The organism is Streptomyces sp. H27-D2 (assembly GCF_035828615.1).
Lineage (GTDB): Bacteria > Actinomycetota > Actinomycetes > Streptomycetales > Streptomycetaceae > Streptomyces.
Genome location: NZ_JAYMZR010000008.1, coordinates 57672 through 114631 on the forward strand (window position 1 = coordinate 57672; position 56960 = coordinate 114631).

The 56960-nt window shown below is 71.4% G+C and carries 48 protein-coding genes and 1 pseudogene (2 of these 49 cut by a window edge); 21 read left to right on the plus strand and 28 right to left on the minus strand.

Features of this window, described 5'->3' with window-relative positions; all coding sequences use genetic code 11:
* The 3 genes from QMK28_RS05450 to QMK28_RS05460 form a co-directional block, all read right to left on the minus strand.
* Positions 1-739 carry the 5' portion of a phosphatase PAP2 family protein gene (locus QMK28_RS05450; RefSeq protein ID WP_326435834.1) on the minus strand. The gene continues 506 nt to the left of window position 1, outside the view, so only the first 739 of its 1245 coding nucleotides appear in the window; its start codon is at positions 737-739; the stop codon falls past the left edge of the window.
* Between the two features lie 628 nt (positions 740-1367).
* Complete coding sequence (gene trxA, locus QMK28_RS05455; RefSeq protein WP_326435835.1) at positions 1368-1700, minus strand: thioredoxin; 333 nt, start codon at positions 1698-1700, stop codon at positions 1368-1370.
* Positions 1700-2212, minus strand: coding sequence for a MerR family transcriptional regulator (locus QMK28_RS05460; RefSeq protein WP_326435887.1), 513 nt, complete (start codon positions 2210-2212; stop codon positions 1700-1702). The genes trxA and QMK28_RS05460 overlap by 1 nt, the downstream gene beginning before the upstream one ends.
* A 262-nt stretch (positions 2213-2474) precedes the next feature.
* Between QMK28_RS05460 and QMK28_RS05465 the strand changes: the two genes are divergently transcribed.
* Positions 2475-3866 (plus strand): serine hydrolase domain-containing protein, encoded by a 1392-nt coding sequence (locus tag QMK28_RS05465; RefSeq protein ID WP_326435836.1) that lies wholly within the window; start codon positions 2475-2477, stop codon positions 3864-3866.
* A gap of 147 nt (positions 3867-4013) precedes the next feature.
* On the opposite strand, the gene QMK28_RS05470 is transcribed toward QMK28_RS05465, so the two are convergent.
* From QMK28_RS05470 to QMK28_RS05485, 4 genes are all read right to left on the minus strand, one after another.
* On the minus strand, positions 4014-5006 hold the full coding sequence (locus QMK28_RS05470) for an NADPH:quinone reductase (RefSeq protein WP_326435837.1): 993 nt from the start codon (positions 5004-5006) through the stop codon (positions 4014-4016).
* 109 nt (positions 5007-5115) lie between these two features.
* Positions 5116-5568: a GNAT family N-acetyltransferase gene (locus QMK28_RS05475; protein WP_326435838.1), complete on the minus strand. Its 453-nt coding sequence runs from the start codon at positions 5566-5568 to the stop codon at positions 5116-5118.
* A 10-nt stretch (positions 5569-5578) separates the two neighbouring features.
* Positions 5579-6058, minus strand: coding sequence for a MarR family winged helix-turn-helix transcriptional regulator (locus tag QMK28_RS05480; RefSeq protein WP_326435839.1), 480 nt, complete (start codon positions 6056-6058; stop codon positions 5579-5581).
* Positions 6059-6187: 129 nt separating this feature from the next.
* Positions 6188-6775, minus strand: coding sequence for a DUF2269 family protein (locus QMK28_RS05485; protein WP_326435840.1), 588 nt, complete (start codon positions 6773-6775; stop codon positions 6188-6190).
* A gap of 265 nt (positions 6776-7040) precedes the next feature.
* Between QMK28_RS05485 and QMK28_RS05490 the strand changes: the two genes are divergently transcribed.
* From QMK28_RS05490 to QMK28_RS05500, 3 genes are all read left to right on the plus strand, one after another.
* Positions 7041-7691: an HAD family hydrolase gene (locus QMK28_RS05490; protein WP_326435841.1), complete on the plus strand. Its 651-nt coding sequence runs from the start codon at positions 7041-7043 to the stop codon at positions 7689-7691.
* Between the two features lie 370 nt (positions 7692-8061).
* Complete coding sequence (locus tag QMK28_RS05495) at positions 8062-9816, plus strand: globin domain-containing protein (RefSeq protein ID WP_326435842.1); 1755 nt, start codon at positions 8062-8064, stop codon at positions 9814-9816.
* 280 nt (positions 9817-10096) lie between these two features.
* Positions 10097-10861: a pyridoxamine 5'-phosphate oxidase family protein gene (locus QMK28_RS05500; protein ID WP_443050548.1), complete on the plus strand. Its 765-nt coding sequence runs from the start codon at positions 10097-10099 to the stop codon at positions 10859-10861.
* 220 nt (positions 10862-11081) lie between these two features.
* Here QMK28_RS05500 and QMK28_RS05505 read toward each other — a convergent pair whose 3' ends face one another.
* From QMK28_RS05505 to QMK28_RS05520, 4 genes are all read right to left on the minus strand, one after another.
* Positions 11082-11561, minus strand: coding sequence for an NUDIX hydrolase (locus QMK28_RS05505; protein ID WP_326435844.1), 480 nt, complete (start codon positions 11559-11561; stop codon positions 11082-11084).
* Between the two features lie 84 nt (positions 11562-11645).
* A complete protein-coding gene (locus QMK28_RS05510; protein ID WP_326435845.1) occupies positions 11646-12548 on the minus strand; it encodes a LysR family transcriptional regulator in 903 nt (300 codons plus the stop codon).
* A gap of 51 nt (positions 12549-12599) precedes the next feature.
* Entirely contained in the window at positions 12600-14081 is a 1482-nt protein-coding gene (locus QMK28_RS05515) for a cystathionine gamma-lyase (protein WP_326435846.1), read from the minus strand.
* Between the two features lie 5 nt (positions 14082-14086).
* Positions 14087-14464, minus strand: coding sequence for a phage holin family protein (locus tag QMK28_RS05520; protein WP_326435847.1), 378 nt, complete (start codon positions 14462-14464; stop codon positions 14087-14089).
* 48 nt (positions 14465-14512) lie between these two features.
* Here QMK28_RS05520 and QMK28_RS05525 point away from each other — a divergent pair, with 48 nt between their 5' ends.
* The 4 genes from QMK28_RS05525 (at position 14513) to QMK28_RS05540 (ending at position 16860) form a co-directional block, all read left to right on the plus strand.
* A complete protein-coding gene (locus QMK28_RS05525) occupies positions 14513-14830 on the plus strand; it encodes a cupin domain-containing protein (protein WP_326435848.1) in 318 nt (105 codons plus the stop codon).
* A gap of 135 nt (positions 14831-14965) precedes the next feature.
* Positions 14966-15187, plus strand: coding sequence for a DUF5326 family protein (locus QMK28_RS05530; protein ID WP_326435849.1), 222 nt, complete (start codon positions 14966-14968; stop codon positions 15185-15187).
* Positions 15188-15560: 373 nt separating this feature from the next.
* Positions 15561-16331, plus strand: coding sequence for an IclR family transcriptional regulator (locus QMK28_RS05535; protein WP_326435850.1), 771 nt, complete (start codon positions 15561-15563; stop codon positions 16329-16331).
* 103 nt (positions 16332-16434) lie between these two features.
* On the plus strand, positions 16435-16860 hold the full coding sequence (locus QMK28_RS05540) for an SsgA family sporulation/cell division regulator (RefSeq protein ID WP_326435851.1): 426 nt from the start codon (positions 16435-16437) through the stop codon (positions 16858-16860).
* 45 nt (positions 16861-16905) lie between these two features.
* On the opposite strand, the gene QMK28_RS05545 is transcribed toward QMK28_RS05540, so the two are convergent.
* Complete coding sequence (locus tag QMK28_RS05545) at positions 16906-18402, minus strand: YibE/F family protein (protein WP_326435852.1); 1497 nt, start codon at positions 18400-18402, stop codon at positions 16906-16908.
* A gap of 222 nt (positions 18403-18624) precedes the next feature.
* On the opposite strand from QMK28_RS05545, the gene thiC reads away from it, so the two are divergent.
* Complete coding sequence (thiC, locus tag QMK28_RS05550; RefSeq protein ID WP_326435853.1) at positions 18625-20415, plus strand: phosphomethylpyrimidine synthase ThiC; 1791 nt, start codon at positions 18625-18627, stop codon at positions 20413-20415.
* A gap of 95 nt (positions 20416-20510) precedes the next feature.
* On the opposite strand, the gene QMK28_RS05555 is transcribed toward thiC, so the two are convergent.
* The 3 genes from QMK28_RS05555 to QMK28_RS05565 all read right to left on the minus strand — a co-directional run bounded on the left by QMK28_RS05555 (position 20511) and on the right by QMK28_RS05565 (position 24216).
* A complete protein-coding gene (locus QMK28_RS05555; protein ID WP_326435854.1) occupies positions 20511-21392 on the minus strand; it encodes a hypothetical protein in 882 nt (293 codons plus the stop codon).
* A 203-nt stretch (positions 21393-21595) separates the two neighbouring features.
* Entirely contained in the window at positions 21596-22639 is a 1044-nt protein-coding gene (locus QMK28_RS05560) for a metallophosphoesterase (RefSeq protein WP_326435855.1), read from the minus strand.
* Between the two features lie 476 nt (positions 22640-23115).
* Positions 23116-24216, minus strand: a complete 1101-nt coding sequence (locus QMK28_RS05565; protein WP_326435856.1) for a LacI family DNA-binding transcriptional regulator — start codon at positions 24214-24216, stop codon at positions 23116-23118.
* Between the two features lie 420 nt (positions 24217-24636).
* On the opposite strand from QMK28_RS05565, the gene hisC reads away from it, so the two are divergent.
* The 5 genes from hisC (at position 24637) to QMK28_RS05590 (ending at position 34596) form a co-directional block, all read left to right on the plus strand.
* Complete coding sequence (hisC, locus tag QMK28_RS05570; protein WP_326435857.1) at positions 24637-25731, plus strand: histidinol-phosphate transaminase; 1095 nt, start codon at positions 24637-24639, stop codon at positions 25729-25731.
* 207 nt (positions 25732-25938) lie between these two features.
* Positions 25939-27540, plus strand: a complete 1602-nt coding sequence (locus QMK28_RS05575) for a cytochrome ubiquinol oxidase subunit I (RefSeq protein WP_326435858.1) — start codon at positions 25939-25941, stop codon at positions 27538-27540.
* A gap of 19 nt (positions 27541-27559) precedes the next feature.
* Positions 27560-28561, plus strand: coding sequence for a cytochrome d ubiquinol oxidase subunit II (cydB, locus tag QMK28_RS05580; RefSeq protein WP_326435859.1), 1002 nt, complete (start codon positions 27560-27562; stop codon positions 28559-28561).
* Positions 28562-28829: 268 nt separating this feature from the next.
* Complete coding sequence (cydD, locus tag QMK28_RS05585; protein WP_326435860.1) at positions 28830-32639, plus strand: thiol reductant ABC exporter subunit CydD; 3810 nt, start codon at positions 28830-28832, stop codon at positions 32637-32639.
* Between the two features lie 169 nt (positions 32640-32808).
* Positions 32809-34596, plus strand: coding sequence for a sensor histidine kinase (locus QMK28_RS05590; RefSeq protein WP_326435861.1), 1788 nt, complete (start codon positions 32809-32811; stop codon positions 34594-34596).
* Positions 34597-34758: 162 nt separating this feature from the next.
* Here QMK28_RS05590 and QMK28_RS05595 read toward each other — a convergent pair whose 3' ends face one another.
* A complete protein-coding gene (locus tag QMK28_RS05595; RefSeq protein ID WP_326435862.1) occupies positions 34759-35712 on the minus strand; it encodes an HAD family hydrolase in 954 nt (317 codons plus the stop codon).
* 160 nt (positions 35713-35872) lie between these two features.
* On the opposite strand from QMK28_RS05595, the gene QMK28_RS05600 reads away from it, so the two are divergent.
* Positions 35873-36778 carry an LLM class flavin-dependent oxidoreductase gene (locus QMK28_RS05600; protein WP_326435863.1) on the plus strand — a complete coding sequence of 302 codons (906 nt, stop codon included), beginning with the start codon at positions 35873-35875 and terminating at the stop codon, positions 36776-36778.
* Between the two features lie 93 nt (positions 36779-36871).
* On the opposite strand, the gene QMK28_RS05605 is transcribed toward QMK28_RS05600, so the two are convergent.
* From QMK28_RS05605 to QMK28_RS05620, 4 genes are all read right to left on the minus strand, one after another.
* Positions 36872-37885, minus strand: a complete 1014-nt coding sequence (locus QMK28_RS05605; RefSeq protein ID WP_326435864.1) for a MerR family transcriptional regulator — start codon at positions 37883-37885, stop codon at positions 36872-36874.
* Between the two features lie 43 nt (positions 37886-37928).
* Entirely contained in the window at positions 37929-38849 is a 921-nt protein-coding gene (locus QMK28_RS05610; RefSeq protein WP_326435865.1) for a metal-dependent hydrolase, read from the minus strand.
* Positions 38850-38902: 53 nt separating this feature from the next.
* Positions 38903-40708: an SDR family oxidoreductase gene (locus QMK28_RS05615; RefSeq protein ID WP_326435888.1), complete on the minus strand. Its 1806-nt coding sequence runs from the start codon at positions 40706-40708 to the stop codon at positions 38903-38905.
* Positions 40709-40836: 128 nt separating this feature from the next.
* Positions 40837-41685 (minus strand): M24 family metallopeptidase, encoded by an 849-nt coding sequence (locus tag QMK28_RS05620; RefSeq protein WP_326435866.1) that lies wholly within the window; start codon positions 41683-41685, stop codon positions 40837-40839.
* Positions 41686-41899: 214 nt separating this feature from the next.
* Here QMK28_RS05620 and QMK28_RS05625 point away from each other — a divergent pair, with 214 nt between their 5' ends.
* The 4 genes from QMK28_RS05625 to QMK28_RS05640 are packed head-to-tail and all read left to right on the plus strand — an operon-like array spanning position 41900 to position 45570.
* A complete protein-coding gene (locus tag QMK28_RS05625; RefSeq protein WP_326435867.1) occupies positions 41900-43018 on the plus strand; it encodes an ABC transporter ATP-binding protein in 1119 nt (372 codons plus the stop codon).
* Entirely contained in the window at positions 43008-43922 is a 915-nt protein-coding gene (locus QMK28_RS05630; protein WP_326435868.1) for an ABC transporter permease, read from the plus strand. The genes QMK28_RS05625 and QMK28_RS05630 overlap by 11 nt, the downstream gene beginning before the upstream one ends.
* Complete coding sequence (locus QMK28_RS05635; protein WP_326435869.1) at positions 43919-44836, plus strand: ABC transporter ATP-binding protein; 918 nt, start codon at positions 43919-43921, stop codon at positions 44834-44836. Before QMK28_RS05630 ends, QMK28_RS05635 begins: the two co-directional genes overlap by 4 nt.
* Positions 44837-44850: 14 nt before the next feature.
* Positions 44851-45570 carry an ABC transporter permease subunit gene (locus QMK28_RS05640; protein ID WP_326435870.1) on the plus strand — a complete coding sequence of 240 codons (720 nt, stop codon included), beginning with the start codon at positions 44851-44853 and terminating at the stop codon, positions 45568-45570.
* 221 nt (positions 45571-45791) lie between these two features.
* On the opposite strand, the gene QMK28_RS05645 is transcribed toward QMK28_RS05640, so the two are convergent.
* The gene (locus QMK28_RS05645; RefSeq protein WP_326435871.1) at positions 45792-47120 is read right to left on the minus strand and encodes a CynX/NimT family MFS transporter; all 1329 of its coding nucleotides are present in this window, start codon (positions 47118-47120) and stop codon (positions 45792-45794) included.
* Positions 47121-47194: 74 nt separating this feature from the next.
* Positions 47195-47905 (minus strand): FadR/GntR family transcriptional regulator, encoded by a 711-nt coding sequence (locus QMK28_RS05650; protein ID WP_326435872.1) that lies wholly within the window; start codon positions 47903-47905, stop codon positions 47195-47197.
* 201 nt (positions 47906-48106) lie between these two features.
* Between QMK28_RS05650 and pdxR the strand changes: the two genes are divergently transcribed.
* Positions 48107-49732 (plus strand): MocR-like pyridoxine biosynthesis transcription factor PdxR, encoded by a 1626-nt coding sequence (gene pdxR, locus QMK28_RS05655; protein ID WP_326435873.1) that lies wholly within the window; start codon positions 48107-48109, stop codon positions 49730-49732.
* Here the strand turns inward: pdxR and QMK28_RS05660 are convergent.
* Complete coding sequence (locus QMK28_RS05660) at positions 49687-51162, minus strand: FAD-binding oxidoreductase (RefSeq protein ID WP_326435874.1); 1476 nt, start codon at positions 51160-51162, stop codon at positions 49687-49689. The genes pdxR and QMK28_RS05660 overlap by 46 nt on opposite strands.
* A 123-nt stretch (positions 51163-51285) precedes the next feature.
* Here QMK28_RS05660 and QMK28_RS05665 point away from each other — a divergent pair.
* Positions 51286-51703, plus strand: a pseudogene (locus QMK28_RS05665) (helix-turn-helix transcriptional regulator); the annotation flags it as partial.
* 64 nt (positions 51704-51767) lie between these two features.
* Here QMK28_RS05665 and QMK28_RS05670 read toward each other — a convergent pair.
* The 5 genes from QMK28_RS05670 to efeB form a co-directional block, all read right to left on the minus strand.
* Positions 51768-52463: a hypothetical protein gene (locus QMK28_RS05670; protein ID WP_326435875.1), complete on the minus strand. Its 696-nt coding sequence runs from the start codon at positions 52461-52463 to the stop codon at positions 51768-51770.
* 215 nt (positions 52464-52678) lie between these two features.
* Positions 52679-53524: an HAD family hydrolase gene (locus QMK28_RS05675; RefSeq protein WP_326435889.1), complete on the minus strand. Its 846-nt coding sequence runs from the start codon at positions 53522-53524 to the stop codon at positions 52679-52681.
* 47 nt (positions 53525-53571) lie between these two features.
* Positions 53572-54849 carry a serine--tRNA ligase gene (gene serS / locus QMK28_RS05680; protein ID WP_326435876.1) on the minus strand — a complete coding sequence of 426 codons (1278 nt, stop codon included), beginning with the start codon at positions 54847-54849 and terminating at the stop codon, positions 53572-53574.
* A gap of 583 nt (positions 54850-55432) precedes the next feature.
* Positions 55433-56359, minus strand: a complete 927-nt coding sequence (gene pheA, locus QMK28_RS05685; RefSeq protein WP_326435877.1) for a prephenate dehydratase — start codon at positions 56357-56359, stop codon at positions 55433-55435.
* A 246-nt stretch (positions 56360-56605) separates the two neighbouring features.
* On the minus strand, positions 56606-56960 hold the final stretch of the coding sequence (gene efeB / locus QMK28_RS05690) for an iron uptake transporter deferrochelatase/peroxidase subunit (RefSeq protein ID WP_326435878.1). Its footprint extends 1106 nt past the window's final position; 355 of the gene's 1461 nt are visible here — the last part of the coding sequence; its start codon lies off the right edge, out of view; the stop codon is at positions 56606-56608.

The following is a 56960-nucleotide window of genomic DNA, read 5'->3' on the forward strand; positions in this document are numbered from 1 at the left end:
TGTCCGGCCACAGGTTGGCCACCGCGAAGTGCCCGCCGTCGGCGCCGTAAGCGAAGATCGGTCCGACCACCGGGAAGATCATGTAGATGCCCGGCCCGAGGAGGCCGATCACCAGAAAGGTGCGCACCAGATGATGGCCCGGGAAGCGGCGCTCGACCGCCACGTCACGCAGCTGGTACAGCGCGACGATGACCGCGGCCACCGCAAGCTGAATGTAGACGTAGTCGAGAACATGGGCGCCGATCGGGCCGGTGGCCGTGACGATCCGGCCTGCCAGCCACGACGGGTTGCCCAGCGCGTGATCGGCGGTTGCCACGTACTGGTCGAGCACCGCCGGGCGGGTCTTCGACGTGATGAGTAGCCAGATATCGCCAGTTTTGCGGCCGGCCACCAGCAGCAGTCCCAGCCCGACGCCCTTCAGCAGCAGGACACGTTCCCGGCCTGCGCGGCGCGTGACAGCGATGACCGCATAGCCCAAAATCACCCACAACGCGCCGTTGCCGAAGGGGTGCCCGCTGGTCGTCTTGGCGTCGACCGCCCAGCGCACCAGCAAGAAGGCGACGTCGATGCCGATCGCGGCACCAGCCGCGATGAACCGTTGCCGCCAGGTGAGCACCACCATCATCAACGCCATAGCGGCGTACAACAGGGGGCCCGATTTGGGGGCGAATATCAGCTCTTGCACCTGATTGGTGATTGGCCCCGGTAGGCCGTAGCGACGCGCGGCGATCTCCAGCATGATGAGGAATCCGAGGGCCGCCACACCCGCCGTGGCCCACAATATCGCCCGTGGTTGACGCCACGCGGCGAACGTAATTCTGGAGTTTATTCGCGAAAACGCCCGCGATGCTATAGATGTCAATTGTTTAGCCGATTTGCTGGATGTTGGTTAAATTGGTTACTCATCGTGCTGGATAGCATGGTTTTCCGGTGAAGGGCGGGCGATGTGATCGTCGTGAGTTTGAACATGCTATCGGAGCGGTCAGGGTGGGTTTCGCTGGTCACGGGTGGTGCGAAGGTCGGTCGATCCTGCGCTCGATGGTCCAGCGTCTCGGGGATGCCCATGCAACTCTCGACGCCCGGCGGGCATCGAGGGCGTCACGGGTTGCCCAGTGGGCTCTCAAGCGTGTGCACAAGGCCGTGAACTGGCAGCCTGGGCGGGATGTTGACATACCGCCAACACGCCGAATACAGCGTGCGGCCTTCGCGGTCAGCCACCGCGTCCTGCCCCCGCTACCGAAACGCACTGGCCGTCCGTACGCCACAACGCGCAGGTACAGCCCCCGGTGCGGCCCGTACGGGGACGTCGGCCAAGCCCGGTCCGGGCAGACTCGGTTTCACCGCGGCCCGGCCCGGCGCAGCCCAGGTCACACCACCTCGGACAGTTCCTGCAGCAGCCGCCGCTTCGGGCGCGCTCCCACCATCGACTTCACCGGCTCGCCGGCGCGGAAGACCATGAGGGTCGGCATGGAGAGCACGCCGTACGCGGCTGCGATGCCGGGGTCCTTGTCGACGTCCAGCTGCACGATCTTGAGCCGGCCGGCCTCCTCCTCGGCCAGCTCCGCCAGCACCGGCGCGATCATGCGGCACGGCGCGCACCATGAGGCCGTGAAGTCCACCAGGACCGGGATCTCGGACGCCAGTACCTCTTCGCCGAAGGTGTCGTCCGTGACCGAGGCGACCGCTTGTGCGTATGCCATTACCTGCTCCCCTCTCGATGTGTTGCGTGTGCCGCGTGTGCCGCGTGTGCCGCGTGTGCCGCGTGTGCCGCGTGTGCCGCGTGTGTTGCGTGTCCGGTCGGTTCGGCCCGTGGTGTGAGTTCGCAGAGCGGTTCCGGGCCGCCCGGCGTGCTCGCCGCGGATTCGACCTCGGCTCGGGCCAGTTGGCTGCCGATCTGCCGCCGTACCTGCTGCAAGCGGTCGATGCAGTCGTCCAGTTCCGCGAGCTTGCGCCGGTACACCTCCAGCGAGGCCGGGCAGGAGTCGCCCGCCGGGTGGCCCGCCTGGAGGCATTCGATGAAGGGCCGGGTCTCCTCCAGTTCGAAGCCGAAGTCCTGGAGGATGCGGATCTGCCGCACCAGCAGCAGGTCGTCCTCGTCGTACGCCCGGTACCCGTTTACCGTGCGCCGGGCCCTGAGCAGGCCGCGGGACTCGTAATACCGCAGCGCTCGGGTGGTGATGCCCGCCCGTTCCGCCAGCTCGCCGATCCGCATGCCCGCTCCTTCCGGCCGCTCCGCGCCAACGGTCACGACGGTAGACCTTGACGTTGGCGTCAAAGCCAGCCCGGCTCGGTGCGGGGCAGGACGGCGCCAACGGCTATCGCCCGGTCAGCGTGCTCGCCGCTCGGGCCGCTCGGGCTGCTCGGCACCATCGAATGGCACTGGGCCGAACAAGCTCGGTCTTTCCCAACGGAGTCTTTTAGGGTCGAGAAGTCGATGAACGACCCGACAGCCTGACGATCCACCGAGGAGCCCCGTGTCCACACCGTACGAAGAGCTGCTGCCCGGCACCCAGCGGGCGTTGCTGCACCGGATCGCGGTCGGTCAGGCCGGTGGGCGTACGCCGTCCCTGGTCGGCGCCGTGATGCGGGAGGGCCGGATGGTCTGGTCCGGGGGGCGCAGTATGATCGTGAGGCACGGTCCCGACGCCGATACCCAGTACCGCATCGGATCGCTGACCAAGACCTTCGTGGCCGTGCTGGTCATGCGGCTGCGCGACGAGGGGCGGCTCGACCTGGCCGATCCCGTGCGCAAGCACCTCGACTCCGAGGCCGGCGCCGAGGGGATCGGCGACCCGACGATCGCCCAACTGCTCTCGCACACCGCCGGGCTGGCCGCCGAGGCGCGCGGGCCGTGGTGGGAGCGCACGCCCGGTGGCCTGCGTCCTGAGCTCGCCGATGTGCTGGGCGAGCGGCCCGTGCGGCACCCGGCCGGTCGGACGCACCACTACTCCAACCCGGGGTACGCGCTGTTGGGCGCGCTCGTCGAGCGGCTGCGCGGTGAGCCGTGGAGCGAGGTGCTGCGGCGGGAGGTGCTGGAGCCGCTGGGGATGGCGCGTACGACGCTGCTGCCGCAGTCCCCGCACGCCGGGGGCTTCGCCGTGCACCCGTGGGCGGACGTGATGCTGCCCGAGCCGGCCGAGGACACCGGGCGGATGGCGCCGGCCGGACAGCTCTGGTCCACGGCGGCGGACCTGTGCCGCTGGACGGCCTTTCTGGCGGGGGGCGACGAGCGGGTGCTGGCCGCCGGCTCGGTCGCCGAGATGCGCGTTCCGGCGACCGAGCCGCAGGGGCCCGACTGGGACGGCGGGTACGGCCTGGGGATGCAGCTGATGCGGAAGGACGGGCGGCTGTTCGCGGGCCACACCGGCTCGATGCCCGGTTTCCTCGCGGCCCTGTGGGTGAGCGAGGCGGACGCCGTCGGCGGAGTCGTGCTGAGCAACTGCACGTCCGGGCCCGCCGTCGCGACGATCGCGGCGGACCTGGCCGCCATCGTCGCCGACAACGAGCCCCGGATGCCCGAGCCGTGGAAGCCGCTCCCGCAGGCCGATCCGGAACTGCTGGAGCTCACAGGGCCCTGGTACTGGGGGCCGGCCCCCTTCGCGCTCCGGTTGCTGGCCGACCGCGCGCTGCAACTCGCTCCGCTCTCCGGCGCGGGCAGGGGCTCGCGCTTCCGGCCGGAGGAGGACGGGAGCTGGACCGGGCTCGACGGCTACTACGCGGGCGAGACGCTGCGGCTGGGGCGGCGCGCGGCGGACGGCGTGGTCGATCATCTGGACCTGGGGACGTTCGTGTTCACGCGGCAGCCGTACGAGCAGGCCGCTCCGGTGCCGGGTGGGGTCGACCCGGGTGGGTGGCAGGCCGGCTGAGGGGCAGGGGCGGGCTGAGGCCGTGGGGTGGACGACGCGGGCGGGATCGTGTTTCACGTGAAACATCGGTTCGATTTCACTTTGCCTTCGCCTGCTCCTTCCCGGCCCCTGTCCGGAGGCCCGCCCCAGCCTCAGTCCGGTCGCGTCTCAGTCCGGCGGCGGCAGGGCGACCAGCACCCGCCCCGGCCCGGCCGGTCGTTCGACCGCTTGGTGGGCGGCGGCGATGCGCTCCAGCGGGAACACCTCGGCGACCGGGAACCGCAGGTCACCCGCTGCCGCCGCGGCGCTGAGGTCGTCGGCCGCGGCGCGGTTCAGGGACTCGGGGAAATCGTCGCTGCCCAGCAGTCGCACCGTCACGTTCTTGAACAGCAGCTCCCAGAAGGGCAGTCGCGGCTGCGGATCGTCGGTGGCGTAGCTGACGAGCACACCGCCCTGGGCCAACAGGGCCGCGTCCAGAGCGACGTTAGCGCCGAAGGCGATCTCGATCACCCGGTCCACGCCCTCGCCGCCGGTCAGTTCGCACACCTGCTCCGCGAGGCCGCCGCCGGTGAGCAGCGCGTGGTCGGCGCCGTTGTCCTCGGCCTCGGCGAGGTCGGTCTTGTGCCGGACGGTGGCGATGACCCGCGCGCCGTCCCGGCGGGCGAGTGCCACGGCGGCCCGGCCGACCGCTCCGACGCCGCCCGTGACCAGCACCGTCCGCCCCCGGACCGGCCCGTCGGCGAACACCGCGCGGTGCGCGGTCAGCCCCGGGATGCCCAGGCACGCGCCCTGCTCGGTGGTCACTTGGGCCGGCAGCGGCACGGCTCGGGAGGCCGGGACGACCGTGTACTGGGCAGCCGTGCCGAACGGGCGGTAGGACTGCGCCCGGTAGCACCAGACCCGCCGGCCCACCCTGCTGCGGTCGACGCCCGCGCCGACCGCGTCCACCACTCCGGCGCCGTCCGAGTGCGGCACCACACGCGGATACGGCATCTGCGCCGCGCCCAACCACACTTGGCGCTTCTTGACGTCTCCGACGCTGATGCCGGAGAACTCCAGCCGGATGCGCAGTTCGCCCGGCCCCGGCACGGGATCGTCCAGCTCTCCCACCGTCAGGACCTCGGCGGCCGGTCCTTTCCGTTCATACCAGGCGGCCAACATGGTTGGATTTTACGGCGGTTCGCGAGGTATGGCACGGGGTGCGGTGGCACCGGCTGCGCCGTCGTGCCGCTCGGGTTGCTCGCAGGCCATTCCGGAGCCCGTTGCCCGTTCAGAGCTGGAGCTTGAAGCCCAGGTGGGAGGGCTCGAAGCCGAGCCGCTCGTAGAAGCGGTGGGCGTCGACGCGGGTGGCGTCGGAGGTGAGCTGTACCAACTGGCAGCCCTGGCGGCGGGATTCCTCGACGGCCCACTCGATGAGGAGGGTGCCCAGGCCGCTGCCGCGCTCGTCGCCGTGGACCCGTACGCCCTCGATGATCGAGCGGGTGGAGCCGCGCCGCGACAGGCCGGGGACGACGGTGAGCTGGAGGGTGCCGACCGTACGGCCGTCGCGGACCGCGACGACCACGTGCTGGTTCGGGTCCGCGACCAGCCGGTCGAGGGCCGTACGGTACGGAGCCAGGTCCGCCGGGGATTCGCGGCGGGCGCCCAGCGGGTCGTCGGCGAGCATCGCCACGATGGCCGGCAGGTCGGCGGCGGTCGCCGGGCGTATCTCGAAGCCGCTCATGATCGCGACTTCACGCCGGGACGCCTGTCGGGGCGGGGCTGCCGTGGAGCGCCTCCACGGCGCTCACCAGGGGGGCCAACTCCGGCTGCCGCGCGGCCTCGTCGAGAGCCTCGCGCAGGGCGGCGTCATGCGTCGGCCGGGCCTCGGCGAGCAGCGCCCGGCCGGCGTCCGTCACATCGGTGTAGATGCCGCGCCGGTCGGTGAGGCAGAGGTAGCGAGTCAGCAGCCCGCGGTCCTCCAGCCGGTTCACCAGCCGGGTCGTCGCGCTCTGGCTGAGCACGACGGAGTCCGCCAGCTGGTTCATCCGCAGGTGGCCGCCCTCGCCGTCGTGCTGGCCGCTGAGCACATTGAGGACGGAGTACTCGCGGACGCTGAGCTCGTGCTTCGGCTGGAGAGCGCGCTCGATGTGGCTCTCGATCCTGCCGTGCAGCAGGGAGAGCGCGCACCAGCCCTGGGCGAGGCCCTGTCCGGCGCTGTTCGGATTCGACATCCCACGGCCTCCTTCAACTGAGACTTCCGCGGTCCGCGGCTGTGCCGACGATTGTGCTCCAGGATAGGCCACCGGCGAAATAGCCCGCGTTTGCAATGAAGGGTGAATGCCGGCGGGGCGACCCGTTCGTCAGCTTCGGCCGGCTGCCGACCTCACTGAGCCCGCTGAGCCGACCGAGTCCGCTGAGCCGGCGGTCATCCGGGCGGAGACGCGGTCGGTGCGAGCGCGTCGGCCGCGCTTTGTCATGCCCCAGGGCTTGAGCACCGAGATCACGGTCATGAAGAGGTACGCGGACAGCGCGACGCTGGGCGCGGCGACCAGATTCGGGGCGACGGTGATCGCGTGGCCCGTGGCGGCCTCGGCCGAGGCTTCGGCGGCGGCGCTGTTGATGCCGGGCCGCAGCGCGAGCGCGGACGCGACGGCTGTCACCAGGGTCAGCCAGAACTTGGCGTAGATCCAGCGGTGCCGAGCGAGCCCCCAGGGCGTGCCCAGGGACAGCACCAGGCCGCTGACCAGGGTGGCCAGGCTGATCGGGATGATCAGCCAGTCGCCGAACACCTTCATCGAGCGGTAGGCGGCCTCGGCGGCGGCCGGGGATTCGGTCACCGCGGCCGTGATTCCGAGCGCCAGCAGGCCGAGCGTGAGCCCGAACCAGCCGACGGAAGCGGCGACATGGACGACGAGGTTGGCCCGGCGGGCCGGTCGGGAGAACTGCATGTCCTCCACGGTGTCGTGCGGGGCCGCCTGTGGCGTCGCACGGCGGGAGTATCCCTGGAGCCTCCGCAGGGAGCAGGGAGCAGGGAGCAGGGGGCAGGGAGCAGGGGGCAGCGAGCGGAGGCCGGGTGCCGCGGCATGCCGGGGTAGGGCTCCGGGAAGGGCGGCCCCGCCCGGAGCACGGTGGCCCTCCGCCCAGGGGCAGCCCCGCCGGAGCCCGTAGCGGCCCCTGCCCTTAGCGCCCCCGCGTGGGCATACGCTCGCGTCCATGGCGAAGCTGCATCTGTTCGACCTGGACGGGACCCTGCTGTACGGCTCGGCCGCGCCCGTGGAGATCTCCCGGCAGCTCGGGCTGGTCGAGGAGATCGGCGAGTTGGAGCGGGCGTTCGCCGGCCGGCTGCTGCCGCCTCCCGAGTACGCGCGGCTGGTCCGCGAGCTGTGGGCGGATCTCACGGTGGAGCAGGTCGCCGCGGCCTTCGACGGCGCGCCCTGGCTCGCGGGCATCCGCGAGGTGTGGGCGGACATCAGGGCCCGCGGCGAGCGCTGTGCGGTGATCTCGCTGTCGCCGAACTTCTTCGTGGAGCGGCTGTTGGGCTGGGGCGCGGACGCGACGTACGGCTCACGCTTCCCGACGGTGCCGTTCCGCGAACCGGTGGACCTGGCGGGCATCCTGGCCCCGGCCGCGAAGGTGAGGATCGCGGATGAACTCTGTGCGAAGTTCGGCCTGACCCGTGCCGACTGTGTGGCGTACGGGGATTCGATGTCCGACGTGGAGTTGTTCGGGGCGCTGCCGATGTCCGTGGCGATGAATGCGGACCACCATGTCAGCGACCTCGCCTCGCATACCTATACGGGTCGTGATCTGCGCGAAGCCTACGAACTGGTGCGCATTGATGGCTTCGGGCACGGCAATCGGTGACGCGGACATTACCCCAGGTAAGACTGCGTGGATCCGGGCTTGTGCTTTCAAGCGCTGCCGGTATGGTCGACTCCGGTTTCCTGGCGGGGTATTGCCGTGGGGCCGCAGAGGACGCGTCAGCCTAACGGGAACGGTGCCTTCGGCACCCGGACTTCCGGCTATTTGTCCGATGCGGTACCCGGTCGTGGCATGCTCCAGAGACAACAGCTGTACCTCATGTCACACGAAGTCGAACTTCGTCGCATTTGGTGGGATTCGTTGGGATAGTCGAGCGGGTTCATCGGCCCTGAAATGAAACGGAGAGAAGCGGGCACCTTCTGACCCTGAAGGTGCGAAGACCGACCGAAAGAAGTTCGAGGCGAGGCAGAACATGGACGCTCCGACCACCAGTTCAGCCGATAACGGCACCTCTGGCGGTAACAGCGGCGATTGGGGATGGTTCAGTACGGCGAAGAAGCCGACTGAGTCCCAGCCGCAGGGTCAGGACGAACAGGAGCGGATACCGAGCCGACCGGTCAGTTCGATAAGACCGGTTGGGACCGGCGCGACACGCGGTCGTACGGCCCCCGAGCCCGCACCGCCGCCGGCCGCGCCGCAGCAGGAAGCGCCGCAGCAGTCCGTACCGCCGCAGTCCGGTCCAGCGCAGGAAACCGCGCGCCGCGAACCCGCGCCGCCACGACAGCCCGCAGCCGCACAGCGACAACCGCAGGCGGCGCCGCGCGAACAAAATACGCAGCAGGAAGCGCGGTACGAGCCGACAGCGGCGCACGAGTCGGCAGCACCGTACGAGCCCGTGGCAGCGCCCGAGCCGACAGCAGCGCACAAGTCGGCAGCACCGTACGAGCCAGTGGCAGCGCCCGAGCCCGAGCGCACGCCGCCTCCCCAGGCGGTCGCGCCCCCGGCGCAAGCGGCCACCCCGGCTGCTTCGCAGGAGCCCGCGCCCCTGCCGCAAGCCCCCGCGCCCCCGCGCGAGCCGGCCGCGCCCAGGGACGACGCGTCGCCCGACACCATCCTCATCCGCCGGACACTGGCCGAGATCGAGCCCATCGCCGACAAGGTGACCTCGTACTTCTACGCGCTGCTCTTCGTCCAGCACCCCGCGCTGCGGGAGCTGTTCCCCGCCGCGATGGACACTCAGCGGGACCGTCTCTTCCAGGCGCTGCTCACCGCCGCCAAGCACGCGGACAACGCCGAAGTGCTCACCGACTACCTCTCCCACCTGGGCCGCGGCCACCGTAAGTACGGCACCAGGGCTGAGCACTACCCGGCCGTCGGCGAGTGCCTGATCGGCGCGCTCACCCGGTACGCGCCCGAGACCTGGAGCCCGGCGGCGGAGGCCGCCTGGGTGCGCGTCTACACGGCGATCTCGCAGATCATGATCGACTCCGCGGCCGCCAGCGAGCTGACCGCGCCGCCCTGGTGGCAGGCCGAGGTCGTCTCGCACGACCTGCGGACCGCCGACATCGCGGTCGTGACCGTGCGTCCCGACCAGCCGTACCCCTTCCTCGCGGGCCAGTACACGAGCCTGGAGACCCCGTGGTGGCCGCGGGTGTGGCGGCACTACTCGTTCTCGGCCGCGCCCCGTTCGGACGGTCTGCTCTCCTTCCACGTCAAGGCGATCCCGGCCGGCTGGGTGTCCAACGCCCTGGTGCACCGCGCCAGGCCGGGCGACATCGTCCGGCTCGGCGCACCGGCCGGCTCGATGACGGTCGACCACAGCACCGACGACGGGCTGCTCTGCCTGGGCGGCGGCACCGGCATCGCCCCGATCAAGGCGCTCGTCGAGGACGTGGCCGAGTACGGCCGCAAGCGCCCCGTGGAGGTCTTCTACGGCGCTCGCAGCGATCACGACCTGTACGACATCGACACCATGCTGCGGCTCCAGAAGTCGCACTCGTGGCTCTCGGTCCGCCCGGTCGTCTCCGACGGGCCGACGCTCACCAGCCTCACCGGCCGGCTGCCCGACGCGGTCCGCAGATACGGCCCGTGGAACGCGTACGACGCCTATCTGTCCGGCCCGCCCGGCATGATCCGCAGTGGTGTGACCGCCCTGGTGGGGGCCGGGATTCCGTCCCATCGCATCCGGCACGACTCCATCGAAGAGCTGGTCGCGGCCGGAGAGTGAGACTGTGGATCACATCGAGCATGAGCGTGCGCCGGTCCCGGGCGACCTGTTCAACAATCCGCGGGCCCCGGTAGCCGCCCCGCTCCCCGACGGCTCCGAGCCCGCCGACGCTCCCGGCGGCGACGGCCGCGTCGGCCCCGCCAGTGCCGGCCCCGCGCACCGCGCCGGTCATGCCGCCCCTCCCAGTCGCTCCGGGCGGCCAGGCCGCCACTCGGGGCCCTCCGGGGCGTCCACGGGGGCGCGTTCGGCGGGCGGTCCCGGCAGCGACGGCGAGCACGCGCTGCAACGGCGGCTGGGCAGCGCCGAGCGCGCCGACCGGTTTTACGACGAGCAGGTCCTCGACCGCCTCAACCCGCGGATGCGCGAGTTCGTGGGCCGGCAGGAGATGTTCTTCCTGTCGACCGCCGACCGGCACGGCGAGTGCGACAGCACCTTCCGGGCCGGTCCGCCGGGCTTCCTGCGGGTGCTGGACGAGAAGACGCTCATCTACCCGGAGTACCGGGGCAACGGTGTGCTGGCGAGCCTCGGCAACATCGAGGAGAACCCGCACCTCGGCATCCTGATGATCGACTTTCACCGGGACCGGATCGGGCTGCACGTCAACGGACGGGCCCAGGTGCGGCCGGACGCCGAGGTCCGGGCCGACCATCCCGGCCTGCCCGTCGACCCGGTCCCCGGGCGGCGCGCGCAGCTCTGGGTGCACGTGGAGGTCGAGGAGGCGTACATCCACTGCGCCAAACACATCCCGCGGATGCAGCAGACGTCCTCACAGCAGACGCCCCCACAACAGGCGCCCTCTCAGCAGACGCCTTCGCGACAGGCGGGCGACTGGGGGACGGACGACCAGCGGCGCAAGGGCGGCGATTTCTTCGGCGCGGCCGCCGGCGCGCGCGACTACGGCCCGTCGCGGCGCGGCTCGTCCGAGCGGACCGCGCGGAGCCGGCGGCACGACGCGTGGCGCGAGGAGGCGGAGCGGATCGTGGCTGACGCGCGGGAACGGCGGGAGGCGGACGACCGGCAGCCGTTCCGGGGCTGGTTCGGTTAGCTCGCTGTGCGGAAACGTGCCTGCGCCGGCTCGGGGCGGGGGGCGCGCAAGCCGTAAAGCGCGCCCCCGTCAGACGCGGGGCGCGCGGGGGCCGCAGTCCCTCGCCCGGCCCGCTGGCGGCGAAGTCGAACCGTGTCCAGGGTGAACAGGCTGTCGCGCGGGGCGCCGCGCACGACCATCGCCGACCAGCAGCCGCCCCCCAGCAACAGCACCCCTCACCTCACTCCAGATCGTCCGCGAGCAGCGCCCGTACCCCCTCGATGTTGGCGTCCAGATACGCGCGCAGCGACGGCGGCACGACCTCGACCGACGCGACGCCCTCCCGGGTGAACGGGACGCGGACGACGTCGTACTCGCCGCACGGCTCGTCCACCTCGGGGCCGTGCCGGCGGGAGAGGTCCATCGACTCCAGTCGGCAGACGAAGAAGTGCTGCACCTTCACGCCGTGCGCGGCGTGGTGGGTGCTGTGCGAGACGGTGTCGACGAAGGCGGGGACCACGTCGGTGACCTTCGCGCCCAGTTCCTCGTCGACCTCGCGGTGCAGCGCCGCGACGACGGTGGCGTCCTCCGGCTCGACCCCGCCGCCCGGAGTGATCCAGTAGGGTTTCTCGCCGGGTTTGGTCCGCTTGATGAGGATCATCTCCTCGCCGTCGAGGAGGATGGCACGGGCGGTGCGCTTGACCACGAGTCGATCGGTCATGGGAGTGATGTGGCCCGGCGCGGGGCTCTTGAAACTCCTCACCGCGCACGGGTACCAGCAGGCATCAGCCGATGACGTTCGGTATCACCAGTCGACGGCGGCGCGCAGCAGCCACTCGTGGGTGCGCGCGATGTGCGGCAGACCGAGCGTCCCGGTCCGCACCACCAGGAAGTACGTGCGCAGCGGCGGCACCGGCGGGTCGAGCAGGGCGACGATCTCGCCGGTGTCCAGCGCGTCGGCGCACAGATAGCGCGGCAGCACGGCGAGCCCCGCGCCGGCCGTCACGCACGCCAGTACGGCCCGCAGGTCGGCGACGACGACGGTGCCGGTGACGGCGGGCTCGGTGTCGAAGACGGCCGTCCAGTAGCGGGTGACGAGCGGCAGGCTCTCGTGCACCTCGACGACCGGCACGTCGCGCAGCGCGCTGACGCCTCTGGCGTGCAGCACCGCGGGTCCGCCCAGCCGGGCAGCCCAGCGCGGGGAGGCGACCAGCACGTGTTCCTCGTCGCAGAGCGCGGTGGCGCTGAGCAGTCCGCCGCGCGGCCGGGCAGTGGTGATGGCGAGGTCGTGGTGCCCGGCGGCGAGGCCGGCCAGGATCTCCTCGGCGGAGCCGAAGGTGGCGCGCAGGGCGAGGCCGTGCGGGATCAGGGCGGCGAGCGCGGGCAGCGCGCGCAGCGAGGTGAACTCCGGCGGGCCCGCGAGGTGCAGGGTGCGGGGCGCGGACCGGTCGTCGGCGTCGTCGTCCGCCTCGGTGATCGCGGTGAGCGCGTCGAGGTGCGGGGCGATCTTGTGGGCGAGTTCGTCGCCGACGGTGGTAGGGGTGACGCCGCGGGCCTTGCGCAGGAACAGGGGGCGGCCCAACTGCTGTTCCAAATGGCGTATCTGGCTGGTGACGGCGGGCTGGGACAGGCCAAGGAGCGCGGCGGCCCGGGTGAAGGACCCGGCTCGGTGCACCGTGACGAACGTGCGTAAGAGAGCCAGATCCATGCGTTGCTCCTCGGCTCGGCGGTCGGCTGGACGTGCCCGATCCTCGCGCAACTATAAATATGTCGATAGGACTGTGCCGCTAGGGTGATTGGACACTGACGCAGAGTCAACTAGCCTTGCTGATGCGGTTCTTGATGCTCGGAACCGGGGTGGTTCGAGCCACGAGGGGGGAGGCTCGAACCACCCGATTACGTACCGCCCCGACACACCCGCGGTCCTGCCCGCGGCGCGGGCCGCCTCGTCCAGCGCGCGCAGCGCGTCCGTCACCAGGTCGGCAGGGTCCTCGACGCCCACCGAGAAGCGGATGAAGCCTTCCGGAACCGCGTCTCCGCCCCAGCGTCCGCGCCGCTCCGCGGTTGACCGTACGCCGCCAAAGCTGGTTGCCTCGTCCACCAGTCGCAGTGCGCTCAGGAAGCGCTCCGCGTACGCCCGGTCGGGCAGCGTGAAGGAGACCACGCAGCCGAATCGGCCGCCGCGCATCTGGCGTACGGCCAACTGGTGCGCGGGGTCGTCGGGCAGCCCGGGGTGGCGCAGCCCGGTGACGTCGGGGCGCTCGCGGAGCGCCTCGGCGAGCGTCATCGCGCCCGCCGCCTGCTGGTCGACGCGCAGCCGCAGGGTCGCCAGCGAACGGTGCGCCAGCCAGCTCTCCATCGGGCCGGGGACGGCGCCGATCGACTTGCGCCAGAGCCGCAGCGAGGCGGCCAGCTCGGGGTCGCGGCAGGTCGCGTAGCCGAGCAGTACGTCGCCGTGCCCGGTCAGCGCCTTGGTGCCGCTGGCGACGGAGAAGTCCGCGCCCAGTTCCAGCGGGCGCTGGCCGAGCGGGGTGGCGAGGGTGTTGTCGACCGCGACCAGCGCGCCGGCCGCGTGTGCGGCGTCGGCGAGCCGGCGTATGTCGCACACGTCGAGGCCGGGGTTGGACGGCGTCTCCAGCCACAGCAGTTTCGCGCCGTCGATCAGTGCGAGCTGCGCGTCGTCGGCGGTCGGCGCGGTGCGCACCTCGACGCCGTACGAGGTGAGCCGCTCGCGGAGCAGCGGCAGCGCCTGGTAGCCGTCGGACGGCAGGACGACGGCGTCGCCGGACGCGACCCGCGACATCAGCACCGCCGCGGCAGCGGCCATGCCGGACGGGAAGATCACGGTCTCGGCCGGGACGCCGGGCGACTCCAGCTCGCTGATCGCCTGCTCCAGCAGCGTCCAGGTCGGGTTCTCCTCGCGCCCGTAGCGGTACGGTCCGGTAGCTTCGCCCGGAAGGTGGAAGTGGGCGGCGAAGACCGGTCCGGGCAGCGTCGGCTCGTACGCCTGCGGCTCGGGCAGGCCGGCCCGTACGACGCGGGTGCCGTCGCCGTTGTCGCTGCCGTCGCCGGCGCTGGGGTGGTCGGGGGTGGGGTGACCGGAACTCGGCCGGTCGGGACCGGGCCGGTCGGGATCGGGATGGTCGGGATCGGGATGGTCGGGATCGGGATGGTCGGGACCGCCCCGGCCGGGGTCGGGGCGGCTGTCGTCGGGCCTGGGCCCGTCCGCCGTCCGGGGCACGGCGATCAGTCCTCGTCCGGCATGATCATGTTCAGCGCCCAGGAGACGATGCTGATGATCAGGCCGCCCAGCACGGCGGTCCAGAAGCCGTCGACGTGGAAACTCAGTTCCAGCTTGTCGGCCAGCCATGAGGTGAGCAGCAGCATCAGCGCGTTGATGACCAGCGTGATGAGGCCGAGCGTGAGGATGAACAAGGGCAGCGACAGCAGCTTCACGACCGGCTTCACGAGGAAGTTCACCAGGCCGAAGACGAGCGCGACCAGCACCAGGGTCAGTGCCTTGCGCCCGGTACTGTCGCCGCTCAGCGTGATGTCCTGGATCAGCCAGATGGCCACGGCCAGGGCTCCCGCGTTGGCGAGCGTCTTGACTACGAAATTCTTCATGGTGTGATCGTTGCAGAAGAGGCCACGGCGGCAAGGGGTGGGACGGGCATGAAGGCATTCCGGCTGGAAGAGCTGGAGGCGGAGCGCGCCGCGAACGACGGCGCGTACCTCCAGTTCCTGCGCGAGCGGAACATGTCGGTCGGGCTGTACGCGCTCAGCGCGGGCACGGTCGATCCGCAGCAGCCGCACGGCCAGGACGAGGTGTACATGGTCGTGAGCGGCCGGGCGGCGATCACCGTCGGCGCCGAGACGACCGAGGTCGCGCGCGGCAGCGTGGTCTACGTACCGGCGGGCGTGCCGCACAAGTTCCATCACATCAGCGAGGATCTACGGGTCATGGTGGTCTTCTCTCCCCCTGAGAGCTGAGGGCCGGGCTCCGGTTCCCGTAGGGGACCGGTCGGGGGAGGACCGGGGCTGCGGCGTCCCCATCCGCCCCCGGCCCGCCCTAGCATCGAAGGTGCGCAGAGGTAGTCGAGACTCAATGGAGAGCAGGGGAAGACAGTGGCGGCGAAGGAGATATTCGCGGGCTTGCCGTGGTGGGTGAAGTGGGTCGCGGTGCCGGTCATCGCGATCGTCGTCTTCGGCGGCCTGATCATGAGCGTGATCGGATTCGTGATCGGCCTGCTGTTCAAGGTGCTGATCTTCGTGGCGCTCGTCGCCGGGGTGATCTACCTGGCGCGGAAGTTCATGTCGGGTTCGTCTTCTTCGCGCAGCGACTGGTAGGCGGGCGGGCGCGGGCGGCCCTGCGCGGTAGGGCTGCCCGGAGTGGAGACTGCGGCTGACGGCCGGGTCGGGACTGTGTCCCGGGCCGGCCGTTTGGGCGTGCGGGCCCTGTCGCGGGGCCCGTCGCGCGGCTCGTCTTACGGACGCTAGGCCGGGGGAGCTAACTCGCAAGCTAATCGTCTTTGCGTCAGGAGTGGTCACGTTAGAGTGCAAATCACTGTCGTCTTCCTCATGGTGACGCTCCGTTTTGGCCGTTAAAGCTCAGGCCGGTACGGCGTGTCGGCGGTGGAGCCCTGGGGAGGCGTGGCTGACGCGGAGGCGGGCTCCGCGTGCGGGCGCGCGCCCGCGTCGGATCCTGGGGATGGTATTGGCGATGGTGAACGGCGAAGCCGTTGCCCACCCGACCTTGATCGGGTCGGTGCGGCGGGCGCTGCGGCTCCTGGAGGCCGTTGGCTCGCATGCCGGCGGAGCGCCCGCGAAGCAGCTCGCCAGGGAGACCGGCATTCCGCTGCCCACCACCTATCACCTGCTGCGGACGCTGACCCACGAGGGATATCTGCACCGGCGGGGCGGCGTGTTCGTGTTCGGCGAGTCGGCCGAATTCCTCGGCACCGCCGGAGCCCGTCAGCGGCGGCGCGCGCAGCTCGGCGATGTGCTGGCGGAAGCGAGCAAAGCGCTCGGTGCGGCCGTCTACTTCGCCGTCTACCGGGATGGCGAGATCGAGGTGGTGGCCGTCGCGGACACACCCGATCACCCAGCCGTGGCGGAATGGGTGGACTTTCGTGCGACCGGCCACGCTCACGCGATCGGTAAGTGCTTGCTCGGGCAACTGGACGAGCAGGCCCGCAGGGACCACTTCGCGCGCTACCCGGTGCACGCGCTCACGCCCTATTCGGTGGCCGACGAGCGGGAGCTGATGCTGCGTCTGGACGCGGCCCGAGCCGGCCAAGTCGTGTACGAGCGGCAGGAGTACGTGCTCGGGACGGTGTGCGCGGCTGTCCCGATCTCGGTGGGTTCGGCGGTCGCGACCTTGGCGGTTTCGCTGCCCCTGAACCAGGGCGAACGACTACGCCCCGTAGCGGAAGAACTACGTTTAATGGCCGAAAAGGCGCTCACGTCGCTTTCTTTCTCTATCAGTATCTGAAAAATCACTCCTTGTGATCTGCTAGCCGATGACGCACCATGGCGTCAATAGGGCCATGGGGGACTATTCCCGGCCATCTCCTGCACCTTTGGGGAAGTGGAAGATGAGTGACACGGTTCAGGCGCAATTGATGATGAGCTTCCTCGTTTCCGAGGAGCTCTCGTTCCGGATTCCGGTCGACCTCGAGTTCGACAGTCACGATCCATATGCCATCCGACTCACCTTCGACCTCCCCGGCGATGTGCCGGTGACCTGGTCCTTCGGCCGGGAGCTGCTGCTGGACGGGCTCAGCGGCCCGTCCGGCGAGGGCGACGTCCGCATCGAGCCGTCCTCGGACGAGCACCTCGCGGATGTGTTCATCCGGCTCCAGGTGGGCGCGGAGGGCGCGCTGTTCCGCTCCGGCGCCCCGCCGCTGGTCGCCTTCCTCGACCGCACCGACCGGCTGGTCGCGCTGGGTCAGGAAGAGGTCTGCGGCAACCTCGACGCGGAGCTGGACCGCATCCTCGCCGGTTCGCAGAGCGCCGGCTGACGAGGCTGCTGAACGAGGCCGCTGACGCGGTCTCAGCGACCGGGGCTACCGCTTGCGCCGCCGTCCCGACGGGCCCCGTGAGGGCCTGCCGCGCTCATCCGGCGCGGCGGGCGGTACGGGCGGCCCGCCGGGCGCACCCGGCGAGTAAGGCGGCCCGGTCGGCCCAGCCCCAGCCCCAGCCCCGGTCGGCCCAGCCCCAGCCCCGGCCGACCCGGCCCCGGCGGCGACCCCGGTCCCCAGGGCCGCCGCCCCAGCCGTCTCCCCGGCCGCCTTCGACCGCGTACGGTCCGCCGAGACGACCAGCGCGGCCAGCAGCGTGGTCACCGGGACCGAGGCGACGAGGCCGATGCTGCCCACCAGCGTCCGGACGATCTCCTCCGCCACGATCTCGCTCGTCGCGACCGTCCCGACATCGCTGCGCGCGATCGAGAAGAGCAGCAGCAGCGGCAGCGCCGCGCCCGCGTAGGCCAGCACCAGGGTGTTGACCACCGACGCGATGTGATCGCGCCCGATCCGCATCGCCGATACGTACAACTGCCGCCATCCCAAGGACGGATCGGCCTGTTTCAGCTCCCACACCGCCGAGGTCTGGGTGACGGTCACATCGTCGAGCACGCCGAGCGAGCCGATGATGACCCCGGCCAGCAGCAGGCCGCGGATCTCGATGCCCGGATAGAGCCCGTGCACCAGCCCGGTCTGGTCGTCGGTGTTGCCGCTCAGCTGCGCCCAGCCGATGAAGAGCGAGCCGAGCAGCCCGATCAGCAGCAGCGAGACGAGGGTGCCGACCACCGCCACCGAGGTGCGGGCCGTCAGCCCATGGCACATGTAGAGCGCGATCAGCATGATCGCGCTGCCTCCGACGACCGCGACCAGCAAGGGATTCGACCCCTGCAGGATCGCGGGCAGGATGAACAGGATCAGGATTCCGAAGCTGACGGCCAGCGCGATCAGCGCGAAGAGGCCGCGCAGCCGCCCGACGGCGATGACGGCGAGCGCGAAGAGGCCCGCCAGCAGCGCCATCGGGAAGGTGCGGTCCACGTCCGTCACCGAGTACTGGAGCTCCTTCGGCGCCTTCGGGGCGTACGCGACCACGACCTTCTGGCCGGTCGTGTAGTGCCGGGAGGCGTCGGGGGTGACGACGGCGGGGAACGTGCGGCCCTTGTCCTTGCCCGTCGTGACCTGGATGGCAGCCCGCTCGCAGTTGCCCTTGTCCGGCGGGGCCTGCGACGAGCCGTCGCCGGACGTCGGGGGCTGCTGTCCCTGCTCGGGCTGGGCGTTCACCGCCGCGCAGTCCACCTCCTCGACCTTGGTGACCCGCGCCTGCTGGGTCTGCTGGTCGAAGCCGACACCGGTGCGCTCGTGGTCCGGCGCGCCGCCCGGCCACAGCGCGAGCAGGCCGACGACGACGGCGGCGGCGAACGGGATCAGCACCGCCGCGATGACCTTGCGCAAGTGCCGGGAGACGGGTGCGGCGGGGCCGTGGCCGTGCGAGTGGCCGTGGCTGGAGCCGGGCGGCGGGGGGCCGGGTTCGGTGTGGGTCACCGCCCGATCATCGCAAGAATGACGGGGCCCCCCTGGCCAGCTCGCCGCAGCGACCGCTAGCGTGGGGGCACCTTTGCAATCGCGGGAGCTCGGAGCACCGGGCTGAGAGGGCGCTGACCTCCGTACGGGACAGCCGGCTGAAGCCGGTGGTCCGCTTACGGATATCGCTGCGTCGACCGCTGAACCTGTTACCGGGTAATGCCGGCGTAGGGAGTAGGTCTCATGACCGTTCAGGATGCACGCACGCCCGAATCCGCCCAGGAAGCCCCGAAGGCGGCGGCTGCCGATCGCGAAATCGGCTGGCACAAGGGCTACATCGACGGATCCAGGCCGGATCTGCGGGTGGCCGTGCGCCAAGTGCACCTCACCAACGGCCGCGATGTGACGCTGTACGACACATCCGGCCCGTACACCGACCCCACCGTCGAGACGGACGTCCGGCGCGGCCTCCAGCCGCTCCGGGAGAACTGGATCATCGGCCGGGGCGACACCGAGGACTACTCGGGCCGCGAACTGCGCCCCGAGGACGACGGCCTCAAGCACACCTCACCGCGCGGCGGCCTCAAGAACCTCGACGCGGTCTTCCCTGGCCGGCCGCGAGTGCCCCGCCGGGGCCGGGGCGGCGCCGCCGTCACGCAGCTCGCTTACGCCCGGCGCGGCGAGATCACTCCGGAGATGGAGTACGTCGCGATCCGCGAGAACGTCTCCCCCGAGGTCGTCCGCGAGGAGATCGCGGCGGGCCGGGCCGTCATGCCGCTGAACGTCAACCACCCGGAGATCGAGCCGATGATCATCGGCAAGCGGTTCCTGGTGAAGGTCAACGCCAACATCGGCAACTCGGCGGTCTCCTCCTCGATCGAGGAGGAGGTGGACAAGATGACCTGGGCCACCAAGTGGGGCGCCGACACGGTCATGGACCTGTCCACCGGCCGCAACATCCACACCACCCGCGAGTGGGTGCTGCGCAACTCCCCGGTCCCGATCGGCACCGTCCCGCTCTACCAGGCGCTGGAGAAGGTCGACGGCAAGGCCGAGGAGCTGACCTGGGAGATCTACAAGGACACGATCATCGAGCAGGCCGAGCAGGGCGTCGACTACATGACGGTGCACGCCGGCGTGCTGCTGCGGTATGTGCCCATGACGGCCCGCAGGAAGACCGGCATCGTCTCGCGCGGCGGCTCGATCATGGCCGCGTGGTGCCTCGCGCACCACAAGGAGAGCTTCCTCTACGAGAACTTCGCCGAGCTGTGCGACATCCTCGCCTCGTACGACGTCACCTACTCGCTGGGCGACGGCCTGCGACCCGGCTGCATCGCGGACGCCAACGACGAGGCGCAGTTCGCCGAGCTGCGCACGCTGGGCGAGCTCAACACCATCGCCAAGGCGCACAACGTGCAGACGATGATCGAGGGCCCGGGGCACGTCCCGATGCACAAGATCAAGGAGAACATCGACCTCCAGCAGGAGATCTGCGACGAGGCTCCGTTCTACACGCTCGGCCCGCTGACCACCGATGTGGCGCCCGCGTACGACCACATCACCTCCGGCATCGGCGCGGCGATGATCGCCTGGTGGGGCACGGCGATGCTCTGTTACGTCACCCCCAAGGAGCACCTCGGGCTGCCGGACCGCGACGACGTCAAGACCGGCGTCATCACCTACAAGATCGCCGCCCACGCGGCTGACCTGGCCAAGGGCCACCCCGGCGCCCAGGACTGGGACGACGCCCTCTCGGACGCCCGCTTCGAGTTCCGCTGGGAGGACCAGTTCAACCTGGCCCTCGACCCGGACACGGCCCGCGAGTTCCACGACCAGACACTGCCGGCGGAGCCGGCGAAGACGGCCCACTTCTGCTCCATGTGCGGCCCGAAATTCTGTTCGATGAAAATCTCCCAGGACATCCGCCGGGACCACGGCGGCGACATGGGCATCGACGCCGAGGCGGGCATGGCGGAGAAATCCGCGGAGTTCGCGGCGGCGGGGAACCGGGTGTATCTGCCGATCGCGGACTGACGACGGGGCGTTACGGCGCTACCGCGCTGAGCCTGGCCCGGAACCGCGAGCGGATCGCGCGGTTTCGGGCCGGCAGGCTTTGCCCCGTCGCGGCACTAGTCCGGCTGATGGTCCGGCCCCCCGTAGTCCGGGCTGGTGAAGTCCGGGCTGCTGAAGCGCGGTCGTGGGGCCGCGCCGCCGCTGTCGGCCGCTGGGCTGCTGAAGCCCGGGCGGGAGTAGCCGAGGTCGGGTGTGGGGCTGTGGTTGGAGCGGCGCTGTACGTAGGGCGGGGCCGCCGCGCCGTTGCGGGTGGCCGGGTCGGCCAGGGCCTCGCGGAGGAACGGCAGCATGCCGCGGTCCAGCAGGGCCATTTCCCAGGCGTCCTTGGCGATCGCCACTTCGACCGGCAGCTCCGCGGCGAGCGAGTCCCGTACGGAATTCGCCCCGTTGCGCAGCGCCGTCAGCAGCATCCCGGCCATCGCGACCAGGAAGCCCGCCGCGGTCAGCGCCGCGAAGAGCCAGCCGGCGGTGATCAGCGGCTGGGCGGCCGATGGTTCCGGGGTGATCATGTGCAGGGCGTAGCCGACGAGCAGGAAGATCGCCGCGGCGGTGCCGGCCAGCACCGGCGCGAGGACGGCGACGACCGCGATCAGGCCCGCGCCGGAGCCTTCGGTGACCTCGCCCATGGTGATGGCGATGCCGAGGCCGCCCGAGCCGCCGCGCTCGGCGCTCTGCTCGCCGCCGGCGACGGACGTCGCCGCGGCCGGTGCGGGTTCGCGTGCTTCCTGGCGCGCCTTGCAGAAGTGCTCGTACTCGGCCGCGGCGCAGGCCGAGATGGCGGCCATGGCGCTGAGGGCCATGGTGCGCAGCTGTTCGGTGTTCAGCCGCATCCCGGCGGCGCCGAGCGCCGGGCGGTATTCCGAAGTGTGCAGTGCGTCGTCGAGGATCCGCTCGAATTCCGGGCGGTCCTCGGGCAGCAGATGCGAAGCGCTGTTCATGTGCATCCCCCGATGCTCCGTAGGGCCTTGGTGTCTTCGGCTCTTCGCCGGACAGTGGGGCGGAAACGGAGGAGAGCCTGCTACGGATAAAGCGATGGTAGAGCGATTCCGGCATGGGGTGACAGGGAGTTCACAGATTTTGCCCGACCCGGCGGAGTGTCCACCTTTTCCGTGTGTCTGCCCTGATAATCGTCAGTCAGCCTTCAGATGGCCAGAGGTAGTTGGACCACCAGCAGTTTTCCGGCCATCGTGACGCCTCCGTCCATCGCGACGGCCAAGCCGTCGGCGTAGACATGAGGCCCCTGGACCACATGAGTACCGTTGCTCTCACCGTCCTCGGAGCCGACTTCGCCCAGGAGGTAGGGGATCGGGCTGTGCCCGTGCACGACGCGCTGTCCGCCGAAGGTCCCGATCAGTTCGCGTACGGCTTCCGGGCCGTCCTCGTCGCGGAAGGCGAAGCGCTTGGTGAACTTGCGGAACAGGTCCCAGCATTCGTCGGCGTTGCCGCGCTGGAGGGCTTCGGTCACGCTGTCGTTGACGGCCTCGATGGAGTTGCCGTAGTCGAGGTAGGCGGTGGTGTCGGAGTGCACCAGCAGGTGCCCGTCCTCCACGGCCATCGCGTCCAGCCGGGACATCCACTGCAGGTGGTGGTCGCGCAGCCGGTCCATGTCGCTGCGCTGGCCGCCGTTGAGCAGCCAGGCGGCCTGGAAGGTGGCGGTGCCCGCGCCGGAGCTGACGCTGCGGTCGCCGAAGCGCTTGGCGCCGAGCAGCAGCAGTTCGTGGTTGCCCATCAGGGCCTTGCAGTAGCCGCCGGCGGCCGCGGCCTCGGCGGAGAGCTGCATGACGAGGTCGATGACGCCGATGCCGTCGGGTCCGCGGTCGGTGAAGTCGCCGAGGAACCACAGGCGGGCGTTGCCGGCGGACCAGTGGTCGTCGGCGTCGATGAGGCCCTGGGCGCCGAGGGCGGCCCGGAGTTCGTCGATGTAGCCGTGCACGTCGCCGACGACGAAGAGCGGGCCGGGGCCGGCGTCCGGGTCCTGGGGGGCGCTCACGTGGCTGAGCGCGACCGTCTCCTGGTCGTCGGGGAAGCGGGCTCCCGCGCCGATGACCGGTAGGTCGCGCTGAGTGGGGGTGTACCCCTGTGAGTCGTACGAATCCGAGGCGTGCGGGGGCGGCGGGGGTTCCGCCGCCATGCTCCGCACGTCAGGTCCCTGACCGGCCCCCTGCGTCATTGACCCCTCCACCATCGCGCCGCCGTGCACCTCTCGGACCTTGCCTGGTCGACGGCGGTCCGCAGTGTCGTCCGCCCATCATAGGAATGCTGGTCGGGGCTTGTGACGCACCAGGGGGTCGTCAATCGCGATGACCCGGGCGAGCGCTGGTGTTTTCTTCCGATATACCCCGTTAGCGGCAGCGGGTGGTGCCGGTCAACAGCCGACGACCTGGCCGGATCCCTATCGGTCCGCACCGGGTCCGCGCCGAAGTTCCGCTCGGGACGGGCTGTCGGGACACCCGGTCGGGGGGTGGTCGGAGGCTCTGCCGGGAGTTCGTCGGGGCTGCGGGGCGGGGGCGCGCGGCCGCGCCTGCGCGCCGGACGCGCGCACCGGTCCGCCCGCTGCCGGGTCGCGCGCCCCGGCTCGCATGCTCCGGGTCGCGCGACCCTGCTCAGCCGTAGCCGGTCCTGGTTCGGCCGCCCTGTGCGCCCCGGGGCCCCTCCCCCGGTTCAGTCGCTCCGGGGGGCTCGGGGTCTGCTGACGGTCGTGCGGTGCGGCCGGCGCATGGACGAGGTCCGCACGATGAGCTCGGTCGGTATCACCTGCTCGACCGGACGGCCGGTGTCCAGCCCCTCGATCGCGTCGATGAGCATCTGCACGACGGCGGTGCCGATCCGGCGTGGCTTGAGGGAGAGCGTGGTGACCGGCGGCTCGGTGCTCGCGTAGACGGTGCTTTCGCTGCAGCAGACGAGCAGCAGGTCCTCAGGGACGCGCAGTCCGTAGCGGCGTGCGGCGGCCAGCAGGTCGGTGCCGTTGGGGTCGAAGAGCCCGTACACGGCGTCGGGCCTGTCGGGTCTGGCGAGCAGCCGGTCGGCCGCGACGGCGCCGGCGCACGGGTCGTGGGCCGGGTAGGACTCGTACACGGGGTCCTGGCCGACCCGGGCGCACCAGGAGAGGTACGCGGTCGTGGACAGCCGGGTGTAGGTGTCGGTGGTGGTGCCGGTGAGCAGGCCGATGCGGCGCGCTCCGGCCTCCGCGAGATGGTCGAGGAGGCCGATTACGGCGGCCTGGTGGTCGTTGTCCACCCAGCCGGTGACCGGGAGGGCGCCGCCGGGGCGGCCGTCGCTGACCACAGGGATGCCCTGGCGGACGAGCTCGGTGACGACGGGGTCGCCGTCGGCCGGGTCGATGACGACGGTGCCGTCGAGGGCGACGTTGGACCAGACGTCGTGTCGGGAGGTGGCGGGGAGGATGACGAGGGCGTAGCCGCGGGCGAGCGCGGCGGAGGTGGCGGCTCGGGCCATCTCGGCGAAATAGGGGAATTCGGTAAAGGTGAAGGGTTCATCCCCGTAGGTGGTCACCGTCAGGCCGATGAGGCCCGACTTGCCGGTACGGAGGGTTCGGGCGGCGGCGGACGGGCGGTAGCCCAACCGGTCGGCGACCTCGCGGACATGGCGCCGTGTGGCGTCGGGCAACCGGCCCTTGCCGTTGAGCGCGTCGGAGACAGTTGTGATCGAGACGCCCGCCGCGGCGGCTACGTCCCGGATGCCCGCTCGCCCCAACCGGCGACCGGTTGTCCGATTCACCTGGTGTTTCCCTGCTGCTGTCATGGCGAGCCGATAGTAGGGCTCGGCTGGTCCATTCTCGGCGAGACCGCTCGCGCTGTTGACAGGCACGTTTCTGCATGGGTGTTCTCGCTCAATGACCATGGAAAACCAGGAAGTTAGGGGGCCCGGCGGCCTGGAGAGGGTCATTGGGTGGCCTGGTCCTGCTGATGAGGCGATGTTTCGGGGAGGTCTCAACTCACCCTCACGGGGGATGCGCGCCACGGCGCGGGCCACGGGCGCACGGGCTATCGCGGAGCGCGCCCCCTCGGGTCGCACACCGCTCGCGGGGTGCCGGGGCGCGCCCCCGGGACCGGTGCCGCAGGCGGCTTCTCCGCTCCCCCTCGGTCCGCCCGTACGGCTCATGGGGTAATCCTCATAAGGTGTGGAGCATTGCTGTGCACGGATGGTCGAGGAGGACCTGCGGTGACCGAGAACTACCCCAGACTGCGCGCCGAGCTTGACGGCATTCCGACCTATAAGCCGGGGAAGCCCGCGGCTTCCGGCGGCGCGGCCGGCTACAAACTGTCCTCCAACGAGAACCCCTATCCGCCGTTGCCCGGCGTCCTGGAGAGCGTGATCGGCGCGGCCGGCGCCTTCAACCGCTACCCGGACATGGCGTGCACCGAGCTGATGACGGAGCTCGCGGAGCACTTCGGGGTGCCGGCCGGGCATCTGGCCACGGGCACCGGCTCGGTCGGCGTCGCGCAGCAGTTGGTGCAGGCGACGACCAACGCCGGCGACGAGGTGATCTACGCCTGGCGGTCCTTCGAGGCGTACCCGATCATCGTCCAGGTCGCCGGCGCGCAGTCGGTGCGGGTGCCGCTGACCGACGGCGAGGTGCACGACCTCGACGCGATGCTCGCCGCGATCACCGACCGGACCCGGCTGATCTTCGTCTGCAACCCCAACAACCCGACCGGCACCATCGTGCGACGGGCCGAGCTGGAGCGCTTCCTGGACCGGGTGCCCGGCGATGTGCTGGTCGTGCTGGACGAGGCGTACCGCGAGTTCATCCGGCCCGGCGCGGGCGAGGCGGACGAGATGCCGGACGGCATCGAGATCTACCGGGACCGGCCCAACGTCTGTGTGCTGCGGACCTTCTCCAAGGCGTACGGGCTGGCCGGGCTGCGGGTCGGCTTCGCGGTGGCGCACGAGCCGGTCGCGGCGGCGCTGCGCAAGACGGCGGTGCCCTTCGGGGTGAGCCAGCTGGCGCAGGACGCGGCGGTGGCCTCGCTGCGCAGCGAGGCCGCGCTGCTGGAGCGGGTGGACTCACTGGTGGCCGAACGCGGCCGGGTGCACAGCGCACTGGCGGCGCAGGGCTGGACGCTGCCGGAGGCGCAGGCGAACTTCGTCTGGCTGCGGCTGGGGGAGCAGACGCTGGACTTCGCGGCGGCGTGCGACCGCGCGGGGGTGACCGTGCGGCCGTTCGCGGGCGAGGGCGTGCGGATCACCATCGGCGAGACGGCGGCGAACGACCTGATGCTGGGGGCCGCGGAGGCCTTCCGCAAGGAGATGTAGCGACTGAGGACCGGTAGCTGACCGGTAGCGGTCGCGGGGTGGGTCGGCGCGGGGCGCTGACCCACCCCCCTCGTTTGTCCGAAAGCAGGTGCGGCATAATGCTTGTGAATGTGAACGCTTTCACAAGCGTGTCTCGTACATCCCGGTCCGTCCGGGAACATCGGGGCAAACCGCCGCTGTGACCACGGGTGACGTAAGGAGACCGACGTGGACCTCGCTTTGGCGCCGGAGACATTGGCGCGCTGGCAGTTCGGCATCACCACCGTCTACCACTTCCTCTTCGTCCCGCTCACCATCAGCCTCGCGGCCCTCGTCGCCGGGCTGGAGACGGCGTGGGTCCGTACGGGGAAGGACAAGTACTTCCACGCCACGAAGTTCTGGGGAAAGCTCTTCCTGATCAACATCGCGATGGGTGTGGTCACCGGCATCGTGCAGGAGTTCCAGTTCGGGATGAACTGGTCCGACTACTCGCGCTTCGTGGGAGACGTCTTCGGCGCCCCGCTCGCGATGGAGGCGCTGCTCGCCTTCTTCCTGGAGTCCACTTTCATCGGCCTGTGGATCTTCGGCTGGGACAAGCTGCCGAAGAAGCTGCATTGCGCGTGCATGTGGGTCGTCTCACTCGGCACGGTGCTGTCGGCGTACTTCATCCTGGCGGCCAACTCCTGGATGCAGCACCCGGTCGGCTACTCCGTCGACAAAGAGACCGGCAAGGCCCAGCTCAACGACATCTGGACGGTGCTGACCCAGAACACGGCGCTCACCCAGTTCTTCCACACCATCACCGCGTGCTTCCTGGCCGGCGGCGGCTTCGTGATCGGCATCGCCTCCTTCCACCTGTGGAAGTCCAAGCGGCGGCGGCAGGCCGGGCAGGAGGCCGGCGCGGACGAGCGCAAGAAGATCGGCGTGATGCGCACCTCGCTGCGGGTCGGCCTGGTCATCGCGGTACTCGCCGGAGCCGGCACCGCCATCAGCGGCGACACCCTCGGCAAGGTGATGTTCGAACAGCAGCCGATGAAGATGGCGGCGGCCGAAGCGCTCTGGGAGACCCAGGAGCCCGCGCCGTTCTCGATCTTCGCGGTCGGCGACGTCAGCAAGGGGCACAACGACGTCGAGCTGTCCGTCCCCGGAATACTGTCCTTCCTCGCGCACAACAACTTCTCCGACGCGGTCCCCGGCATCAACGACGTCGCCCGGCAGGAGGCGAAGCTGTACGGGGGAGAGCCGGACGACTACATCCCGAACATCTTCATGGCCTTCTGGGGCTTCCGGCTGATGATCGGATTCGGGATGACGTCCTTCGTCGCCGGACTCTTCGGTCTGTGGACGACGCGCAGGAAATGCTGGGTCGCGCCCGGGTTCCGCACCGCGGACGACGAAGTGCCGCGGCTGATGCTCACCAAGAAGCGCGAGCTCGGCCCGTTCTTCACCAAGTGGTCCTGGCGCATCGGGATGCTCACCCTGCTCTTCCCGATCGTCGGCATCTCCTTCGGCTGGATCTTCACCGAGATGGGCCGTCAGCCCTGGGTCGTCTACGGGCTGATGAAGACGGCGGACGCGGTGTCGCCGAGCGTGAGCACCGCCGAGGTCATCACCTCGATGCTCGTCTTCACGCTGCTCTACGGCACCCTCGCGGTGATCGAGGTGAAGCTGATCGTGAAGTACGTCAAGGCCGGGCCCGACACGGACGAGACGCCGCCTGCCAAGGACCCGAAACTGCGGCTTCCCGGCGGGGGCGGCGGTGGAGACGGCGACGGCTCCGATCCCGGCTCCGACGCGGACGCCGACCGTCCGATGACCTTCGCCTACTGACCTCGGGAGACGGACAACCATGGAACTCCACGACGTCTGGTTCGCGCTCATCGCCGTCCTGTGGATCGGCTACTTCTTCCTGGAGGGCTTCGACTTCGGTATCGGAGTGCTCACCAAGCTCCTCGCGCGCGGTCAGAAGGAACGCCGTGTGCTGATCAACACGATCGGCCCGGTCTGGGACGGCAACGAGGTGTGGCTGCTCACCGCGGGCGGCGCGACCTTCGCGGCCTTCCCCGACTGGTACGCGACCTTGTTCAGCGGCTTCTACCTGCCGCTGCTGCTCATCCTGGTGTGCCTGATCGTGCGCGGTGTCTCCTTCGAATTCCGGCACCAGCGCGACGACGAGCGCTGGCAGCGCAACTGGGAACACGCGATCTTCTGGACCTCGGTCATCCCCGCCTTCCTGTGGGGAGTGGCCTTCGCCAATATCGCGCACGGCGTGCCGATCGACGCGGACAAGGAGTTCACCGGCAGCGTCCTCACGCTGCTGAACCCGTACGCGATCCTCGGCGGCCTCGTCACGCTGGTGCTGTTCACCTTCCACGGGGCGGTGTTCGCCTCGCTCAAGACGGTGGGCGACATCCGGGTACGGGCCCGCAAGCTGGCCGGGGTGCTGGGCGCCGTCGCGGTGCTGCTCGCGCTGGTCTTCCTGGTCTGGACGCAACTGCACGACGGCAACGCGCGCGGCCTGGTCGCCGCGGTCGTCGCGGCGCTGACGCTGGTCGGGGCGGTGGTCATGATCAAGCTCGGCCGGGAGGGCTGGTCGTTCGCGCTGTCGGGCATCGCCATCGCGGCCGCGTTCGCGCTGCTCTTCCTGTCGATGTACCCGGACGTGATGCCGTCCTCGACGCGCGACGCCTGGAGCCTCACCGTCTCCAACTCCTCGTCCAGCCCGTACACCCTGAAGATCATGACCTGGGTGGCCGGATTCATGACCCCGGTCGTGGTCGGCTACCAGGCGTGGACGTACTGGGTGTTCCGCAAGCGGATCGGCACTCAGCACATGCCGGCCGGGCACTGAGGCCTGAATCCGGCCGGACGTTGAAGACCGACTCCGGCCGGATGTCGAGGTCCGACTCCGGCCGGACGTTGAGGTCCGACTCCGGCCGGACGTTGAGGTCCGACTCCGGCCGGACGTTGAGGTCCGACTCCGGCCGGACGTTGAGGTCCGACTCCGGCCGGACGTTGAGGTCCGCATCAGGGCCGGACGTTGAGGCCCGCGGTCCGGAGCCTGAGTTCTGAGGCCTGAATCCTGAAGTCCGAGTTCTGAAGTTGTTGGGGGTTCCGTCGTGAAGCCTGTCGATCCGCGGTTGCTGCGGTACGCGCGAGCGACCCGGTTCTTCCTCGCCGCGGCCGTGGCGCTCGGCCTGGCCGGGGCGGGGCTGGTCATCGCTCAGGCGATGCTCATCGCCGGGATCGTCGTCGGAGCCTTTCAACACGGGCTGAGCGTGAACGAGTCGGCGGGGTCGCTGGCCCTGCTCGCACTCGTCGCGGTCGGCCGCGCGGCCGTCGCCTGGCTCACCGAACTGGCCGCGCACCGGGCCGGGGCGGCGGTCAAGTCCGAACTGCGGATGCGGCTGCTCGACCGGGCCGCCCGGCTCGGCCCAGGCTGGCTCAGCGGCCGGCGCACCGGCGAACTCACCGCCCTCGCCACCCGTGGCGTGGACGCGCTCGACGACTACTTCGCCCGCTATCTGCCCCAGTTGGGGCTGGCCGCGGTCGTCCCGGTCGCGGTGCTGGCCCGTATCGTCTCGGCCGACTGGCTCTCGGCGCTGATCATCGTGATCACCCTCCCGCTGATCCCCGTCTTCATGATCCTCATCGGCTGGGCCACCCAGGCCCGGATGGACCGCCAATGGCGGCTGCTGTCCCGGCTGTCCGGGCACTTCCTGGACGTGGTGGCCGGACTGCCGACTCTCAAGGTCTTCGGCCGCGCCAAGGCGCAGGCCGAGTCGATCCGCAAGATCACCGGCGACTACCGGCAGGCCACCCTGCGGACGCTGCGCATCGCGTTTCTCTCCTCGTTCGCGCTCGAACTCCTCTCCACGCTCTCGGTCGCCCTGGTGGCGGTCGCCATCGGGATGCGGCTCGTGCACGGCGAACTGGACCTCTACACGGGCCTGCTGGTGCTCGTCCTCGCCCCCGAGGCGTATCTGCCGCTACGGCAGGTGGGCGCCCAGTACCACGCGGCGGCGGAGGGGCTGGCCGCCGCCGACGAGATCTTCGCGGTGCTGGAGCATGAGCCGGAGTCGGACGCGGGGTCGGACGTGGTGACGGCTGCGGGGACGGGTGGGATTCCGGCTGCGGTGATGGCTGCGGTGCCGGACGCGGTGCCGGACGGGGCGACGGGTGGTGTGCCGGTTGCCGTCGGCGCGTCCGGCCCGGCCGTTGGTGCCATCACGTTCGAGCGGGTGGTGGTACGGCACTCCGGGCGGGCGGAGCCGTCCCTCGACGAGACGTCCTTCACGGTCGGGCCCGGGGAGACCGTGGCCATCGTGGGGCCGAGCGGCGTCGGCAAGACGACGCTGCTGGGCGCGCTGCTGGGCTTCGTGGCACCCGACTCCGGGCGTGTGCTGGTCGGTGGTCGTGATCTGACATCGCTCTCCCCCGAAAGCTGGCGGGACAAGATCGCCTGGGTCTCGCAACACCCCTACCTCTTCGCCGGCACGATCGCCGACAACGTACGGCTGGCCAAGCCGGACGCGGACGACACCGCCGTGCTGGCGGCGCTGCGCGAAGCCGGTGCGACCGACTTCGTTTCCAGGCTCGCACGCGGCACTGACACTCGCCTCGGCGAAGGCGGCTCGGGGCTCTCCGCCGGGCAACGGCAACGGCTCGCGCTGGCCCGCGCGTTCCTGGCGGACCGGCCGGTGCTGCTGCTCGACGAGCCGACCGCGAACCTGGACGGCGAGACGGAGGCCGGCGTCGTCGAGGCGGTCCGCCGGCTGGCCGTCGGCCGTACGGTGCTGCTGGTCGTGCACCGGCCCGCGCTGCTGGCGGTGGCCGACCGCACGATTCGCCTGGCGGCGCGCGGGGGGTCGGGCGCGCTGGGCGACACGCCGGACGACACGCCGGACGGCGCTCCCGGGGCCGGTCCTGAGGTCAGCTCTGAGGCCGGTCCTGAGGTCGTGGGGACCGTGCCCGTGCTGTCCCGGCGGGTGCTGTCGCCCGCTGCCGCTGCCGCTGCCGCTGCCGGGAGCGTGGCCGAAGCCGGGGCCACGGCTGCCTCCGCCGCTGCCGCAGACGTAGCGGCTGCTGCAGCCCCCGTAACCGGCGAAGCCGCTGCCCCATCCGCCGCCGAGAAGGCATCCGGCCCGCTGGGGAGAGTGCGCCGGGCCGCGCGCGCCCAGCGCTCGCGCTTCGCGCTGGCGCTGCTGCTCGGGAGCCTCGCGCTGGGGAGCGCGGTGGCGCTGACGGCCGTGTCCGGGTGGCTGATCTCGCGTGCTTCGGAGCAGCCGCCCGTGCTGTATCTGCTGGTCGCGGTGACCGCGACCCGTACGTTCGGGCTCAGCCGGGCGGTGTTCCGGTACCTGGAGCGGCTGGTGTCGCACGATGCCGTGCTGCGCGTGCTGGCCGAGCTGCGGGTCACGGTCTACCGGCGGCTGGAGCGGCTGGCGCCCGCCGGGCTGCGGGATGTGCGGCGCGGGGATCTGCTGTCCAGGCTGGTCGCCGATGTGGACGCGCTCCAGGACTACTTCCTGCGCTGGCTGCTGCCGGTCGCTTCGGGGGTCGTGGTGGGCACGGCGTCGGTGCTGTTCACCGGATGGCTGCTGCCGGAGGCCGGCGCGGTGCTCGCGGTCGGGCTGCTGCTGGCCGGGGTGGGCGTGCCGATGGTGTCGGGCGCGGTGGCCCGGCGTGCGGAGCGTCAGTTGGCGCCCGTACGCGGGGAATTGTCGACGGAGGTGGTCGATCTGCTCACCGGGACGGCCGAGTTGACCGTCGCGGGCGCGCTGCCGCGGCGGCTCGACGCGGTGCGCGGCACGGACCGGCGGCTGACCGCCATCGCCTCGCGCGCCGCCGGAGCGGCCGGGCTGGGCGCCGGGCTGAGCGCCCTGGCCTGCGGGCTGAGTGTGGCCGCGGCTGCCTGGGTCGGGGTCCAGGGGGTGCAGGACGGGCGGCTCGGCGGAGTCTGGCTGGCCGTGGTGGCGCTGATGCCGCCGGCCGCGTTCGAGGCGGTGGCCGGGCTGCCGCTCGCCGTGCAGTACCGGCAGCGGGTGCGGCGGGCCGCGGAGCGCGTGCAGGAGGTGCTGGACGCACCAGAGCCGGTCGCTGAGCCGGACGTTCCGGTGAACCCGGCCGATCACCCCGGCCTGCCGTTCCCGCTGGTCGTACGCGGTCTGGTGGCTCGCTATCCGGGGCAGCGGGAGCCGGCGCTCGACGGGCTCGATCTGGAGCTGACAGCCGGCCGGCGGATCGCGGTGGTCGGCCCTTCCGGTTCCGGGAAGACCACACTGGCGCAGGTGCTGCTGCGCTTCCTGGACCGCGAGGACGGCACGTACTCCCTCGCGGGCGTCGACGCCGCCGGACTGGCGGGCGACGACGTACGGCGGCTGGTGGGGCTGTGCGCGCAGGACGCGCACATCTTCGACAGCTCGCTGCGCGAGAACCTGCGGCTCGCGAGCCCCGGCGCGGACGACGACCGGCTGCGCGGCGCCCTCGCCGAGGCCCGGCTGCTCGATTGGGTGAACGGTCTGCCCCTCGGGCTCGCCACGCTCGTCGGCGAGCACGGGGCGCGGCTCTCCGGCGGGCAGCGGCAGCGGCTGGCGCTCGCGCGGGCGCTGCTCGCGGACTTCCCGGTGCTGGTGCTGGACGAACCCGCCGAACACCTCGACCTGCCGACGGCCGACGCGCTGACTGCCGACCTGCTGGCCGCCACCGAAGGGCGGACGACCGTACTGATCACGCACCGCCTGGCGGGGCTCGCGGCGGTCGACGAAGTGATCGTGCTGGAGCGCGGGCAGGCCGTGCAGCGCGGGGCGTACGAGGCGCTGGCGGCGGCCGAGGGGCCGTTCCGGCGGATGCTGGAGCGCGAGCGGGATGCGGACGACGGGGGCGGGCTGGGGGCGCGCCCGGGGGCGCGTGCGCGGACGGGGGCGTGAAAGGGGGCGCGAATGGTGTGACCGGTGCGGCGACGGGTTCGGACCGCTCCGGCGGTGCAGAGGAGCGAATCCTGCGAGCGGAGGAGCGAACCTTCGGACGTCCGGCCGGTAGGTGAAATCCCGCATACTGGACTTTCCATGGCAAACGCGGCTTATTAGGCTCAGAGACATGCCAGCCACGAAGGGCCCCTCAGATCCCTCCGAGCCTTCGCCGCCCCCGTCGCCGGGCGCCGCGGATACCACCGGCCCCACTGGCCCCACCGGCCCCACCGACGCCGCGGAAGTCGCCGCGCAGGCGGCCCTCAGCCTCCGCGGGCTGTCCACCGAGCTGACCGCGCGCGTCTCACAGCTGCTGGAGGCGATGCGCTCGGTGGGGAGCGGCTTCGAGCTGCACGTCACCCTCGACCGGATCGCCCAGACCGCCGCCGAGCTGGCCGACGCCCGCTACGCGGCGATCGGCGTGATCGACCAGGAGGGCGAGGGCCTCTCCGACCTCGTGACGTACGGCCTCACCGAGGTGGAGCGCAAGCGCATCGGCGACCTTCCCGACGGCCGCAGGGGCCTGCTCGGCGCGCTCATCCACGATCCGGAGCCGCTGCTCCTCGCCGACCTGACCGCTGACCCGCGCTCCTGCGGCCTCCCGCCGGACCACCCGCCGATGTGCACCTTCCTGGGCGTACCGATCCGGGTCGAGGGCGAGGTCTTCGGCAATCTCTACCTCACCGAGAAGCGCGGCGGCGGCGAGTTCAGCGAGTCCGATCTGCACATGGTGCGGGTGCTGGCCGTCGAGGCCGGCATCGCGATCGGCAACGCCCGGATCTACGAGGCCGGGTGGCAGCGGGAACGCTGGATCGACGGCTCGGTGGCCGTCACCACCGAGCTGCTCTCCGGCGGGGACGCCGAGGACGCCCTCCAGGTCGTCGCCGAGCAGGCGCGGCGGCTCGCCGACGCGCAGTCCGGTCTCGTCCTGCTGCCGACCGAGGACCGGGGGCTGGAGGTCGTCGCGGTCTCCTCCGACCGGCCCGCCGGGATGCTGGGGACGGTGATACGGGCCGACAGCCTGGTCGTCGAACAGCTGCTGGCCGGCGAAGCGGTCTTCATCGACGATTCGGCCACCGACCCCCGCATGGTCACGGACCTGGCCGCCCGGCACGGGCCCAGCATGCTGCTGCCGCTCAAGAGCGGCGACCGGGTGCTCGGCACCCTCGCGACCCCGAGGGCGCCCGGCGCTCGCCAGTTCACCCAGATCGAGCGGACCCTCGCCGCCCAGTTCGCCGCACAGGCCGCCCTCGCCCTGGTGCTCGCCGAGGCGCAGCGCGACCGCGAGCGGCTGGCGGTCTTCGAGGACCGCGACCGGATCGCCCGGGACCTGCACGACCTGGTCATCCAGCGGCTGTTCGCGACCGGGATGATGCTGGAGAGCGCGGAGCGCAAGTGCGAGATGCCCGAGGTGCGGGACAAGATCGGGCAGGCCGTCGACGAACTGGACGCGACCATCCAGGAGGTGCGCACAGCGATCTTCGCACTCCAGCAGGGACCGGCGGAGGCCCCCTCGGGGCTGCGCACCCGGGTGCTCCGGGAGGTCGGCACGGCGGCGGTGCCGCTCGGCTTCCAGCCCTCCGCGACGTTCGTCGGCCCGGTGGACGCGACGGTCGGCGAGCTGACCGGCAAGAACCTGATCGCGGCGCTCCGCGAGGCGCTGTCGAACGCCTTCCGGCACGCGCAGGCGACCCGTATCGAGGTCGTCGTGGACAGCAGCGTCAAGCTCGCCGACGGGCGCTCCGGGGTCCGGCTCACCGTCGCCGACGACGGCTCGGGCATCCCGGTGGGCGGCCGGCGGAGCGGGCTGAAGAACCTGGCGCGGCGGGCGGAGTCGCTGGGCGGCCGCAGCTGGTACGGGCCGGGGGTCGGCGAGGACGGCGGGGGCACGACCGTGGTCTGGGAGGCGCCGCGGTAGCGGCCCTGGGCGGAGCGGACGGGGGCCGGTAGGCCCGCACCCCAGCGGGGGCGCGGCCCGGGGGCGTGCGGGCGGAGTGCGGGCGCGGGGGCGTGCGGCGCGTGTGCGGCCGTGGGGCGTGCGGGCCGTGTGGAGCGGGGCGCGCGGGCGGCGAGGGGGCGCTCAGCCGGTGGTCGCGCGCTGTTCCAGCAGTTGCTCGATGACGCGGGCGACGCCGTCGTCATTGTTCGCGGTGGTCCGGTGCGAGGTCGCGGCGAGCACCTCGGGGTGGGCGTTGGCCATCGCGTACGAGGTGCCGGCCCAGCTCAGCATCTCCAGGTCGTTGGGCATGTCGCCGAAGGCGACCACTTCCTCGGGGGCGATGCCGCGCTCGGCGCAACAGCGGGCGAGCGTGCTCGCCTTGCTGACGCCGAGGCCGCTGATCTCCAGCAGCGCGGTGGGGCTGGATCGGGTGAACGACCCATGGCCGCCCGCGGCGGCGCGGGCCAGCGCGAGGAACTCGTCCGGGCCCAGCTCGGGGTGATGCACGAGCAGCTTGATCACGGGGTGCCCGGCGTCCGCGGCGTCCACCGCGAGCAGCTTCTCGACCGATGCGACGACCGCGCCGGGGTCGAGGTGGAAGGGCGGGTACTGCGGCTCGTAGTGGATGCCGACGGTCCGCTCGACGGCGAACGAGGCGCCGGGGGCGGCGATGCGCAGCGCGTCGACCACGGCGATCGCGTCCTCCCGCTCCAGCGGGCGCACGTCCACGATCTCGCCACCCCGGTGCAGGTCGACGACGGCCGCGCCGTTGGCGCAGATCGCCAGCCCGTGACCCTGCACATGGCTGCTGACGACGTCCATCCAGCGGGCCGGCCGGCCCGTGACGAAGAAGACCTCCACACCGGCCGCCTCGGCGGCGGCGAGCGCGGCGATCGTCCGCTCGGAGACCGACTTGTCGTCGTGCAGCAGGGTGCCGTCGAGGTCGGTGGCGACCAGTCGCACATCGCGCGGAGCGGACGCGGACGCGGGTGCGGATGCGGGTGCGGACACGGGTGCGGATGCCGAGCGGGTGCGGACGGGAGTGTGCGGTTCGGGCCGCTCAGTAGCAGAGGTCACAGATCCATCCTCCCGCATGGAGAGGCACAAGCGTGCGAAGGCCGCCGCGACATCCGGGGGCGGAGGGGCGCGCACGGAGGGGCGGGAGGGCAGGCGTGCGCCCCTGGTCCGCGATGGCCGCCGTGGCGCTCATCCCCGGGGACCGGGTGGCCCCGGCAGCCCCCGTAAGCTCGCTCACATGCGTCTGAGCACTGTGATTCTGCCGATTTACCGCTGGAACGAGGGCCGGGAAGTATGGCGGCGGGCCGAGGAGCTCGGCTTCGGCACCGCCTACACCTACGACCATCTGTCCTGGCGGACCTTCCGGGACGGGCCCTGGTTCGGCGCGGTGCCGACGCTCACCGCAGCCGCGACGGTCACCGAGCGGATGCGCTTGGGCACCCTGGTCACCTCGCCCAATTTCCGGCACCCGGTCACCCTCGCCAAGGAACTCATCTCGCTGGACGACATCTCCGGCGGCCGGGTCACGCTCGGCATCGGAGCAGGCGGCTCCGGTTTCGACGCCACCGCGCTGTCGCGCGCCGGCGACGAGGCGTGGACGCCGCGTGAGCGCGCCGACCGGCTCGCCGAGTTCCTGCCGCTGCTCGACCGGCTGCTCACCGAGGACGGGGTGGACGGCGTCTCGCACGACGGCGAGTTCTACTCCGCGTACGAGGCGCGCAACATCCCCGGCTGCGTGCAGCGGCCCCGGCTGCCCTTCGCGGTCGCCGCGACCGGCCCGCGCGGCATCAAGCTGGCGGCGCGGCACGGGCAGGCGTGGGTGACGACGGGCGACCCGAAGCTCTTTGAGACCGGCACCCCGGCGCAGTCGCTGGAAGCGATCCGGGGTCAGATCACCCGCGTCGGAGCGGCCTGCGAGGCGATCGGGCGCGACACCGCGGAGCTGGACAAGGTGCTGCTCACCGGCTTCACCCCGGACCGTCCGCTGGACTCCTTCGACGCCTTCGTCGACTTCGCGGGCAAGCACGCCGAGGCGGGCATCACGGAGATCGTGCTGCACTGGCCCATCGAGGACTCCTTCTTCGCCTCGGACGAGAAGATCTTCGAACAGATCGCGACGGAGGGCCTCGCCCAGTTCGGCTGAGACCGCGCTCGTTCAGGGCGTACTCGTTCAGGGCGCGCTCGTTCGGAGTGTGACGCTGCTCGGCGGCGGCGGCGAGCAGCGGTGCGGGGCCGGTCAGTCGTGGTCGGCGCGGCGGGCAGCGAGGTCGTCCATGGTGCGCGCGGATATCTCGCGTTCGGTGGCCGCCGCGATGAAGGCGGCGGCGTTGGCCGGGCCGACCAGCTCGTGCACCGCGCGCAGCGTCGCGGCGGGGAGGGGTACCACCGGAGTAGGCGCGGCGGGCGCGGCCGGTCCTGCGGGTTCTCGCGGGTCGGCGCGGGAACCCGCAGCCGCGGCCGTAGCGGGGGTGGCCGGGCCCGGGGCGCCGGCCGGGTCCGCAGCCGGGGACGGAACGGCCAGGTGGTGGCGGAGATGGCGGTTGGCGAGGCTGCGCATCGCGCGGGCCAGTTCCGCGTCGACGGTCTGCTGGGCCAGCGGGCGCAGCCGGCGGACCATGGACGCGGCCTCGGCCGCCTGGGCGTCCGTCGGCGGCCGGCTCAGGTAGCGGACGAAGACGTGTTCCGTGGTGAAGTCCAGGAAGCGGGTGGCGATGTGTTCGACCTGGGCCCGCAGCTCGCGCAGGTGGCCGGTGATGGCGGGCAGCGGTACGCCCGCCGCGTGCAACTCGGCGGCGACGGCCAGTTCCTGCGGGCTGGGGACGTGGAACTCGTCCGTGCGGCCCTCGATGCGCTCCAGGACGCCCAGCGCGAGCGCCTCCTCGACCGCGGAGTCGTCGGAGACGCCGCCGAAGGCGGTGTCCAGCTCGGCGCGGCTGATGCGGGCCGGCGACTCGTCGCTCCACGGTCCGTCCACCTCGGCGACCAGCCCGAGCACGCCGCCCAGCCCGCGGCCCGCGTCCCACGCCTCCAGCAGTTCCTTGATGCTGGCCAGGGTGTAGCCGCGTTCGAGCAGGTCGGCGATCTGCCGCAGCCGGGCCAGATGCGGGTCGCCGTAGACGTTGGCCCGGCCGCGCCGCTGCGGTTTCGGCAGCAGGCCGCGGTCCTGGTAGGCGCGGATCGTCCGGACCGTGGCGCCGCTGAAGTGCGCCAGGTCCTCGATCCGGTACTCGGCCACTGCGTGCTCGGACAAACCAGTTCGCTCCCTGTTCACGGGCCCCGCCTGCGGGCCCTGGCTACGAGATGGCCGCCCGGCCTATCTGCCTCGCCGCGGCGAGGGCTGCCGGTGAGGTCGTCAGGTAGTCGACGGCCTTGCGGAGCGATCCCTCCTGCGAGGGATGGTACGACCGCTTGAAGTAGCGGGGGATGGCGGAGCCCAGCTCGCGCCAGCTGGGCAGCAGCCCCTTCGCGACAGCTCTGTTGTGCTCGCGCAGCGAGTAGCCCGGCCGGCCCGCGAGTTGGGGGTCGTGGCGCATCAGATAGGCCGCTCCCCAGGCCCAGAGGTAGAGCAGCACGGGGGCGGTGACCGCCATGCCGCCGACCCGGCGGGCGTAGCGGGGCAGGCCCGTGCTGCCGGCGTGCTGGTACATGTCGAAGGCGACCGAGCGGTGCTCGACCTCCTCGGCGCCGTGCCAGCGCAGCAGGTCGAGCATGACGGGGTCGGGGCCGGCCCGGTCCAGGCCCTCCGCGTGCAGCACCCAGTTGCCGAGAACAGCCGTGAACTGTTCGACGGCGGCGATGACGGACAGCCGGAAGCGCAGCCACTCGGCCGGCGGTATCGGCACGCCGAGCGGCGGCCGCTCGCCCAGCATGACGTCGAAGAACCACTCCACGTGCTGGGTGTAGCCCGCGGTGTCCAGTTCCTGGTCGGCGAGGTGGTCCAGGACGTAGGCGTGCTGGACGCTGTGGGTGGCCTCCTGGCCCATGAAGCCCTTGACGCCCTTGAGCAGCACCGGGTCGGTGACCAGGGGCAGGGCTTCCTTGAACACTTTGACGAACCACCGTTCGCCCGCGGGCAGCAGCAGATGCAGCACGTTGATGACATGGGTGGCGGTGGGCTCGTCGGGTATCCAGTGCAGCGGGGTCTCGTGCCAGTCGAACGAGACCCGCCGCGGGGTGATCCGGTAGTGCCCCTGGTCGGCTTCCTCCGTGCTCACGGGCGGCTCCTGACGACGGTTGGACGGGCGGCTCGGTCGGACGGGCGGCTCGGTCAGACGGGCGGGTCGATGCGGGCTATGGCCCGCAGCGCCTTGGGGGCGAAGCGCGACAAGAGCCGCGCGCCGCGCGCTTCGGGGGTCACCGGCACCACGGCCTGGTTGCGGACGATCGCGCGCAGGATGGCCTGGGCGACCTTCTCCGGCGGGTAGTTGCGCTTCCCGTAGAGCCGCGTGGTCCTGGTCCGCCGCCGCTTCTGCTCCTCCTCGGAGACTCCGGTGAAGCGGGTGGTGGCGGTGATGTTGGTGTTGACGATGCCGGGGCAGATCGCGGAGACCCCGATGCCCTGCCCGGCCAGCTCGGCGCGCAGGCACTCGCTGAGCATCAGCACGGCCGCCTTCGAGGTGCTGTAGGCGGGCAGCGCCTTCGAGGGCTGGTACGCGGCGGCCGACGCCGTGTTGACGATGTGGCCGCCCTGGCCGCGGTCGGCCATCTGCCTGCCGAAGACCCGGCAGCCGTGGATGACGCCCCACAGATTGACGTCCAGCACCTTGCGCCAGTCCTCGGTGGAGGTGCTGAGGAACGACCCGGAGACGCCGACGCCGGCGTTGTTGACCAGCACATCCAGCACGCCGTACTCGGAGGCGACCTTGCCGGCGAGCTTCTCCATGGCCTGCTCGTCGGAGACGTCGACGGTCTCGCTCCACGCCTTGGGCGCGCCGATCAGCCGGGCCAGCTCGGCGGTGCGGGTCGCGCCCTCCGCGTCCCGGTCCACCGCGATGATCCGGGCGCCCGCCTCGGCGAAGGCGAAGGCGGTGGCCCGCCCGATGCCGCTGGCCGCGCCGGTCACCAGCACCAGCTGGCCGCCGAACCGGTCGACGTACGGACCGGTCGCCAGCGGCTCCTTGGCCGGGTCGCCCTCCTCCAGCGAGGTGACGAACTCGGTGATCCACGCGGTGAGTTGATCCGGCCTGGTGCGCGGAACCCAGTGCTTGGCGGGGAGCGTGCGCCGGACCAGGCCCGGGGCCCACTGCTCCAGGTCGTCGTAGAGCCGCTCGGACAGGAAGATGTCGCCGGTGGGGGTGATGAGCTGGACCGGGGCGTGGGCGTAGGCGTCGGCGCGCGGGTTGCGCAGCCGCTCGCGGACGTTGTCGCGGTAGAGCCAGGCGCCGTGCGCCGCGTCCTCCGGGAGGGAGGCCGTCGGGTAGTCGGCTCCGGACTCCGACCCGGGGCGGCCTTTGGCCGGGATCTTCTCGATCCGCTCCAGGATGCCGGGCCAGCGCTTGCCGAGGGCTCCGCGCCAGGCCAGCTCCGGGAGCGCCGGGGTGTGCAGCGCGTAGACGTACCAGGACTTGGCGCCCTGGCCGAGGAGTTGGGCGATCCGGCGCGGGGTGGGGCGCGCGAGCCGCTTCTTGATCCAGTGCCCGAAGTGGTCGAGGGAGGGGCCGGACATGGAGGTGAAGGAGGCGACGCGGCCCTCGGTGCGCTTGGCGGTCGCGAACTCCCAGCCCTGCACCGAGCCCCAGTCGTGCCCGATCAGGTGCACCGGCTCGTGCGGGCTCACCGCGTCCGCGACCGCGAGGAAGTCGTCGGTCAGCTTGTCCAGCGTGAAGCCGCCGCGCAGCGGGCTCGGCGCGGTGGAGAGGCCGCAGCCGCGCACGTCGTACAGCACGACGTGGAAGCGGTCGGCGAGTTGGACGGCGACCTCGGTCCACACCTCCTTGCTGTCCGGATAGCCGTGCACCAGGACGAGGGTGGGCCGGGAGGCGTCGCCCAGCTCGGCGACGCACAGCTCCACTCCACCGCTGGCGATCCGGCGCTCGCGCGCCCCCTGGAGCCCCCGCGGCTGCTGCCGCTCCACGGGGCCGGCAGCTGCTCCGCCGGGTGCGCGTTCTCCGCCGGCTGTCTCGGCTCCGCCGGCTGTCTGGCGGCCCTGGGGGCCGGGGTGGTCCTGGGGACCGTGATGGCCCTGGGGACCGGAATCCTCGCTCACGCGGCCTTCTCCTCTGTCCAGCGCCGCACGTGCGGCAGATCGTCGTCCAGCCAGAAGGCGCTCTGCTCGGGGTCCTTGGAGTCGGTGACCACCAGGATCTCCTCGAACTTCGCGCCCGTGCCCCGGAAGCCCAGGTGCGGCTCCACCGCCCACAGGCCCGGCTGCGGCGGGTGGTCGGAGAAGGTGTACGGGCTCCACAGCGGCGACCAGCCGTCGCGGTGGCCGTGCAGCGCGTCCGAGGCGAGCCCCTTGAGGCTCTGGGTGCCGAACCCGAAGACCGTCGGCGACCAGCGCCGTTCCTTGACCCGGCCGATCTTGTGCGCGATCACGCCGAACGGATAGGCGCGGTGCCGGTTGGCGTACCCCTGCCGGACCATGAGCCGCTCGACGGATTCGTAGATGTCCCGCAGCGGGCGCCGTTCGCGCACCTCGCGCAGGATCAGCTCGCGGTGCGGTTCGAGGTCGGCGAGCAGCCGGTCGTGCACCGGGTTCAGACCCAGGCAGCCGGAGTAGCCGATGTCGGCGGTGAAGCCCTCGTGGACCGGTGCCATGTCGAGGACGAAGGGCATCCCCGGCTCCAGCTTCCGGTTCGTCGGGAAGAACTGCAGGGGTATTCGGAAGTTCGTGAAGGCCGTGCGGTCCCCGAACCAGGCGAAGGGGAGGTGGAACCAGTCCCGCACCCCGCGCTCGCGCAGCCAATCGCGCTGCATCCGGGCCGCTTCCCGTTCTGTCACCCCTGGTCGCAGCTGTGCTGCCACCGCCTCCGCGCATGCGTACGCGAGACGTTGTACCGCCTGGAACCCCCGCAGTTCGGCGGTGAGTCCACTGTCGACTGCTGAAGTCATCGGCAACCGTCCGTCCCTGAGCGGCGTGCGTCGAGCGAACCTGACACTGATGAATGTGACAACGTCCGCTGGCTGCGTCAAGGGCTGTGCCCGACCTGTGGATAACTTCCCCGCCGATCAGTGACCATGCCCCGGTCCCCATGCCCAAGTCCCCGGGCCCGCTCATCCCACGGGCCTGTCCCTTACGGGGCCGTCACCCTGGAGGACGACACAGATGCAACCGTCAGGGCGGACGTCGCCACTGGTCCTCGCCACTACCGTCGATGACGTGACTGTGATCGCAACCGAAAGTCTGAGCAAGCGGTTCCCCCGGGTGACCGCGTTGGACCGGCTCTCCATGGACATCGCACCGGGTGTAACCGGTCTGGTGGGCGCCAATGGAGCCGGCAAATCAACGCTGATCAAGATCCTGCTGGGTCTGTCCCCCGCCACCGAGGGCAGCGCCGCCGTCCTGGGTCTGAACGTGGCCACTGAAGGCAGCGCCATCCGCGAACAAGTCGGCTACATGCCGGAGCACGACTGTCTGCCACCCGACGTCTCGGCGACCGAATTCGTCGTCCACATGGCGAGGATGTCCGGCCTGCCGCCCGCCGCCGCGCGGGAGCGCACCGCCGACACGCTGCGCCACGTCGGGCTGTACGAGGAGCGGTACCGCCCCATCGGCGGCTATTCGACGGGTATGAAGCAGCGCGTCAAGCTCGCCCAAGCGCTCGTCCACGACCCGCAGCTGGTGCTTCTCGACGAGCCGACCAACGGGCTCGACCCGGTCGGCCGCGACGACATGCTGGGGCTGATCCGGCGCATCCACACCGACTTCGGCATCTCGGTCCTGGTCACCTCGCACCTCCTGGGCGAACTGGAGCGCACCTGCGACCACGTCGTGGTGATCGACGGCGGACGGCTGCTCCGCTCCAGCTCCACCAGCGACTTCACCCAGACCACAGCCTCGCTCGCGGTCGAGGTCACCGACACCGAGACGCACCCGGACGGCGCGGCCGCGCTGCGGGTCGCGCTCGCCGCCGCCGGCCTCACCGTGCAGCCCGCCAGCCGGGCCGTCGGCGACGCGCCCGTGTCCAAGCACATCCTGCTGGTGGACATAGCCGGCGAGGACACCTACGACACGGTGCGGGACGCCATCGCCGAGCTGAACCTCGGCCTGGTGCGGATGGAACAGCGACGGCACCGCATCGCGGAGGTCTTCCGCGACAACGGCGGCGCTGACAACGGCGGCACCATCGAGAACGGCAACGGCGACGGCCGGTCCGCGAGTCCCGCCCACGCCGCCGTCGCCCCCGACGCGACCACGACAGGAGCTGGCCGCGATGCCGCCTGAGACCACCGTGCCCGCACTCGCCCGCACCGCTCCCGCGGACGTCATCCACAACATCGGCTACCGCCACTACGACGGCCCGCGCCTCGGCCGCGCGTACGCCCGCCGCTCGCTCTTCGCGCAGAGCCTGCGCGGAGCGTTCGGACTCGGCCGCTCCGCGAAGTCCAAGGTGCTGCCGATGCTCCTCTTCGGCGTGATGTGCCTGCCCGCCGGGATCATCGTCGCGGTGGCGGTCGCCACCCACGCGAAGAGCCTGCCGGTCGAGTACACCCGCTACGCGATCCTGCTGCAGGCGGTCATCGGCCTGTTCGTCGCGGCGCAGGCTCCGCAGTCCGTCTCGCGCGACCTGCGCTTCAAGTCGATCCCGCTGTACTTCTCGCGCCCCATCGAGCGCGGCGACTACGTCGTGGCCAAATTCGCCGCGATGGCCTCGGCCCTGTTCATCCTCACGGCCGCTCCCGTCATCGTGCTCTACGTGGGCGCGCTGCTCGCCGAACTCGACTTCGCCGACCAGACGAAGGGCTTCGCGCAAGGACTCGTCGCGACGGCGCTGCTTTCGCTCCTGTTCGCCGGCGTCGGCCTGGTCGTCGCCGCGCTCACGCCCCGCCGGGGCTTCGGCGTGGCCGCCGTGATCGCCGTGCTGACGCTCTCCTACGGCGCGGTCAGCACCGTCCAGGCCATCGCCTTCGAGCAGGACAGCAGCGGCGCGATCGGCTGGCTCGGCCTCTTCTCGCCGATCACCCTCATCGACGGCGTGCAGAGCAAGTTCCTCGGGGCGACCTCGGCCTTCCCCGGCGGCTACGAGCCCAGCAGCGCGGCCGGCGCCGTCTATCTCCTCGTCACCATTGGCCTGATCGCCGGCTCGTACGGCCTGCTCATGCGCCGCTACCGGAAGGTCGGGCTGTGACCACCATCAACATCGACCACGTCTCCCGCTGGTTCGGCAACGTCGTCGCCGTCAATGACGTGACGATGGCCATCGAACCCGGGGTGACCGGCCTGCTCGGCCCCAACGGCGCGGGAAAATCCACCCTCATCAACATGATGGGCGGCTTCCTCGCGCCCTCCACCGGCACCGTCACCCTCGACGGCACGGCGGTCTGGCGCAACGAGCAGACCTACCGCCGGATCGGCATCGTGCCCGAGCGCGAGGGGATGTACGACTTCCTCTCCGGAGCCGAGTTCGTCATCGCCAACGCCGAGCTGCACGGCCTGAAGGACCCGCGCGCCGCGGCCCGCGAGGCGCTCGCCACGGTCGAGATGCTGGACGCCGCGAGCCGCAAGATCGCCACGTACAGCAAGGGCATGCGGCAGCGCGTGAAGATGGCGTCCGCGCTGGTCCACGAGCCGTCCGTGCTGCTGCTCGACGAGCCCTTCAACGGCATGGACCCGCGCCAGCGCATGCAGCTGATGGACCTGCTGCGGCGGATGGGCGAGGAGGGCCGCACGGTCCTGTTCTCGTCCCACATCCTCGAAGAGGTCGAGCAGCTCGCCAGCCACATCGAGGTCGTCGTCGCAGGCCGGCACGCCGCCTCCGGCGACTTCCGCAAGATCCGCCGGCTGATGACCGACCGCCCGCACCGCTATCTCGTCCGGTCCAGCGACGACCGCGCGCTCGCCGCCGCGCTCATCGCCGACCCCTCCACCGCGGGCGTCGAGGTGGACCTCACCGAGAAGGCGCTGCGCATCCAGGCCGTCGACTTCACGCGCTTCACCGAACTGCTGCCGCAGGTCGCCCGCGCGCACGGCATCCGGCTCCTCACGGTCTCGCCTTCCGACGAGTCCCTGGAGAGCGTCTTCTCTTATCTCGTAGCGGCGTAAAGGAGCCTCAAGCGATGTACAACGCCACTGTCGCCCGGCTCACCTACCGGGCCCTGCTCGGCCGGCGCCGCGCTCTGATCCTCTTCGCGCTGCCCGCGCTCCTCCTGCTCATCTCCATCGCCGTACGCGCCCTGACCGGCGCCGACGACGCCACGGCCAACGCGATCCTCGGCGGCTTCGGGCTCGCCACCATGGTCCCGCTGATCGGCGTCATCGCCGGTACGGGCGCCATCGGTCCCGAGATCGACGACGGCTCGATCGTCTATCTGCTGGCGAAGCCGGTGAAGCGCCCGACGATCATCATGACCAAGCTGATCGTCGCCGTCGGGGTCACCGTCGTCTTCTCGGCCGTCCCGACTCTGCTCGCCGGACTCCTGCTCAACGGCAACAGCCAGCAGATGGCCGTCGCCTACACGGTCGCGGCGGCCGTCGCCTCCATCGCGTACAGCGCGGTCTTCCTGCTGCTCGGCACCATCACCCGGCACGCGGTGGTCGTCGGTCTCGTCTACGCGCTGGTCTGGGAGACCCTTTTCGGCAGCCTGGTGCCGGGCGCCCGCACGCTCAGCGTCCAGCAGTGGTCGCTCGCCCTCGCCCAGAAGATCGCCGGCGAAGGCGCGATCACCTCGGACGTCGGGCTGCCGCTCGCGGTCGTCCTGCTGGCGGGCGTCACCGTCGCCGCCACCTGGTTCGCGGGCCAGAAGCTGCGCACGCTCACCCTGGCGGGCGACGAGTAGGCGGCGTTGCGCGCGGGAGCGCGCACGGCGTCCGCGCGGGGCGCACGGGAGCGCGCGGCACGCGGGCTCGCACGAGGGGGCGCGTACGCGTGAATTCGCAACAGGAGCCACCTGCGCGAGAAGGGGCCCGGCACCGTCCGGATGGCCGCAGCCGGGCCCCTCGCCGGTGGTGGTTCCCCCTCGCCCGTGCAGGGCGCTCAAACTCGCCCGTGCAGGGGCGCTCAGACCGCTTCGCCGATCCGCCGGTCGCGCCCCGCGCCCAGCCCCAGCAGAACCAGGCCGACGCACACGCCCAGCAGCAGCGCGAGCGGCAGCGTCCAGCCGCCGGTCGCCTGGCGGACCGCGCCGAGGACCAACGGGCCGGCCGCCGCGAGCAGGTAGCCCCAGGTCTGCGCCATGCCGGAGAGCCGTGCGGCGGTGTGCGCGTCCTTGGAGCGCAGCACCATCATGGTCAGCGCGAGGCCGAGCGCGCCGCCCTGGCCGACGCCGATCAGCGCCGCCCACAGCCACGCGCCGGCCACCGGCGCGATCAGCAGGCCGGTGATCCCCGACGCCATCAGCGCCGCGACCATGCAGGCGAGCGGGCGCTGGCTGCGCATCCGTCCGGCCAGCAGGGGCACCACGAACGAGCCGATCATCTGCACCAGCGTGCTGAACGCGAAGACCAGACCGGCCGTCCCCTTGGCCATCCCGTGGTCGGTGAGGATCGTCGGCAGCCAGGCGATGAACACGTACGCGATCAGCGACTGGGAACCCATGAACAGGGTGACCTGCCAGGCGATCGGGGAGCGCGAGAGCTTCGGGGCGTCCGCGCCGGGGGCGTGCGGCTGGGAGGCGTGCGCCGGAGCGGCGGCGGCCTCACCGTGGTGCGTGCCGCGCCGGGCGATGACCGCCTGCGGTATCCAGACGACGGCGGCGAACGCCGCGAGCAGCGCCCACGAGGCGAGCGAGCCCTGCCAGCCGCCGAGCGCGTTCTCCAGCGGCACGGCGGAGGCGGCCGAGACGGTCGCGCCCAGGATCATCGCCGTCGAGTACAGCGCGGTCATCCCGGCAGCGCGCTCCGGGAAGTCCCGCTTGATCAGGCCCGGCATCAGCACGTTGAGCAGGGCGATCGCGATGCCGACGAGCGCGCAGCCGCCGAACAGCGTCACCACGGGCGGCGCGATCCGCAGCAGAATGCCGCCGCACAGCAGCACCAGCGCGCCGAACAGCACCGTCTCGGTACCCCACCGCTTGGCCAGCCGGGGCGCGAGCGGCGAGGCCAGGCCCATGAAGATCAGCGGGATGGTGGTGACCAGGCTGCTCGCCGTCGCGGTCAGGTGGAAGGTGTCGCCGATCTCGCTCAGTACGGGCGACACACCGGCCAGCGCGGCCCGCATGTTGAGCGAGGCGAGCACGATGCCGACCATGACGAGCGCGGGGTGGGCACGCAGCCGCCGCCGGGCCGCGACGACCGGGGGCGCGGGGGCCAGGTCCTCTTCGGCGTCGATGAGGGGGGCCTCGACGAGCACGGCTTCGGCGGGTGGGCTGTCTGACCTGGTCGCGGGCATGGGGAGTACCTCTTACGTCACTGATCGTGTGGTGGGGGGCGTGCGGGTGGGGTGCGGGTGGGGCGCGGGCGGCGTCAACGCGCCGAGAGGAGCGCTTCCACGGCCTGCTTCGGACCGTCGAGCAGCGAGCGCGCCGCCGCCTCGGCCGCGTCCGGGTCGCCCGAGGCGATGGCGGCGACGACGGCCCGGTGGTCGCCCGGCACGATCCGCGGCATCTCGCGGTCCCCGAGCGCCGTCAGCAGCGCCTCCCGCACCGAGCTGCTGAACCAGCGGTACGTCGCGGTCAGCGCGGTGTTGTGGGCGGCCTCGACGACGGCTGTGTGGAAGGCGACGTCGTGGTCCGCGTACAGCTCGTGGTTGTCGTGTTCGGGCTGCCCCTCGGCGTCCTCCAGGTCCGCCTGCGCGTCCAGCGCCGCCCGCATCCTGGCCAGATCCGCGCCGTCGTGCCGCAGCGCCGCGAGCCGCGCGCCCTCGGCCTCCAGCGCGATCCGCAACTCCAGCACGTCCCGGATACCGGCCCGCTGGAGGTCGCGCATGATGTCGCCGGGATCGGTCGTGGACGCCACGAAGGTGCCCTCGCCCTGCCGCGAGCGCAGCATCCCCGCGTGCACGAGCACCCGTACGGCCTCCCGCACGGTGTTCCGGCCCACCTGCAACTGCTCGGCCAGCGCGTGCTCGGTGGGGATGCGCTCCCCGACCTTCCACTCGCCGTCGGCGAGCTGCGCCCGCAGCTGGTCGACGACGCTGTCCACCAGGGACTGCCGTCCCGCCGCCCGCAGTGCCACGTGGTGCTCCCCTGCTCGATCGCTCGTGTTCTTGTGCTCGTGTCGTGTCCGGTCCGCCGGGCCGCTCATCAGTCGGGGCCGCTGGATCGGCTGCCGCCGTGGGTGATTCATCCGGTTGCCCAGTCATCCTACAACTGAATGGATGTATGTGGCACTGAGTATCGGATGCTGGGCAAGCGACCCTCTGTAGGGTGTATGTCTATGGCAGAAACATGGGTCAATATGGCCGAGCGGATCGGCAGTGATCTGCACCTGGAACTGTCCGGCACGGGCAGCCGGCGCGCGGTCCTCATCCGCACGCTGCGCGACGCGGTACGCACCGGGCGGCTGGCCGCGGGCACCCGGCTGCCGCCGTACCGCTCGCTCGCCGCTGACCTCGGCCTGGCCCGCAACACCGTCGCCGACGCGTACGCCGAACTGATCGCCGAGGGCTGGCTCACCGCCCGGCAGGGCTCCGGCACCCGCGTGGCCCGGCGCGCCGAGCCGCTCGCCGCCGCTCCCGTACACAGTGCGCCGGCGCGCCGCCCGCACGCCCCGGCGCACGCCGCGCCCGCGCACAACCTGCGGCCGGGCGTGCCCGACGCCGCCTCCTTCCCCCGCAGCGCCTGGCTCGCCTCCGCCCGCCGCGCGCTGAACGCCGCCCCCAACGAGGCGTTCGGCCCAGGCGATCCGCAGGGCAGGATCGAACTGCGCCGGGCGCTCACCGAGTACCTCGCGCGCGCCCGGGGCGTGCGCACGGAGCCCGGCCGCATCGTCATCTGTTCCGGCTTCGGGCACGCCCTGCGGCTGCTGTGCGAACGGGTGCTCCCCGGGCCGGTGGCGGTGGAGTCGTACGGCCTCGCCTTCCACCGCTCGATCCTGGCCGCCGCGTCGGTCCGTACCGTCCCGCTCACCCTCGACGAACAGGGCGCCCGGACCGCCGAGTTGACCGAGTCGGCCGCGATGAAGGGCGTACGGGCCGTACTGCTCACCCCGGCCCACCAGTTCCCCACCGGCGGACCGCTGGAGGCCGGACGGCGGGCGGACGTCATCGACTGGGCGGGCGGCCACGACGGGCTGATCCTGGAGGACGACTACGACGGCGAGTTCCGCTACGACCGGCGGCCGATCGGCGCGTTGCAGGGACTCGACCCCGAGCGGGTGATCTACGTCGGCTCGGTGAGCAAGAGCCTGTCGCCCGCGATGCGGCTGGGGTGGATGGTGCTGCCCGAACACCTCGTGGGCGACGTCCTCGATGCGAAGGGCGAACGTGAGGCGTGGGTGAGCGTCCTGGACCAGCTCACCTTCGCGGACCTCATCGAGTCCGGCGGCTACGACCGCCACATCCGCCGGATGCGCCAGCGCTACCGCCGCCGCCGCGATCTGCTCGTCACCACCCTCGCCGAACACGCCCCGCACATCCGCGCCACCGGCATCGCCGCCGGTCTGCACGCGGTGCTGCGGCTGCCGCCCGGCACCGAGCAGTCCATCGTCGAAGCGGCCGGCCGGCAGGGTCTCGCGCTCGACGGGCTGGCCGACTTCCGCCACCCCGAGGCGACCATGCCGGCCGTGGACGGCCTGGTCACCGGCTACGCGGCGCCACCGGATCACGCGTACGGCGCGGCCCTGGACACGCTGTGCCGGGCGCTGCCGCCGCCTTCGGAGGGGGCGACGACAGCGGCTGCGGGGTCCGAGCAGACCCCGGCGCCCGCCCTGGACCCGGCCCCCGGCGAGACCCCGGCGCCTGCCTCGGCCCCGGCCCCCGCCCAGGCCCCGCCGACCGCTCAGACCCGGCCCACCCCTCAAACCCCGGCCGGAGAGCCCGATCCCGCCGCCGGCACGTTGTAGTTGAGGCGGAAGGTGTTGGCGGGATCGAAGACAGCCTTGAGCTCGGTGAGCCGCCGGTAGTCGTCCGGGTCGTAGGCGGACCGCACCCGTTCGGCCGTCGCGTTCTCGCCGAACCCCATGAAGTTCAGGTTCCGGCCGGCCGACCACGGTGCCAGCGCCTCGATCAGCCGCCGGTGCACCGGCTGGACGGCGTCGAGGCCGAAATCGTCGCCCAGCGGCGAAAGTACGCCCAGTAGGTACTGCGCGTCCCGGTGCCCGACCGCGTTGGCGGTCGCGGGCTTCCGGGCGAGCGCGCCGCCGAGGTGGCGCAGTTCGACGATGCAGGGGACCGGCGCGTCGGGCCCGGTCAGCGCGAGGACGGTCCGTACGGCCGGCGCGTCCAGATCGCTCAGCAGTACGTTGTCCCCGGTCCACGCCATGGGCCTGGACGGGTCGTTGTGGATGGTGCCGCAGGCCGTGTACGGCATGTCCTCGACGGTGTCCGTCAGCCGCGGCCCGACCGCCCGCAGCGGCGCGAGCAGCCGCTCGCCGTCCGCCGGGCCGCCCGTGTACGCGATCCGTACGTGGATGACGCGGCGGCCCCGGATCGGCTCCGGGATCTGCGGGACGTCCGGGAGCCGCAGTACGGCCAGCGAGGAACTCATCTCCTCGGGCACCGTCCGCGTCCACCGCAGGTAGCTCTGGAACACGTCCTCCACGAGGTCCGCGTCGAAGTACAGGCCGCCGCCGTACAGCCGGGTCACCGGCAGCAGGCCGATCTCCAGCCCGGTCACCACGCCGAAGTTGTCCCGCCCGCCGAGCAGCGCCCAGAACAGGTCGGGGTCGCTGTCCGCCGTGATGCGGCGCAGCCGTGCGTCGGCGGTGACGACCTCGATCGTGCGGACCAGGTCGGCCGCGTAGCCGAACTGCCGGGACAGCAGCCCCAGCCCGCCGCCGAGGGTGTACGCGACCGCGCCCACATGCGGGGCGGAGCCGTTCAGCGGCGCGAGCCCGTGCCGCGCGGCCTCCGGAACGACCCGCTCCCAGCGCACTCCCGCTTCCAGCCACGCGGTGCGCGCCCCGGCGTCCACCCGCACGCCGGACATCCGGCGGGTGCTGATCAGCACACCGCCCCCGGCGGCGACCGACATGCCGTGCCCGGTGGCCTGCACGGCGACCGGCAGCCGGTGGTCACGGGCGAACTCGACCGCGACGCGCACATCGTCGGCCCCGTCCGCGCCGACGATCACGGCAGGCCGGTGCCGCAGACCGGTCTGGGCGCCCGACCGCTCCTCGTCGTATCCCTCCGCACCGGGCAGGAACACCGGGCCCCGGACGGCGCGGGCCAACTCTTTGATCTTGAGGCTCTGCTGGCTCTGGCGGCTCTGCTGGTTCGGGTCGTTCGGGTCGCACTGGCCGTGTCGGTCATCGCAGTCGTGCTGGTCGTTCATCTCGGGTTCCTCGGTGTCATCGGAGTCGACCGGTGTCGTCGGTGTTCCGCGTGGTTGGTGCGGTGGCCAGCCTCTCGCGATTACCTGACACCGTCCGTCAAGTTTTTCGTCCACCCGGGGAACGTGAAATCCGACCGGCTGCTCGCGATCCTGCTGCTCCTCCAGACCCGCGACCGGGTGCCGGCCGCCGAACTCGCCGCGCGGCTGGAAGTCTCGGTCCGCACGATCTACCGCGACGTCGAGGCGCTGTCGACAGCCGGGGTGCCGGTGTACGCCGAGCGCGGCCGGCACGGCGGCATCGCCCTGCTCGCGGGCTTCCGCACCGACGTCACCGGCTTCACCTCCGATGAGGCGCGGGCGCTGTTCGTCCTGGCCGCACAGGGCGCGCACGCCGCGCTCGGGCTGGACGGCGCGCTCGGCTCGGCGCAAGGTGATGGTGGCGCTGCCCGCCCCGCACCGCCCGGCCGCCGAACTCACCCGCCGGCGCATCCTCGTCGACCCCGACCGCTGGCTGACCGGCCCGCGACCGGCCGTCGATCTGGGGCTGTCCCGACGCACCGGTGGCCGGGACCGAAGCCCCGGCCACCGGCTCTGACGCGCCCGGCCTACCGCCGGCCCCGCCGACGGCGAGGCGGCGGGGTGAGCTCCGTCAGCCCCGCGAGCCTCTCGCTCATCGCGCACACCACCCGGTTCGTGGCGTGCAGCCGCATATCGATGTCATCGAGTCGCTGATCCACTCGGTCGAGCCGCGCGGAGATCCTGCCGATGACCGGACCCAGCTCCTGGAGCACCGGGCCGATACCGGCGAGGCAGGACTCGATGGCGGTCACCCTCCGGTCGAGCGAGTGGTAGTCGGCGGACGGCTCGGCCGGCGAGCGGCGGTGCGTCTCCTCGACGTCCAGGAGGTAGGCGCGGACGCACCGGGCGACGTCGCTGTCGCGGAGCAGCATGGCGATGTTGAGGACCGCCCTGCGGGGATAGAGGGTGAGGTTCGACTTGGGCTGTGGATAACTTCCTGAAGCTTCCTGCCGGTAGAGGGACATGTTGTCCCTCTTGAATTCCAGCAGGTCAGCGCCGCGCAACACGATCATGCCGCTGCTGGTCAGTTCCTCGCGATGGCGCTGGGTGACCTTCTTGACGGACTCCTTGGTCACAGCGAAGTAGTTCGCGATGATCTCGGTGGTCGCGTGCACTCCATCCGGCAGCAACGCCAAAACCTTGACCTTGTCGAGAACGTCCACGCGCTCCACAACGCTGTCGCGCATCGCGCGCGATTCGATCAGTACGACTTCGGGTGGCATGGGATTGCCTCCCCCTTCAGCTGGAACGGTCGGGGAAGCCCGTATCCAGGGCACAGGAGCGAAGGCTGCTCACGTGGCCACAAACTCAATGACCGGTACTGACGACCGGCAATCCGCTACTTCACGATCTCTCGACGCCTCGAACTCCAGTTGCCTCCGCGCACGGTGGACAACGAGCCGATAAACGTACAGTCACTGCGTACGGGCGAGGCCGGTCACTGCGTACGGGGGAGGCCGAAGAGCCGTTCCAGCACGACCGCGATCCCGTCGTCCGCGTTCGACGACGTCACCTCGTCCGCGACCGCCTTCAGCGCGTCGTGCGCGTTGGCCATGGCCACCCCGTGCGCCGCCCAGCCGAACATCGCGATGTCGTTCGGCATGTCGCCGAAGGCGATGGTGTCCGCCGCCTTCATGCCCAGCCGCCGCGCCGCCAGCGAGAGGCCCGTCGCCTTGGTCAGGCCCAGCGGCAGCAGCTCGACGATGCCCGCTCCGGCCATCGTCACGCCGACCAGGTCGCCGGCCACGTCGAGCGCGACCTTCGCGAGGCCGTCGTCGCCGAGGCCGGGGTGCTGGAGGTAGAGCTTGTTGATGGGGGCGGTCCACAGGTCGTTGTGGTCGCCCACCCGGACGACCGGCAGCGGGCCTTCGTGGTGCGTGTAGCCGGGGCCGATCAGCACGTCGCCGTCCAGGCCGTCGCGGCTCGCGGCCAGGAACAGCGGGCCGACCTCGGCCTCGATCTTGGCGAGGGCGAGTCCGGCGAGCCGGCGGTCCAGGGTGACCGAGGTCAGCAGCCGGTGTTCGCCCGCGTGATAGACCTGCGCGCCCTGCCCGCACACCGCGAGGCCCCGGTAGCCGAGGTCGTCGAGTATGTGCCGGGTCCAGGGCACGGCCCGGCCGGTGACGACGATGTGCGCGGCGCCCGCCGCCGTGACGGCGGCGAGCGCGTCCCGGGTGCGCTGCGAGACCGTGTCGTCGGGACGCAGCAGCGTGCCGTCGAGGTCGGTCGCGATCAGCTTGTACGGGAGGTCCCGCGCGGAGTCGGTCAGGGTGGGGGCGGCCAGGGTGGGGGCGGCGGCGGAGGCCGGGCCCGCGCCGCCGTTGTCACTGCTCACTTGGCTACGGGCTCCAGGAACTCACGGCCGCCGAGGTAGGGACGCAGCATCTCGGGGACCCGCACCGAGCCGTCCGCCTGCTGGTGGTTCTCGAAGATCGCGACGATGGTGCGCGGGACCGCGCACAGCGTGCCGTTGAGCGTCGCGAGCGGCTTGACGTGCTTGCCGTCGCGCATCCGCACCGACAGCCGCCGCGACTGGAACTCATTGCAGTTGGAGGCCGAGGTCAGCTCGCGGTACTTGCCCTGGGTCGGGATCCACGCCTCGCAGTCGAACTTGCGCGAGGCCGAGGAGCCGAGGTCGCCGGTGGCCACGTCGATCACCTGGAACGGCAGCCCGAGCGCGGTCAGCCACTGCTTCTCCCACTCCAGCAGCCGCTGGTGCTCGGCCTCGGCGTCCGCCGGGTCGACGTAGGAGAACATCTCGACCTTGTCGAACTGGTGGACGCGGAAGATGCCGCGGGTGTCCTTGCCGTACGTGCCGGCCTCGCGGCGGAAGCAGGGTGAGAAGCCGGCGTAACGCAGCGGCAGCTTGTCCGCCTCGATGATTTCGTCCATGTGGTAGGCCGCGAGCGCCACTTCGGAGGTGCCGACCAGGTAGTAGTCGTCCTTCTCCAGGTGGTAGACGTTCTCGGCGGCCTGGCCGAGGAAGCCGGTGCCCTCCATGGCGCGCGGCTTGACCAGCGCCGGGGTGAGCATCGGGATGAAGCCGGCCTCGGTGGCCTGGGCGATGGCCGCGTTGACGAGCGCGAGCTCCAGCAGCGCGCCGACGCCGGTCAGGTAGTAGAAGCGCGAGCCGGAGACCTTGGCGCCGCGCTCGGTGTCGATGGCGGCGAGCAGCTGGCCGATTTCCTGGTGGTCCCTGGGCTCGAAGCCCTCGGCCGCGAAGTCGCGCGGGGCGCCGACGGTCTCCAGGACGGTGAAGTCCTCTTCGCCGCCGACCGGCACGTCCGGGTGCACGAGGTTGCCGAGCCGCAGCAGCAGGCGCTGGGTGTCCGCGATGGCCTCGTCCTGGGCCGCGTCGGCGGCCTTGACAGCGGCGGACAGCTCGCCGGCCTTCTTCAGCAGTTCGGCCTTCTCGTCGCCGGAGGCCTTGGGGATGAGCTTGCCGAGCGCCTTCTGCTCGGAGCGCAGCTCGTCGAAACTGACGCCGGACGACCTGCGCCGTTCGTCGGCGGAGAGCAGAGCGTCGACGACATCGACGTCCTCTCCACGGGCGCGCTGGGAGGCGCGCACACGGTCGGGGTCCTCACGAAGCAGGCGAAGGTCAATCACCCCACCAGGCTACCGGTGCCCGCTGCGGGTACTCGACGGGATATTTCCCCACGTGGCGCTTTGTCCCTTTTGGAACGAAAAGGGGAGGTGGCGAAAAGGCCCCGCCGATGTGCTGTTGAATGCGAGCGCAATCGCTGAAAATTCGCTGAAAAGGGGCATGCCCACGGGGGACGTTGACGGGCTCGCCGGGCGAACGGCGGGTGATGGGCGACGAGTTGTCCACAGGAGCGAGTGGATCGAATTCCTTTATCCACAGGCTGTGAGCAGGGCCTGTGGAAGTCGGAGTTGGTCGTTCCGGGAGGTGAATGGGGGGTGTCGCATTCCCTGGGCGAACCGCACGGAGCCACTCTTTCGGGTGGGAATGTCTCCCTCCAAAGAGTTGATCACGTGAATTGGGCTGACGAGGGGTGGCCTGCGGCACTGCGGTGCGGGGTGAGGCGTGTACGCCGATTTGTCGACCATGTCGGATTCCCGTGTCGACTTGTCCCCAGGTCGAGAACCAGCCCTGTGGATAACTGGGGCCCACTTGTGGACAACTCGGAGCGGCAATCGGAACGCTTTCCCGCATCCCAGGTGGGAGGGGTCAGGACCGGCCGTCAAGACAACGAGTCAGCCAGTCCGACGCCTCGGTGAAAGCGACGTCCGACGTGCCCACCCGCACCTCGGGACGCACCTTGTCCGCCCTCGGGTACGAACCGAGGAACCGCAGCTGCGGACAGATCCGCTTCAGCCCCATCAGCGCCTCGCCCACCCGGCGGTCCGTGATGTGCCCCTCGCAGTCAATCGAGAAGCAGTAACGGCCGATCCCCTGCCCCGTCGGCCGCGACTCGATGCGCATCATGTTGACGCCGCGCGCCGCGTACTCCTGGAGCAACTCCAGCAGCGCGCCCGGGTGATCGTCCCCCAGCCAGATCACCACCGAGGTCTTGTCCGCTCCGGTACGGGCCGCGGGCCTGGCCGGCCGGCCGGCCAGCACGAAGCGGGTCGTCGCGTTCTGCGCGTCGTGGATCTCGGTGACCAAGGGGTGCAGCCCGTACGTCACCGCCGCGAACTCGCCCGCGAACGCGGCGTCGTAGCGCCCCTCCTGGACGAGCCGCGCGCCGTCCGCGTTGGAGGCCGACGACTCCCAGAGCGCGTCCGGCAGATTCGCCGCCAGCCACTTGCGCACCTGCGGCTGCGCCACCGGGTGCCCGGTCACCGTCTTCACGTCCGACAGCTTCACGCCCGGCCGCACCAGCAGCGCGAAGGCGATCGGCAGCAGCACCTCGCGATAGATCATCAACGGCGCGCCGGTGGCGAGTTCGTCGAGCGTCGCGGTGACCCCGCCCTCGACGGAGTTCTCGATGGGCACCAACGCGCCGCCCGCCTCACCGTTCCGTACGGCGTCGAGCGCGGCCGGCACGGACACCATGGGCATCAGCTCCCGAGTGGCGGCCTCCGGCAGAGTCCGCAGTGCGGCCTCGGTGAATGTGCCCTCGGGACCGAGATAGGTGTAGCGACTCGCCGACATTCTGGTGCGTCTCCTCGTGATCAGACAGTGTCGTCACGATACCGAGCGCCGCCAAAAGCGGCTCCTGGACGGCTTCAGCCTGGATCGTTCCGCGCACACGCGCCCGCGCACACGCGCCCGCGCTCACACCAGCCGCCCGCGCCCGGCGTACTCGCGCCCCGGCCTGCTCGGCCTCGCGCCCCGGCGCGAAGTGCGCCGTACGCGCCCGCGCCCCTGGCCCGCGCGCCCGCGCCCCGCGTCGCCGGCTCAGCTCTCCAGCAGCCGCTGGCCCACGTACTCGCCCGGCGCGCAGCCGCCCGGTACGGCGAAGAGCGCGCTCGCCTCGTGGCGCAGGAAGCGGGACAGCGCGTCGCCGCGGTCGAGCTTCCGCTGCAACGGGACGAAGCCGCGCAGCGGGTCCGCCTGCCAGCAGACGAAGAGCAGCCCGGCGTCCGGGGCTCCGTCGTCGCGGGAGCCGTCGTGGTACGAGAAGGGCCGCCGCAGCATGGCCGCGCCCTGGTTGGACTCGGGGGCCGCGACGCGGGCGTGCGCGTCGGTCGGCACGACCAGCTTCCCGCCGGGGCCCGTCTTGTCGAGGTCCATGGGTGTCGTCCCGCTGCCT

Bases quoted from the DNA above. Each gene is read 5' to 3' on its own strand.
- QMK28_RS05555 (WP_326435854.1), bottom strand. From the start codon at position 21,392: ATGAACAGCGCTTCGCATCTGCTGCCCGAGGACCGCCCGGAATTCGAG.
- QMK28_RS05520 (WP_326435847.1), bottom strand. From the start codon at position 14,464: ATGAAGAATTTCGTAGTCAAGACGCTCGCCAACGCGGGAGCCCTGGCC.
- QMK28_RS05640 (WP_326435870.1), top strand. From the start codon at position 44,851: ATGTACAACGCCACTGTCGCCCGGCTCACCTACCGGGCCCTGCTCGGC.
- QMK28_RS05460 (WP_326435887.1), bottom strand. From the start codon at position 2,212: ATGCGGATCGGCGAGCTGGCGGAACGGGCGGGCATCACCACCCGAGCG.
- QMK28_RS05560 (WP_326435855.1), bottom strand. From the start codon at position 22,639: ATGGTGGAGGGGTCAATGACGCAGGGGGCCGGTCAGGGACCTGACGTG.
- QMK28_RS05620 (WP_326435866.1), bottom strand. From the start codon at position 41,685: ATGACTTCAGCAGTCGACAGTGGACTCACCGCCGAACTGCGGGGGTTC.
- QMK28_RS05470 (WP_326435837.1), bottom strand. From the start codon at position 5,006: ATGTTGGCCGCCTGGTATGAACGGAAAGGACCGGCCGCCGAGGTCCTG.
- thiC (WP_326435853.1), top strand. From the start codon at position 18,625: ATGACCGTTCAGGATGCACGCACGCCCGAATCCGCCCAGGAAGCCCCG.
- QMK28_RS05645 (WP_326435871.1), bottom strand. From the start codon at position 47,120: ATGCCCGCGACCAGGTCAGACAGCCCACCCGCCGAAGCCGTGCTCGTC.
- QMK28_RS05505 (WP_326435844.1), bottom strand. From the start codon at position 11,561: ATGACCGATCGACTCGTGGTCAAGCGCACCGCCCGTGCCATCCTCCTC.
- QMK28_RS05670 (WP_326435875.1), bottom strand. From the start codon at position 52,463: ATGCCACCCGAAGTCGTACTGATCGAATCGCGCGCGATGCGCGACAGC.
- QMK28_RS05480 (WP_326435839.1), bottom strand. From the start codon at position 6,058: ATGTCGAATCCGAACAGCGCCGGACAGGGCCTCGCCCAGGGCTGGTGC.
- QMK28_RS05495 (WP_326435842.1), top strand. From the start codon at position 8,062: ATGGACGCTCCGACCACCAGTTCAGCCGATAACGGCACCTCTGGCGGT.
- QMK28_RS05595 (WP_326435862.1), bottom strand. From the start codon at position 35,712: ATGCGGGAGGATGGATCTGTGACCTCTGCTACTGAGCGGCCCGAACCG.
- QMK28_RS05660 (WP_326435874.1), bottom strand. From the start codon at position 51,162: ATGAACGACCAGCACGACTGCGATGACCGACACGGCCAGTGCGACCCG.
- QMK28_RS05490 (WP_326435841.1), top strand. From the start codon at position 7,041: ATGGCGAAGCTGCATCTGTTCGACCTGGACGGGACCCTGCTGTACGGC.
- pdxR (WP_326435873.1), top strand. From the start codon at position 48,107: ATGGCAGAAACATGGGTCAATATGGCCGAGCGGATCGGCAGTGATCTG.
- QMK28_RS05625 (WP_326435867.1), top strand. From the start codon at position 41,900: ATGCAACCGTCAGGGCGGACGTCGCCACTGGTCCTCGCCACTACCGTC.
- QMK28_RS05485 (WP_326435840.1), bottom strand. From the start codon at position 6,775: ATGCAGTTCTCCCGACCGGCCCGCCGGGCCAACCTCGTCGTCCATGTC.
- QMK28_RS05600 (WP_326435863.1), top strand. From the start codon at position 35,873: ATGCGTCTGAGCACTGTGATTCTGCCGATTTACCGCTGGAACGAGGGC.
- QMK28_RS05475 (WP_326435838.1), bottom strand. From the start codon at position 5,568: ATGAGCGGCTTCGAGATACGCCCGGCGACCGCCGCCGACCTGCCGGCC.
- QMK28_RS05525 (WP_326435848.1), top strand. From the start codon at position 14,513: ATGAAGGCATTCCGGCTGGAAGAGCTGGAGGCGGAGCGCGCCGCGAAC.
- cydB (WP_326435859.1), top strand. From the start codon at position 27,560: ATGGAACTCCACGACGTCTGGTTCGCGCTCATCGCCGTCCTGTGGATC.
- QMK28_RS05510 (WP_326435845.1), bottom strand. From the start codon at position 12,548: ATGGATCTGGCTCTCTTACGCACGTTCGTCACGGTGCACCGAGCCGGG.
- QMK28_RS05630 (WP_326435868.1), top strand. From the start codon at position 43,008: ATGCCGCCTGAGACCACCGTGCCCGCACTCGCCCGCACCGCTCCCGCG.
- pheA (WP_326435877.1), bottom strand. From the start codon at position 56,359: ATGTCGGCGAGTCGCTACACCTATCTCGGTCCCGAGGGCACATTCACC.
- QMK28_RS05590 (WP_326435861.1), top strand. From the start codon at position 32,809: ATGCCAGCCACGAAGGGCCCCTCAGATCCCTCCGAGCCTTCGCCGCCC.
- QMK28_RS05565 (WP_326435856.1), bottom strand. From the start codon at position 24,216: ATGACAGCAGCAGGGAAACACCAGGTGAATCGGACAACCGGTCGCCGG.
- trxA (WP_326435835.1), bottom strand. From the start codon at position 1,700: ATGGCATACGCACAAGCGGTCGCCTCGGTCACGGACGACACCTTCGGC.
- QMK28_RS05540 (WP_326435851.1), top strand. From the start codon at position 16,435: ATGAGTGACACGGTTCAGGCGCAATTGATGATGAGCTTCCTCGTTTCC.
- QMK28_RS05535 (WP_326435850.1), top strand. From the start codon at position 15,561: ATGGTGAACGGCGAAGCCGTTGCCCACCCGACCTTGATCGGGTCGGTG.